This window comes from Kluyvera sichuanensis (genome assembly GCF_014218705.1).
GTDB classification, from domain to species: Bacteria; Pseudomonadota; Gammaproteobacteria; order Enterobacterales; family Enterobacteriaceae; genus Kluyvera; species Kluyvera sichuanensis.
Window position 1 is genome coordinate 170,512 of the sequence record NZ_JABBJF010000006.1, and the last position, 57,317, is coordinate 227,828.

56 protein-coding genes (2 of these 56 only partly in view) are annotated in these 57,317 nt (G+C 57.9%); 36 read left to right on the forward strand and 20 right to left on the reverse strand.

What is annotated here, in order from left to right; translation table 11 throughout:
• Both HII27_RS09630 and dadX read left to right on the forward strand, forming a co-directional pair.
• A protein-coding gene (locus HII27_RS09630; protein ID WP_185667686.1) for a D-amino acid dehydrogenase crosses the window boundary here: on the forward strand, positions 1-777 show its 3' portion. Its footprint begins 522 nt before the window's first position; only the last 777 of its 1,299 coding nucleotides appear in the window; its start codon lies off the left edge, out of view; its stop codon occupies positions 775-777.
• Positions 778-786: 9 nt separating this feature from the next.
• The gene (dadX, locus tag HII27_RS09635; RefSeq protein ID WP_185667687.1) at positions 787-1,857 is read left to right on the forward strand and encodes a catabolic alanine racemase DadX; all 1,071 of its coding nucleotides are present in this window, start codon (positions 787-789) and stop codon (positions 1,855-1,857) included.
• Between the two features lie 81 nt (positions 1,858-1,938).
• On the opposite strand, the gene HII27_RS09640 is transcribed toward dadX, so the two are convergent.
• Positions 1,939-3,672 carry a potassium/proton antiporter gene (locus tag HII27_RS09640; protein WP_185667688.1) on the reverse strand — a complete coding sequence of 578 codons (1,734 nt, stop codon included), beginning with the start codon at positions 3,670-3,672 and terminating at the stop codon, positions 1,939-1,941.
• A gap of 95 nt (positions 3,673-3,767) precedes the next feature.
• Complete coding sequence (ldcA, locus tag HII27_RS09645; protein WP_185667689.1) at positions 3,768-4,682, reverse strand: muramoyltetrapeptide carboxypeptidase; 915 nt, start codon at positions 4,680-4,682, stop codon at positions 3,768-3,770.
• Positions 4,683-4,775: 93 nt separating this feature from the next.
• Between ldcA and emtA the strand changes: the two genes are divergently transcribed.
• Positions 4,776-5,387, forward strand: a complete 612-nt coding sequence (gene emtA / locus HII27_RS09650; protein WP_185667690.1) for a membrane-bound lytic murein transglycosylase EmtA — start codon at positions 4,776-4,778, stop codon at positions 5,385-5,387.
• Here emtA and ycgR read toward each other — a convergent pair whose 3' ends face one another.
• Positions 5,388-6,119, reverse strand: coding sequence for a flagellar brake protein YcgR (gene ycgR, locus HII27_RS09655; protein ID WP_185667691.1), 732 nt, complete (start codon positions 6,117-6,119; stop codon positions 5,388-5,390).
• A 270-nt stretch (positions 6,120-6,389) separates the two neighbouring features.
• Here ycgR and HII27_RS09660 point away from each other — a divergent pair, with 270 nt between their 5' ends.
• Together HII27_RS09660 and HII27_RS09665 are read left to right on the forward strand one after the other, a co-directional pair.
• The gene (locus HII27_RS09660) at positions 6,390-6,644 is read left to right on the forward strand and encodes a GlsB/YeaQ/YmgE family stress response membrane protein (protein WP_185667692.1); all 255 of its coding nucleotides are present in this window, start codon (positions 6,390-6,392) and stop codon (positions 6,642-6,644) included.
• Positions 6,645-6,793: 149 nt separating this feature from the next.
• A complete protein-coding gene (locus tag HII27_RS09665; RefSeq protein ID WP_185667693.1) occupies positions 6,794-8,908 on the forward strand; it encodes a TonB-dependent siderophore receptor in 2,115 nt (704 codons plus the stop codon).
• Positions 8,909-8,983: 75 nt separating this feature from the next.
• Here the strand turns inward: HII27_RS09665 and hpaX are convergent, their stop codons facing one another.
• Complete coding sequence (gene hpaX, locus HII27_RS09670; RefSeq protein WP_185667694.1) at positions 8,984-10,396, reverse strand: 4-hydroxyphenylacetate permease; 1,413 nt, start codon at positions 10,394-10,396, stop codon at positions 8,984-8,986.
• A 257-nt stretch (positions 10,397-10,653) separates the two neighbouring features.
• Here hpaX and HII27_RS09675 point away from each other — a divergent pair, with 257 nt between their 5' ends.
• The 14 genes from HII27_RS09675 to catA all read left to right on the forward strand — a co-directional run bounded on the left by HII27_RS09675 (position 10,654) and on the right by catA (position 22,446).
• The gene (locus tag HII27_RS09675; protein WP_185667695.1) at positions 10,654-11,115 is read left to right on the forward strand and encodes a MarR family winged helix-turn-helix transcriptional regulator; all 462 of its coding nucleotides are present in this window, start codon (positions 10,654-10,656) and stop codon (positions 11,113-11,115) included.
• Between the two features lie 334 nt (positions 11,116-11,449).
• Positions 11,450-12,574: an amidase gene (locus HII27_RS09680; protein WP_185667696.1), complete on the forward strand. Its 1,125-nt coding sequence runs from the start codon at positions 11,450-11,452 to the stop codon at positions 12,572-12,574.
• A gap of 100 nt (positions 12,575-12,674) precedes the next feature.
• On the forward strand, positions 12,675-13,802 hold the full coding sequence (locus tag HII27_RS09685; RefSeq protein ID WP_185667697.1) for an acyl-CoA dehydrogenase family protein: 1,128 nt from the start codon (positions 12,675-12,677) through the stop codon (positions 13,800-13,802).
• Positions 13,803-13,824: 22 nt separating this feature from the next.
• Positions 13,825-14,184: an IacB protein gene (locus HII27_RS09690; RefSeq protein WP_185667698.1), complete on the forward strand. Its 360-nt coding sequence runs from the start codon at positions 13,825-13,827 to the stop codon at positions 14,182-14,184.
• A gap of 8 nt (positions 14,185-14,192) precedes the next feature.
• Entirely contained in the window at positions 14,193-14,747 is a 555-nt protein-coding gene (locus HII27_RS09695; RefSeq protein ID WP_223883184.1) for a nuclear transport factor 2 family protein, read from the forward strand.
• Positions 14,737-16,047: an aromatic ring-hydroxylating oxygenase subunit alpha gene (locus HII27_RS09700; protein ID WP_223883185.1), complete on the forward strand. Its 1,311-nt coding sequence runs from the start codon at positions 14,737-14,739 to the stop codon at positions 16,045-16,047. The genes HII27_RS09695 and HII27_RS09700 overlap by 11 nt, the downstream gene beginning before the upstream one ends.
• A complete protein-coding gene (locus HII27_RS09705; RefSeq protein ID WP_185667699.1) occupies positions 16,048-16,530 on the forward strand; it encodes an aromatic-ring-hydroxylating dioxygenase subunit beta in 483 nt (160 codons plus the stop codon).
• A 10-nt stretch (positions 16,531-16,540) separates the two neighbouring features.
• The gene (locus tag HII27_RS09710; protein ID WP_185667700.1) at positions 16,541-17,281 is read left to right on the forward strand and encodes an SDR family NAD(P)-dependent oxidoreductase; all 741 of its coding nucleotides are present in this window, start codon (positions 16,541-16,543) and stop codon (positions 17,279-17,281) included.
• 10 nt (positions 17,282-17,291) lie between these two features.
• A complete protein-coding gene (locus HII27_RS09715) occupies positions 17,292-18,224 on the forward strand; it encodes a PDR/VanB family oxidoreductase (RefSeq protein WP_185667701.1) in 933 nt (310 codons plus the stop codon).
• A gap of 11 nt (positions 18,225-18,235) precedes the next feature.
• On the forward strand, positions 18,236-18,730 hold the full coding sequence (locus tag HII27_RS09720; RefSeq protein ID WP_185667702.1) for a flavin reductase: 495 nt from the start codon (positions 18,236-18,238) through the stop codon (positions 18,728-18,730).
• A gap of 83 nt (positions 18,731-18,813) precedes the next feature.
• On the forward strand, positions 18,814-20,094 hold the full coding sequence (locus HII27_RS09725; RefSeq protein ID WP_185667776.1) for an MFS transporter: 1,281 nt from the start codon (positions 18,814-18,816) through the stop codon (positions 20,092-20,094).
• A complete protein-coding gene (locus HII27_RS09730; RefSeq protein WP_185667703.1) occupies positions 20,081-21,193 on the forward strand; it encodes a muconate/chloromuconate family cycloisomerase in 1,113 nt (370 codons plus the stop codon). Before HII27_RS09725 ends, HII27_RS09730 begins: the two co-directional genes overlap by 14 nt.
• A 12-nt stretch (positions 21,194-21,205) precedes the next feature.
• Positions 21,206-21,484, forward strand: a complete 279-nt coding sequence (gene catC, locus HII27_RS09735; RefSeq protein WP_185667704.1) for a muconolactone Delta-isomerase — start codon at positions 21,206-21,208, stop codon at positions 21,482-21,484.
• A 35-nt stretch (positions 21,485-21,519) separates the two neighbouring features.
• Positions 21,520-22,446: a catechol 1,2-dioxygenase gene (catA, locus tag HII27_RS09740; RefSeq protein WP_185667705.1), complete on the forward strand. Its 927-nt coding sequence runs from the start codon at positions 21,520-21,522 to the stop codon at positions 22,444-22,446.
• A gap of 93 nt (positions 22,447-22,539) precedes the next feature.
• Here the strand turns inward: catA and proX are convergent, their stop codons facing one another.
• Positions 22,540-23,535: a glycine betaine/L-proline ABC transporter substrate-binding protein ProX gene (gene proX, locus HII27_RS09745; RefSeq protein WP_185667706.1), complete on the reverse strand. Its 996-nt coding sequence runs from the start codon at positions 23,533-23,535 to the stop codon at positions 22,540-22,542.
• A gap of 410 nt (positions 23,536-23,945) precedes the next feature.
• On the opposite strand from proX, the gene HII27_RS09750 reads away from it, so the two are divergent.
• The 10 genes from HII27_RS09750 (at position 23,946) to HII27_RS09795 (ending at position 33,937) form a co-directional block, all read left to right on the forward strand.
• On the forward strand, positions 23,946-24,254 hold the full coding sequence (locus HII27_RS09750) for a fimbrial protein (RefSeq protein ID WP_185667707.1): 309 nt from the start codon (positions 23,946-23,948) through the stop codon (positions 24,252-24,254).
• Between the two features lie 629 nt (positions 24,255-24,883).
• Positions 24,884-25,456 carry a fimbrial protein gene (locus tag HII27_RS09755; RefSeq protein WP_396401355.1) on the forward strand — a complete coding sequence of 191 codons (573 nt, stop codon included), beginning with the start codon at positions 24,884-24,886 and terminating at the stop codon, positions 25,454-25,456.
• 53 nt (positions 25,457-25,509) lie between these two features.
• Positions 25,510-26,055, forward strand: coding sequence for a fimbrial protein (locus HII27_RS09760; RefSeq protein WP_185667709.1), 546 nt, complete (start codon positions 25,510-25,512; stop codon positions 26,053-26,055).
• A 41-nt stretch (positions 26,056-26,096) separates the two neighbouring features.
• Positions 26,097-26,813 (forward strand): fimbria/pilus periplasmic chaperone, encoded by a 717-nt coding sequence (locus HII27_RS09765; protein WP_185667710.1) that lies wholly within the window; start codon positions 26,097-26,099, stop codon positions 26,811-26,813.
• Between the two features lie 24 nt (positions 26,814-26,837).
• Complete coding sequence (locus HII27_RS09770) at positions 26,838-29,468, forward strand: fimbrial biogenesis usher protein (protein WP_185667711.1); 2,631 nt, start codon at positions 26,838-26,840, stop codon at positions 29,466-29,468.
• Positions 29,469-29,483: 15 nt separating this feature from the next.
• On the forward strand, positions 29,484-30,497 hold the full coding sequence (locus HII27_RS09775; protein WP_185667712.1) for a fimbrial protein: 1,014 nt from the start codon (positions 29,484-29,486) through the stop codon (positions 30,495-30,497).
• Positions 30,498-30,506: 9 nt separating this feature from the next.
• Positions 30,507-31,049 carry a fimbrial protein gene (locus HII27_RS09780; RefSeq protein ID WP_185667713.1) on the forward strand — a complete coding sequence of 181 codons (543 nt, stop codon included), beginning with the start codon at positions 30,507-30,509 and terminating at the stop codon, positions 31,047-31,049.
• Complete coding sequence (locus tag HII27_RS09785) at positions 31,049-31,558, forward strand: fimbrial protein (RefSeq protein WP_185667714.1); 510 nt, start codon at positions 31,049-31,051, stop codon at positions 31,556-31,558. Before HII27_RS09780 ends, HII27_RS09785 begins: the two co-directional genes overlap by 1 nt.
• A 14-nt stretch (positions 31,559-31,572) precedes the next feature.
• Positions 31,573-32,244: a fimbrial biogenesis chaperone gene (locus tag HII27_RS09790; RefSeq protein ID WP_185667715.1), complete on the forward strand. Its 672-nt coding sequence runs from the start codon at positions 31,573-31,575 to the stop codon at positions 32,242-32,244.
• Between the two features lie 4 nt (positions 32,245-32,248).
• The gene (locus HII27_RS09795) at positions 32,249-33,937 is read left to right on the forward strand and encodes a PglL family O-oligosaccharyltransferase (protein ID WP_185667716.1); all 1,689 of its coding nucleotides are present in this window, start codon (positions 32,249-32,251) and stop codon (positions 33,935-33,937) included.
• Between the two features lie 2 nt (positions 33,938-33,939).
• Here HII27_RS09795 and HII27_RS09800 read toward each other — a convergent pair whose 3' ends face one another.
• Positions 33,940-34,626, reverse strand: a complete 687-nt coding sequence (locus HII27_RS09800; RefSeq protein WP_185667717.1) for a helix-turn-helix domain-containing protein — start codon at positions 34,624-34,626, stop codon at positions 33,940-33,942.
• Positions 34,627-34,868: 242 nt separating this feature from the next.
• Between HII27_RS09800 and HII27_RS09805 the strand changes: the two genes are divergently transcribed.
• From HII27_RS09805 to HII27_RS09815, 3 genes are all read left to right on the forward strand, one after another.
• Positions 34,869-35,468: a helix-turn-helix domain-containing protein gene (locus tag HII27_RS09805; protein ID WP_185667718.1), complete on the forward strand. Its 600-nt coding sequence runs from the start codon at positions 34,869-34,871 to the stop codon at positions 35,466-35,468.
• A gap of 83 nt (positions 35,469-35,551) precedes the next feature.
• Positions 35,552-36,478, forward strand: a complete 927-nt coding sequence (locus HII27_RS09810) for a LysR family transcriptional regulator (protein ID WP_185667719.1) — start codon at positions 35,552-35,554, stop codon at positions 36,476-36,478.
• A gap of 116 nt (positions 36,479-36,594) precedes the next feature.
• Positions 36,595-37,752, forward strand: coding sequence for an NADH-dependent flavin oxidoreductase (locus tag HII27_RS09815; RefSeq protein ID WP_185667720.1), 1,158 nt, complete (start codon positions 36,595-36,597; stop codon positions 37,750-37,752).
• Between the two features lie 9 nt (positions 37,753-37,761).
• Here the strand turns inward: HII27_RS09815 and HII27_RS09820 are convergent, their stop codons facing one another.
• Entirely contained in the window at positions 37,762-38,718 is a 957-nt protein-coding gene (locus HII27_RS09820) for an AraC family transcriptional regulator (protein ID WP_185667721.1), read from the reverse strand.
• Positions 38,719-38,833: 115 nt separating this feature from the next.
• On the opposite strand from HII27_RS09820, the gene HII27_RS09825 reads away from it, so the two are divergent.
• Positions 38,834-40,030 (forward strand): MFS transporter, encoded by a 1,197-nt coding sequence (locus HII27_RS09825; RefSeq protein ID WP_185667722.1) that lies wholly within the window; start codon positions 38,834-38,836, stop codon positions 40,028-40,030.
• 678 nt (positions 40,031-40,708) lie between these two features.
• Here the strand turns inward: HII27_RS09825 and HII27_RS09830 are convergent.
• The 9 genes from HII27_RS09830 to dhaK all read right to left on the reverse strand — a co-directional run bounded on the left by HII27_RS09830 (position 40,709) and on the right by dhaK (position 49,466).
• A complete protein-coding gene (locus tag HII27_RS09830) occupies positions 40,709-41,029 on the reverse strand; it encodes an AzlD domain-containing protein (protein WP_185667723.1) in 321 nt (106 codons plus the stop codon).
• Positions 41,019-41,771 (reverse strand): AzlC family ABC transporter permease, encoded by a 753-nt coding sequence (locus tag HII27_RS09835; RefSeq protein ID WP_185667724.1) that lies wholly within the window; start codon positions 41,769-41,771, stop codon positions 41,019-41,021. The genes HII27_RS09830 and HII27_RS09835 overlap by 11 nt, the downstream gene beginning before the upstream one ends.
• 171 nt (positions 41,772-41,942) lie before the next feature.
• Entirely contained in the window at positions 41,943-42,953 is a 1,011-nt protein-coding gene (gap, locus tag HII27_RS09840; RefSeq protein ID WP_185667725.1) for a type I glyceraldehyde-3-phosphate dehydrogenase, read from the reverse strand.
• Positions 42,954-43,031: 78 nt separating this feature from the next.
• Complete coding sequence (locus HII27_RS09845) at positions 43,032-44,012, reverse strand: GlxA family transcriptional regulator (RefSeq protein ID WP_185667726.1); 981 nt, start codon at positions 44,010-44,012, stop codon at positions 43,032-43,034.
• 81 nt (positions 44,013-44,093) lie between these two features.
• Positions 44,094-44,471, reverse strand: a complete 378-nt coding sequence (locus HII27_RS09850; protein WP_185667727.1) for a hypothetical protein — start codon at positions 44,469-44,471, stop codon at positions 44,094-44,096.
• Positions 44,472-44,584: 113 nt separating this feature from the next.
• On the reverse strand, positions 44,585-46,243 hold the full coding sequence (locus tag HII27_RS09855) for a dihydroxyacetone kinase subunit DhaK (protein ID WP_185667728.1): 1,659 nt from the start codon (positions 46,241-46,243) through the stop codon (positions 44,585-44,587).
• Between the two features lie 79 nt (positions 46,244-46,322).
• Positions 46,323-47,732, reverse strand: coding sequence for a dihydroxyacetone kinase phosphoryl donor subunit DhaM (dhaM, locus tag HII27_RS09860; RefSeq protein ID WP_185667729.1), 1,410 nt, complete (start codon positions 47,730-47,732; stop codon positions 46,323-46,325).
• Positions 47,733-47,751: 19 nt separating this feature from the next.
• Positions 47,752-48,384 carry a dihydroxyacetone kinase subunit DhaL gene (gene dhaL / locus HII27_RS09865; protein ID WP_185667730.1) on the reverse strand — a complete coding sequence of 211 codons (633 nt, stop codon included), beginning with the start codon at positions 48,382-48,384 and terminating at the stop codon, positions 47,752-47,754.
• An 11-nt stretch (positions 48,385-48,395) separates the two neighbouring features.
• On the reverse strand, positions 48,396-49,466 hold the full coding sequence (gene dhaK / locus HII27_RS09870) for a dihydroxyacetone kinase subunit DhaK (protein WP_185667731.1): 1,071 nt from the start codon (positions 49,464-49,466) through the stop codon (positions 48,396-48,398).
• 598 nt (positions 49,467-50,064) lie between these two features.
• On the opposite strand from dhaK, the gene HII27_RS09875 reads away from it, so the two are divergent.
• Positions 50,065-51,165 (forward strand): glycerol dehydrogenase, encoded by a 1,101-nt coding sequence (locus tag HII27_RS09875; protein WP_185667732.1) that lies wholly within the window; start codon positions 50,065-50,067, stop codon positions 51,163-51,165.
• A gap of 139 nt (positions 51,166-51,304) precedes the next feature.
• Positions 51,305-53,230: a dihydroxyacetone kinase operon transcriptional regulator DhaR gene (dhaR, locus tag HII27_RS09880; protein ID WP_185667733.1), complete on the forward strand. Its 1,926-nt coding sequence runs from the start codon at positions 51,305-51,307 to the stop codon at positions 53,228-53,230.
• On the opposite strand, the gene HII27_RS09885 is transcribed toward dhaR, so the two are convergent.
• The 4 genes from HII27_RS09885 to HII27_RS09900 all read right to left on the reverse strand — a co-directional run bounded on the left by HII27_RS09885 (position 53,208) and on the right by HII27_RS09900 (position 55,821).
• Entirely contained in the window at positions 53,208-53,756 is a 549-nt protein-coding gene (locus tag HII27_RS09885; protein ID WP_185667734.1) for a cob(I)yrinic acid a,c-diamide adenosyltransferase, read from the reverse strand. The genes dhaR and HII27_RS09885 overlap by 23 nt on opposite strands.
• A 2-nt stretch (positions 53,757-53,758) precedes the next feature.
• Entirely contained in the window at positions 53,759-54,124 is a 366-nt protein-coding gene (locus HII27_RS09890) for a glycerol dehydratase reactivase beta/small subunit family protein (protein ID WP_185667735.1), read from the reverse strand.
• 67 nt (positions 54,125-54,191) lie between these two features.
• Complete coding sequence (gene dhaT, locus HII27_RS09895) at positions 54,192-55,355, reverse strand: 1,3-propanediol dehydrogenase (RefSeq protein WP_185667736.1); 1,164 nt, start codon at positions 55,353-55,355, stop codon at positions 54,192-54,194.
• A gap of 37 nt (positions 55,356-55,392) precedes the next feature.
• Complete coding sequence (locus HII27_RS09900; protein WP_185667737.1) at positions 55,393-55,821, reverse strand: GlcG/HbpS family heme-binding protein; 429 nt, start codon at positions 55,819-55,821, stop codon at positions 55,393-55,395.
• Positions 55,822-56,213: 392 nt separating this feature from the next.
• Between HII27_RS09900 and HII27_RS09905 the strand changes: the two genes are divergently transcribed.
• Positions 56,214-57,317, forward strand: partial view of a propanediol/glycerol family dehydratase large subunit gene (locus HII27_RS09905; RefSeq protein WP_185667738.1) — the 5' portion only. 564 nt of this gene lie beyond the right edge of the window; 1,104 of the gene's 1,668 nt are visible here — the first part of the coding sequence; the start codon lies at positions 56,214-56,216; the stop codon falls past the right edge of the window.

The following is a 57,317-nucleotide window of genomic DNA, read 5'->3' on the forward strand; positions in this document are numbered from 1 at the left end:
GTTGAGCCGGCGCTGGCGGAAGTGGCCCACAAGCTGACCGGCGGCCTGCGTCTGCCGAATGATGAAACCGGCGACTGTCAGCTCTTCACCCAGCGTCTGGCAAAAATGGCCGAGCAGGCAGGCGTGACGTTCCGCTTTAATACCCCGGTTGACAGCCTGATTCAGGAAGGCGATCGCATCGTTGGTGTGAAGTGCGGTGATGAAGTGGTAAAAGCCGATGCCTACGTGATGGCCTTCGGCTCTTATTCAACCGCGATGCTGAAAGGGCTGGTGGATATTCCGGTTTACCCACTGAAAGGCTACTCGCTGACCATCCCTATCGTCGAGGAGAGCGGTGCGCCGGTGTCGACCATCCTCGACGAAACCTACAAAATCGCCATTACCCGCTTTGATAACCGTATCCGCGTGGGCGGCATGGCAGAAATCGTCGGCTTTAACACCGAACTGCTGCAGCCGCGCCGCGAGACGCTGGAAATGGTGGTGGGGGATCTCTTCCCGCGCGGCGGCAAAATCGAAGAGGCCACCTTCTGGACCGGCCTGCGTCCAATGACCCCAGACGGTACGCCGGTGGTGGGCAAAACCGCGTTTAAAAATCTGTGGCTCAATACCGGTCACGGCACGCTGGGCTGGACCATGTCCTGCGGATCCGGCCAGTTGTTGAGTGATTTAATGTCTGGCCGAATGCCGGCTATCCCCTATGATGATCTTAGCGTTGCACGCTATTCGCCGGGCTTTACCCCGGCACATCCTCAGCATTTGCATGGCGCACACCAATAAGGAGAACGCATGTCACGTCCCGTGCTCGCCACGATTGATTTGCAGGCGCTGAAGCAGAATCTGAGCATTGTCCGCCGGGCGGCGGGCGGTGCTCGCGTCTGGTCGGTGGTGAAAGCTAACGCCTACGGCCACGGATTGGATCGCATCTGGAATGCGCTGCGGGAAACCGACGGCTTTGCGATGCTCAACCTTGAAGAGGCGATTTTGCTGCGCGAACGCGGCTGGAAAGGGCCGATTCTGCTGCTGGAGGGTTTCTTCCATGCCGATGAGCTGGAGCTGTTTGATAAGTACCGCCTGACCACCAGCGTACACAGCAACTGGCAGATTAAGGCGCTGCAGAACGCGCGTCTGCATGCGCCGATTGATGTCTATTTGAAGGTCAACAGCGGCATGAACCGCCTGGGCTTTGCGCCGGAGCGCATCCACACCGTGTGGCAGCAGCTACGGGGTATCAGCAACGTTAGTGCCATGACGCTGATGTCGCATTTTGCCCAGTCGGAACTGACCGACGGTGTCGCGGAGCCGATGCAGCGTATCGAACAGGCCGCTGAAGGACTGGAGTGCCCGCGTTCGCTCGCCAACTCGGCGGCAACGCTCTGGCACCCCGAGACCCACTTTGATTGGGTGCGGCCGGGCATTGTGCTCTACGGCGCTTCGCCGTCCGGGCAGTGGCAGGACATTGCCAACACCGGGCTGAAGCCGGTGATGAGCCTCAGCAGCCAGATTATCGGTATTCAGACCCTGAAGCCGGGGGATGCCGTGGGTTACGGCGGCCGTTACCGCGCCAAAGAGGAGCAACGTATCGGGATTGTGGCCTGTGGTTATGCCGACGGCTATCCGCGCATTGCTTCCAACGGCACGCCGGTGCTGGTGGACGGTATCCGAACCGGCACCGTCGGGGCTATCTCGATGGATATGCTGGCGGTGGATTTAACGCCGTGTCCGCAGGCGGGAATTGGTACGTCGGTTGAGCTGTGGGGGCAGGAGATTAAGATTGATGAAGTGGCCGCCAGCGCGGGTACCGTCGGGTACGAGCTGATGTGCGCTCTGGCGCCGCGCGTGCCTGTTGTGACGGTGTAACTTTTATAAGATTGCCCGGTGGCGCGTCGCCTACCGGGCTCGAAGGCCGGATAAGCGCAGCGCCACCCGGCAACGACCAGACTACTCGGTCTCTTCCTCGGCCACCCGCACGCCGACCTTCAGCACCTGATTTTCCTCTTTCTCCGCTACCGTCCACACCATACCGGCAAACTCCACCTGGTCACCCACGACCGGTGCTGCCCCCAGCAGATGCTCGACGATATCTCCCAGCGACTGCTGGTTATCGCGGAACTCTTCACCGCCGTCGAGGCCATAAATCATGGCTACATCGGCAAACTTCGCCCCGGCTTCAAGGATAAAGTCGCCGAAGAAGCTTTGATCCAGCGCGACCGGCGGTGACTGGCTGAACATTTTACCGAGCGACGGCAGGTCACGTTCGCGGCCAATGACGCACAGAATATCGTTTTCCCGCAGGCGGGTGCTGCCGGTTGGGTGCAGCAGCACGTTATCGCGAAACAGCGCGGCGATCCGCGTTTCCGGCGGCATATGCAGGTCACGCAGCGCAGCGCCGACGCACCATTTCTCGGCGCTCAGTTGATAGACAAACTGCTCCCACGGATTTTCCGGGTGAATATCCAGCCCGACGCGCGAGATAGGCCAGCCGACCGGCGGTACTACCACTTTGGCTTTTTTCGCCGCCCAGGAGAGCGAGGTGCCCTGTAACAGCAACGACACCAGTACCACAAAGAAGGCGACGTTAAAGAACAGGCGCGCGTTCTCAAGCCCAGCCATCATTGGGAAGACCGCCAGAATGATCGGTACCGCGCCGCGCAGACCAACCCAACTGATAAACGTGCGCTCGCGCAGATTAAAACCGCGGAACGGCAGCAGTCCGGCGAACACCGACAGCGGACGGGCGATAAAAATCATCCAGATAGAGAGCAGCAGCGCCGGAATGGCGATCGGCAGCAGGTCAGACGGCGTTACCAGCAGCCCCAATACCAGGAACATGGCGATTTGCGCCAGCCACGCCAGACCATCGAAGTTCTGCAGAATGCCAAAGCGGTTGCGAATTGGCCGGTTACCGAGCAGGAAGCCGCACAGGTAGACCGCCAGAATACCGCTGCCGTCGAGCGAGGTGGTGACGGCGAAAATCATGATCCCGCCGCTAAGTGCCAGCAGCGGATAGAGCCCGGCGGGCAGGGCGATGCGGTTGATCATCTGCAGCAGCAGATAGCCGCCAGCGCCGCCAATCAGAATCCCCAGACCGAACTGTTGAATAATGTGCACGAGGAACATCCAGCTCAGCCCGCTTTCATGCTGCTGGATCATCTCGATAAGCGTAATGGTGAGAAACACCGCCATCGGATCGTTACTGCCGGACTCGATTTCAAGGGTTGAACCTACACGTTCGTTCAGCCCTTTGCCGCCGAGCAGTGAAAACACCGCCGCCGCGTCGGTTGAGCCGACAATCGCGCCAATCAGCATCCCTTCCATGATATCGAGCTTGAACAGCCACGCCGCCATCATCCCGGTCAGCCCGGAGGTGATCAGCACCCCGACGGTCGCCAGCGACAGCGCCGGGCCTAAGGCGACCCGAAAGGAGCTGGCCTGGGTGCGCATCCCACCGTCAAGCAGGATCACCGCCAGCGCCAGGTTACTGACCATATAGGCGAAAGGGTAGTTATCGAAGGGAATACCGCCGATGCCGTCAACGCCCGCCAGCATGCCGATGGCTAAGAAGATAACCAGAATAGGGATACCGAGACGGGAAGAAAATGAGCTTAAGAGAATACTGCAGGTTACTAAGACTGAACCCAAAATAAAGAGACTAATGACTGCCGCGGCGTCCAATGTTCACGCACTCCCCGATAACGTACAAGCTAGTTACAAAACGTTACCATAATTGCGGCGTGAACAGTGGATTAATAAAGGGTGATTATTGTTTTTTATTCAGCTATTACCGGATGTCCGGTGATGATGAGCCGGGATTGCCCCGCCGAGTGACAAAGTTGCGCCTGCGCGCCGAGCGCCAGCGTCACCGTCCGCTGTTCGTGACCAAAGTCGAGACCGCTGATGACCGGAATCGACAGCCGTGAACGTAGATAGTCGTACATCGACTCAAGTGAGTACCCGGCGTCGTAATCATTCGGGTTCGCACCGGTAAAGCTGCCCAGCACAATCGCGCGCTGGCGTGGCAGGATCCCAGCGTACAGCAGCTGTAACAGCATACGTTCAACGCGGAACGGGTGTTCATTAATATCCTCAAGGACCAGAATACCGTCGCGAATTTCTGGCATCCACGGCGTGCCGATAAGCGAGGCGATCATCGCCAGGTTGCCGCCCCAGAGCGTGCCCGCGGTTTCGCAGTCGGGGCCATCTCCCTGCCATTCCACGCTATAGCTCGGCTGGCGCAGCGCCTTCCAGAAGTGCTGCTCGGTAAAGTCGTTCAGCGTCTGTGCACCGAAGTTTCCCGCCAGCATCGGGCCGCTAAAGGTGATGACGTTGCCAGCGGCCAGCAGACCAAACTGAATGGCGGTGAAATCGCTGTGGCCGCAGATCAGCAGCGGATCCTGCTGTTGACGGGCAACCAGCGCCTGCCAGTCAATGCTGTCCAGCAGGCGGCTCGCGCCATAGCCGCCGCGCACCGGCATGACGATACGGTTCTTGCCCTTAAGGGTCGCCAGCGCGTTGATATCGTGCAGGCGCTCAGCCTCCACCCCGGCAAAACGGCGGTCACGGCGGGTGATAACCTGCTGATTTTCCACCTGATGCCCGGCCTCTTCTAATCGCTTAACCCCGCACTGTGCGGCAGACTGATTGATGCAATAACCGGAAGGGGCGACGAGATGAAACTGAGACATGGCATTTCCTTGCTGATAGTGAAACGAGTATCATGCCGCCTGAGCCCATGGTTGTCATTAACGGCGGCACAGTTCAGCTAAAAGGATAGATGCGTGAAATTGAGATGGTTTGCTTTTTTAATTGTATTACTTGCAGGGTGCAGTTCTAAATCGGATTACCGTAACCCGCCTTGGAATCCCGAAGTGCCGGTGAAACGAGCAATGCAGTGGATGCCTATCAGTGAAAAAGCCGGTGCGGCCTGGGGCGTAAGCCCGCGCCTGATAACCGCGATTATCGCCGTAGAGTCCGGCGGTAACCCGTCGCTTGTCAGTAAATCGAACGCCGTGGGTCTGATGCAGCTGAAAGCCTCCACCTCGGGTCTGGACGTCTACCGCTACATGGGCTGGAGCGGGCAGCCGTCAACCAGCGAGCTGAAAAACCCGGAACGTAATATCTCGATGGGCGCCGCTTATCTGAGCATTCTGGAACACGGTTCGCTTGCCGGGATCACCGACCCGGAAGTGATGCAGTACGCGCTGGTGGTATCGTATGCCAACGGTGCAGGTGCGCTGCTGCGCACCTTCTCATCGGACCGTAAAAAGGCCATTGCGAAAATTAACGACCTGGATAAGGACGAATTCTTCGACCACGTGGTGAAGAACCACCCGGCACCGCAGGCCCCGCGCTATATCTGGAAGGTGCAGAAAGCGATGGATGCGATGTAATTAACGGACGTTATTCGCCCGTTCGCGCGCTTCACGCTCCAGCGAAAAGATAATGCGCTGGAGCGAGCGCTCAAGCCCCGGATTCATATGCAGGAAACGGAAGCTTAAGCGCGGCGTGACGATAGTTTCATTCTTGCTGTCCACCACCTTGCGTTCGCTGATAGCCAGCAGCTGCGCATCAAAACGAAAACGCCCCCACTGCGCCATATCCAGCTCGATCTCTTTGAGCTCCATTCCCGGAATCAGGCCGTCAGGCGGCGGTGCATCCAGCAGTGCGCCCATGCCGCCAAGCGACAGATCGAACAGCCGAAAGCGCAGCGTGCTTTTATCCGGCAGCGTGGCCTTGCCGAAATAGGGTGGGTGCAGCGGCGCGGGAATGCGGAAAAACTCGCGACGCTGAATAAACCAGACTGTCGGCGGGGTAGGCATGACGAAGGCGGGCAGACTTTGATAATCCTCCACCTGCATTTGCGGCACCGTAAACTCTATTTTCGCGCCGTTGGTTTCGGCAACAATGGTAATGTTTTTGGCCGAGCGGGCCGCCACGTTGTCCTCTTCGCGGCTGCCGAAATCGATAACCAGACGCTGCTGGCTGACATCAAGAATACGACTAATAAACTGGCGGGACGACCAGCTGACGCGCAGCGCGGCGTTAGCCTGCTGAAGATCGCGCAGCACGTTTAAAACGGCTAATGGGTTTTGCTTAAGAAACTGTGTGTTGTGCTCACTCACCTGGAATGGCTCCTGAATGGCAGAGGCTTTATCTTTTATCGGCTTACAAAAATATAACTTCAGCACCCAAATGAAAAAAATTAACATCTTCGCAGCTTTTGGCTGCTCAAAGCACTTAAGACAGTGCTTACGTCAATATTCGTATTTATCCGTATAAAATATCATCGCCTTGCCAGGTTTTTTAAGAACAATTACCTATACTTGAAGTATTAGCGGCGCAGAATGTCGGCGCTTTTATGGCTGTTTAATGGAACTGAAGAGGTGGGAAAAATGGGTATTATTACCTGGATTATTTTTGGTCTGATTGCCGGTGTTATTGCCAAACTGATTATGCCGGGGCGTGATGGGGGCGGATTTATCCTCACCTGCATCCTGGGGATAGTTGGTGCGGTGGTGGGCGGCTGGTTAGCAACCACGTTTGGCCTCGGCGGCAGCGTCACCGGTTTTAACCTGCACAGCTTCCTGGTTGCCGTCGTCGGCGCCATCGTTGTGCTGGGGGTTTTCCGCCTGATTCGCCGCGAATAATCATGTCTCTCAACGGCCCCGCAAGGGGCCGTTCTTCGTTTAATCCCTCGCGTTCCCCCCATTTCGTCGTTGTCTTCATTTTTATATTGAACTATAAACACAAATGATAATAATTATCGTTCTTTGTTATGATTGAGTTCACCTATAAAATGAAAAGAACCGTTTTTCGTCGTTGTACGCTGTCAGGGATGATTGCCGTTGCACTTTCCACGTCAGCCTGGGCTGATAAAAATGAAACCACGATGGTCGTTACTGGCTCAGGCGAGAGTAGTGAACTTCCGGCCTGGACCAACAGCGCCACTAAATCTGCGGTGGCAGAGAGCAAAACGCCGCAGGTGATCAACACTATTAGCCAGCATGAAATCAGCGAGCGGCACGCGACGTCGATTAACGAAATTCTGCGCTATGCACCGGGCGTATCGACGGAATCTCGCGGTAGCACCACCTACATGAGCGAATACAAAATCCGCGGCTTTACCGTGGATAACGAGTTCTATAACGGCCTGCAGTTGCCTTATAACGTCACCGGCAATACCAAAGCGCGTATTGACCCACTGCTGATTGAGAGCGTGGATATTCTCAAAGGGCCATCCTCCGTACTGTATGGCAACGGCTCACCGGGCGGGCTGGTGAATATTCAGGGCAAAAAACCGCAGACTACGCCTCGCACTGAGGTCGGCTTTAATACGGGCACCCGTAATCTGAAAGAGGGGTATCTCGACTCTACCGGGCGTATTGCCGATAGTGACTGGAGCTACCGCCTGCTGGGTAAAGCGATGGAGGGCGACGATCAGCCGCACACCACCCGCACGGAAGATTATCTGGTCGCACCGAGCGTCACCTGGCAACCGAGCGATAGAACCCGGCTGACCATTGACGCGTTGGCGCAAAATACCCCGAGCTTAACGCCGTCCAACCCGCTGCCGCTCTCTTATTTGCGCTCAACCTATGCCGACAAGCGCGATTATGCTGGCGATAAATGGAACAAATTTACGCAGCGCCAGTGGATGGTGGGCTACAGCTTTGAGCATGAGTTTGATAGTGGTTGGGGCATTGCGCAAAAAGCGCGCTATTTTGATATCGATACCCACCAGAATAGCATCTACTCGACGGGGTACGCGGGCCATCCTGTTTACGAATTAGAGCGTTTCGCCTATACCACCGATGAAGACCTGCATAGCTTCAACATCGATAACCAGGTGACGCGCACCTTCGCCTTTGGTGACTGGCAGCACCATCTATTGGCTGGGTTTGACTACCAGAAGCTGAACTCGCACTACCACTATCGCTATGCGCCTGCCGCTACGACGCCGGGTATTGATATGCGGAATCCAGATTTCGGTCTGGTCAATGAAGATGCGCTGGGGCTGTATACGGAACAGAAAAACCGTCTCTCCTACAGCCAGAAAGGGTACTACCTTCAGGATCAGGTTGAGTTTGGCGGCCTGAACCTGCTCGCCAGCCTGCGCTATGACCAATACCAGTCGGCCACCACCGATTACCTGAACGACAACCAGAAAACGTGGATTTCTCAGGATAGGGTAACGAAACGTCTGGGGGCGCTGTACGCCTTTGATAACGGAATTTCGCCGTTCATCAGCTATTCAGAAGGGTTTAAGCCGGTATCACCGGCACGTAACCTGACGGCCGATCAGGTGAAACCCACCACCAGTAAGCAGGTCGAGGGGGGCGTGAAGTATCTGCTGGCCGAATATGCGACCACCTTCACCGCCTCGGTGTTTAACATCAAGCAGAAAAACGTGCTGAGCCTCGATCCGAGCTGGAACTACCATCAGACGGGGGAGATTGAGTCGAAAGGGGCAGAGCTGTCGGCGGTTAGCCGGCCAACGGATAACGTCAACCTGATCGCCAACTACGCCTACACGCACGCCATTAACACCGAAGATGAAACCTATCAGGGTAAACGTCCGACGCAGGTACCGGAAAACGCCTTTAACCTGTGGGGTGACTACACCTTCGATCAGCGCGCGGTACGCGGGCTGACGATAGGGGCCGGGTTGCGCTACACCGGGCCGATGGAGATTGCACCGGATAACACCGGGGGCAAGCTGGGTGGCACCACGCAGTATGATATGTCGGTGTCTTACGATATGTCGGCGGTGGACAGCAGCCTGGCAGGGCTGATGCTCAAGGCCAGCGCGCAAAACCTGACCAACAAAGAGACGTTGACCTGCTATGACAGCACCAACTGCTGGATTGGTCGTGACCGGACGGTGCAGGTAGGGGCGAGCTACACCTTCTGACCTGGACGAGCCTGTCCCGGCGTCGCTTCGCTCGGCCGGGCTACGTGATGTTCTCTGGTAGCCCGGACGAGGCGTTTACGCCGACTCCGGGGCGGCACCGACCGCATCGGACTGTCGCAGCGTCGCTTTCATCGGAATAAACGCGATAATCACCGCGCCCAGCACCAGGAACCCGGCGACCATATAGATCCCCGCGTTAAAGCTGCCGGTCACATCCTTCATCAGCCCCATCAGCAGTGGCCCCAGCGCCGCGCCGGTCATCCCGGTGCCGTTAATCACCGCAATACCCAGCGCACGGGCGCGCAGCGACAGCGCTCTGTCAGGCGTGGTCCAGAAAATCACCATCGCGGCAAATGCCCCCATCGACGCCATCACAATACCGGTAAACTGCAGCGGCGGATAAGGGCTGGTGGCGGTCAGCACCCAGCCTGCGGCGGCGAACAGATACGGCAGCAGGGTATGCAGTTTACGTTCGTTATGGCGGTCAGAGCGCTTGCTCCACCAGACCATCCCGACAATGGTACAAACCTGAGGAATGGCGCTAAGCAGGCCGATGGTGACGTTACTGCTTTCGGCGTTAAAGCTGCGCAGAATCAGCGGCGTCCAGACGCTCAGGGCGCTGAGCGTGTTGGTCAGGCAGAAGTAGGCCAGCGTGTAGAGCATGATGGTGGGCGTCATCAGTTCGCGCATGACGCTCTTTTGCCCCACCGACGCGGCCTGAATCGCGTTTTGCGTTTGCAGCGCGCTCTGGCGGTCGGCCTCCATCATCTCTTCGAGGCAGGCTTTATCGTCGTCGGTCAGCCATTTCGCCTTCGACGGGCTATCATCAAGCCAGAACCAGACCACCAGACCGAGCAGCACCGACGGGAAGCCTTCTAGCAAGAACAACCACTGCCAACCCTTGAGATTCAACATGCCGTCCATGTTGAGAATATAGCCCGAGGCCAGCGACCCCAGCGCCATCGTCACCGGCATGGCAATCATAAACAGGGCGTTAGCACGGGCGCGATAATGCGCCGGGAACCTGTAGGTTAAGTAGTAGAGCAGGCCGGGCAGGAAGCCCGCTTCGGCGATCCCAACCAGCATACGCAGCGCATACAGGCTATTTGGCCCGGTGGCGAAAAGCGTTGCGGTGGAGGCGATGCCCCAGACAATCATCAGGACGGCAATCCAGCGGCGGGCGCCAACGATGGTCAGCATCACGTTGCTGGGAATACCGCACACCACGTACATCACGTAAAACAGGGTCGTCGCCAGACCAAACATGGTGCTGGTGAGTCCCAGGTCTTTGCCCATGGTCAGGCCGGCAAAGCCGATGTTAATGCGGTCGAGGTAAGAAAAGACAAACAGCACGAATAAAAACACAATTAAACGACGGAAAAGCTTATTGATAACCGCCTGCTGACGCGGGTTCAGCGGCTGCTGCGCCGGGGGCGGAGTGGCAAGCTCCCCGTCGCGTTTGTGTCCCAGAGAAGGGCTATCGTTCATGAAAAGCTCCACATTGTGATTATTAGTATGGGTGCCGTGCAGGCTGCTAACGTATAGAAAATAGCCGCTGAAGATGTCAATTTTCTGTGCATAAAATGATACGTAATTGTTATGTGTGTGGCATTTGTGAATCATAATGAGATCTGCATCGCTTTCATTGACGCGTCATTGTGGTTTGCGGCCAAAAGGGGTCAGGACGGGCGGAAAGACAAAGCGTATAATCATAAAATCTGAAGTTTTTTGGGGTAAGGAAACGCATGGGTCATATAAAAAAAGTATCGGAAGACGCCGTCTTTCATCGTGAAGAGTTTCCGTTCTACTGGATTGTTAACGTCTATGCGCGTTACACCCAAACCGTAGAGGTCGCCCTGAAAAAGATTGGCCTGGACGTCTCCCGTTTTCGCGTACTGATGATCACCCACCAGTACGGCGAAGCGAGCATTTCGCAAATCTCCGAATACGCACTGGCGAAAATGCCGACGGTAACTAAAATCGTTGGCCGCCTGCGCGACGATGGGCTGGTCACGACTGCCAACAGCGTCCACGACGCCCGCGTGACGGTGGTGATGCTGACAGAAACCGGCCAGCAGAAAGTGGCGGAAGCCATGCCGCTGGTGGGCAAGATTTTCGATAAAGGCTTTAAGGGAATCAGCGCCAGCCAGGTAGAGAAAATGAACCTGACGCTGTCAAAAGTGCTGGATAATCTTAACGAACTGTAGCCCGCCGCACGGCACAATGACAAAATTGTGACTGGTGTAGAAAAATATCATAACTCGCTGTAAATAAACCCTTTTATGACGACCGCCGCTGGAGGCTACTCCAGCGGCCACGCCCTCCCTTATGCCGAAATTTGCTATGTAATTCATCAGGCTGCATGAATAACCATGCTCATTAAAAGGTTAATGAATTGTTATATCATGGTAAATTTAACGTGAAAATTTACTTGAATTTTCATCTAAATATTCCATAGTGATTAACTATCGGACAGGGCAAAAAAGCAGCATCGACTGCGTGCCTGAATGTGATTCATTTTTTCTGGTTAAGGTGTTAATCATGCGGCCAGTTTGTGAGAGCAATGGGTTTATCGAACGGTTCACCCTCGGTGAGGGCGACCTGAGTTTTGCCGTCAAAGACACGCTGGACGTGGCGGGTTTCCGCACCCAGGCGGGTTGTCCGGCGCTGGCTGATACGCCGGTTGCCGCCCAGCATGCAAGCGTCGTCGCCACTCTGCTGGCTAACGCCTGCGTTCTGGCGGGGAAAACCACGCTGCACGAACTGGCGTTTGGCGTCACCGGCATTAATCCCTGGAGCGGCACGCCGGTCAATCCGCGCTTTCCGTCGCTGATTCCCGGCGGCTCCTCCAGCGGCTCGGCTGCCGTGGTGGCGGCGGGCGAGGTCGATTTTTCCCTCGGCACCGACACCGGCGGATCGGTACGCATGCCAGCGGCCTGCTGCGGGATCCTTGGCCTGAAACCGGGCTACGGCGTGCTGAGCCGTCAGGGCGTGATACCTGCCGCCAGCTCGCTGGACAGCGTCGGTCTGTTTACCCGCGATGCACATACCCTTCGCCAGGCGCTGAACCGCCTGCACATTGCCGTCGAATCCCCGCTGGACGCGCTGCCAGCCATCACCTTTATCCCGGCGGCGCTGCCGGAAATCGATGCCGCGCTGTTGCGCTTCCTTGCCGAAGCGGGCGTGCAGCCAGCGCAGGGCGAACTGCCAACGCTTGTTGATGCCCATCTCGCGGGCGTCGCCATTATCAGCCATGAAAACTGGCAGGCCTTTAGCCCGCTGCTGATGGAGGAGTCCGTCTCCCAGGACGTTGCCACCCGCATTCGCGCCGGAGGCTCGGTCACCGCCGAAGCGCTGTCCCAGGCCGAGCTGGTGCGCCGCCGCTTTAGCGATGACGTTGACGCGCTACTTGCCGACACGCCGCTGCTGGCGCTGGCCACCTTGCCGGAACTGCCACCAACGCTTACCGAAGCGAACGATCCGCTCAGCGTGGTCAACCTGACCCGGCTGGTGAGGCCGTTTAACCTCAGCGGACACCCGGCGCTCACGCTGCCTGCAGGCACGCTTGATGGTCGACCGATTGCGCTGCAATTGGTGGCCCGTAAAGGGGCTGAAGGGCTGCTGGTGCAGGCCGCCGAGTGGCTCACGGTCCGAACGCGCCGCTAACCTTACTCGCTTTACCTTTTCCCTGATGACTCAGTGAGTTCGACTCATTGCGGCCTCGTTCGCCCGGCGAACGGCTGCCTATCAATTTCTGGAGAAAGCTATGTCTACCGTCCAGGTCCGTGAATCGCTGGTTCCGCTGCTGAGTGAAGTGAGCGCACGCAGCACTGATTTTGAGCATCAACGCCATATTTCTGACGACATCATTACCGGTTTTAAACAGGCGGGCGTCTATCGCGCGCTGGTGCCGAAAATCTACGGTGGCGACGAGTGCACCCCGGCACAGTTTTGCGAACTGATTGAGCAGATTGCCACCGCGGACGGTTCCGCAGGCTGGGTGGCCAGCTTCGGTATGAGCCCGTTCTACCTCGGCGCGCTGCCGGTAGAAACCTTAAAAGATCTTTATCGCGATGGCCCGGACGTGGTCTTTGCGGGCGGGATTTTCCCGACGCAAAAAGCACGTCAGGCTGATGGCGGCTACCGGGTCAGCGGGCGCTGGAGCTTTGCCAGCGGCAGCATGGGGGCGTCGGTGCTGGGGGTAGGCATTCAGCCCGATGGCGACCAGGCGCTGCCGCGCATGGCGGTATTGCCTCGCGCCAGCGTGCAGATTGACCCGGTATGGGACACCGTCGGCCTTGCTGGAACCGGTAGCCACGACCTGCTGGTGGATGACGTTTTTGTGCCGCAGGAGTGGACCTTTATTCGCGGCGGCGCGTTGAACCTCGAAGGGCCGTTGTACCGCTATCCGGTGCTCTCTCTGGCGACCCAGGTGCTTTCGGTCGTGGCGCTCGGCGTGGCCCGCGCGGCGCTCAACGAAATCTACGCCATTGCCCATCGTCAGCAGTCGGTCACCGGCGCGCCGCGCCTGGCCGACCGCCCGCAGGCGCAGATGCAAATTGCCCGCTGCGAGGCTGACCTGCGTTCCGCCCGCGCCTGGTTCTATGACGCCATCGACGACGTCTGGCAGCAGCTGCTCAGAGGCGATGACGCGGAGTGCGCGCAGATCAACGCCTTACGACTTTCCTCAACCCACGTGACCCGCGTCGCCGCTGAGGTGGCACGCCAGGCGCTGGCGCTGAACGGCATGGGCGGCGTCACCATGACCAGCCCGCTGCAGCGCTACGTCCGCGACACGATGGTGATTACCCAACATGCCTTTATGGGCGACCTCTCGTACCTCAATGCCGGTACGGTCTTTTTCGGCGGTAAACCGATGCCCGGTTACCTGTGATTTTTAACCTAAGGAGCAACCAATGAGCCAATCAACCAAACTGCGCGTGCTGTTTTGCATCGGCGTGAACCAGAATTTTTTCGATGCCAGCGCGGCTGAAGCTAAACAGGTATGGGCCGCCTTTGGCGTGATGATGAAAGGGATGGAAGAGAACCCGGGGATCACGGTTATCGGCAACATGGACGATGACCAACTGATGGTCGGCCCGTCTACCACCGCACCGTGGACCACCTACGTGCTGGCAGACGCGCAGGCGCTGGAAAACGTCGCGGCGGTCTGCAACCTGTTCCGTACCACCCCGGTCGGCGACAGCGGCAGCAAGCTGTGGAAGTACTGCAAAATCGAAGCCCGCGTTGGTCGCGAGCTGATTATCCAGGGCTAAGGGAGCAGATGATGACCTCTCAGGATGCGCTGCGTCTCCAGCAGCTCGAAGACCAGCAGGCCGCGCGGGTGTGCATCAGCAACTACATGCACCTGTGCGACAGGCTGGATTCACTCGATACGGTGCAGGCCATTGGCGCACTGTTCTCCGTCGATGCTTGTTGGGAAGGCGTGGGCGAACCCTACGCTACGCGCCTGGGGCGTCATCAGGGACGCGCGGCGATTATCGCGATGATGGCGGGCTACGTCCGCCAGCCCGCGCACTTCGCCATGAACGCGCACTTTCTCTGCTCAGAGGCGCTGACGATGGCAGCAGGCGGAGAGATTGAAGGCCGCTGGCTGATGCTGCAAACCTCGGCGTTCAGCGCGGGCGGCGCGCACCTCAATGCCGCCGAATTAAACGTCACTTTCCGGCGCGAAGCGGGGGAGATGGTGATGCACCATTTCTCCACCCGCAACCTGTTTAGCCGACCCGTAAGCCACTGGCACGCCGAGGATACCCTCCCGGTGCCGGACCAAAATCAGACCGTCGAAGACGTGCAGGAGAATGGACATGCAGTGTGATCACCTGATTAATGTGAAGAATATCGATACCACGATGCCGAACGCGCCGAGCCGCGAAGAGATTGCCTCGCTGGTACAGCACGACCGTGTACACACCTCGCTGTACACCTCCGAAGCGCTGTTCAATCTGGAGCTGGACCGCGTGTTCGGCAAAACCTGGGTTTGGGTAGCGCACGCCAGCGAAATCCCGGAAACCGGCAGCTTTAAAACCACTGAAATCGGCACCCAGCCGGTGATTGTGGTGCGGGGCCGTAAAGGCACCGTCCACACGCTGCTAAACCGCTGCCGCCACCGCGCGGCTACCGTTTGCGAACACCGCAGCGGCAAAACCAACAGCTTTGTCTGCCCATACCACGGCTGGGGCTACGCGCTCGACGGCAGCCTGCGCGGCGTGCCGCACCCGGAAAGCTATGCCGACCAGTTAGACAAGGGCGAACTGGGGCTGGTCTCCCTGCGCACCGAACAGTATGCGGGCATGATCTTCGCCACCTTTAACGATCATATTGAACCGCTGGAGGATTTCCTCGGTGCGGCGAAAAAGTGGATGGATCTGTTTATGAAGCAGGGCGCGGGCTACCCGATCAAAACCGGCCCGGCACACCGTTTCCGCTTCCCCGGCAACTGGAAAATCCAGCTCGAAAACACCACCGACGGCTACCACTTCCCGGTGGTGCACCGCTCGTTCTTAAGCTCGGTCGATAAGCAGACCGAAGAGATGCTCAACTTTGTTGACGGCAGCGGCTATGTCGAAGATCTCGGCAACGGCCATAGCGTGATGGTGATGATCCCGGAACTGGTAGATCTGGAAGCCAATCTTGATGCGCCGATCCCCGAGCGCTTTACCGATCTTGCCGACGCACTGCGAGCGGATCACGACGAAGTTCAGGTGCGGCGTATCGTCCGCGCGGTCGGTGGCTCCGGCTTCAACCTCAATATCTTCCCGAATATTGCCTGCTCGATGGCCTTCTTCCGCGTCTTGCAGCCGGTGTCGGTGAACGAAACCGAAATTCACCACGCGGTGATCACCATGGATGGCGGCCCGGAAATCGCTAACCAGGCGCGTCTGCGTCTGCACGAACACTTCCAGGGGCCGATGGGCTTCGGCACGCCGGATGACTCGGAAGCGTGGGAGCGCGTCCAGCGCGGGGCCACCGCCGGGGACGACCTGTGGATCATGCTCAACCGCGGCCTGGCCGGGGAATACCGCACCGACGACGGCCTGCGCAGCGACGTCAGCGCCGAAACCGGCATGCGCGCGGCCTACCAGCAGTGGAAAAAACTGATGACGGAGATGGAATAAATGACGACCGCTGAATCTGTACTGTTTAACGCCATCGCGGTTATCAACCTCGAAGGCGACCTGCTGGATCAGGGCGAATTTGATGCCTGGCTGGAGCTCTGGCAGCACGACGGCCTGTACGTGGTGCCGATCGACCCGACCGAAACCGACTTTAAAAACACGCTCAACTACGCCTGTGACGATCACGAGATGCGCGCCAAGCGCGTGAAGCGTCTTTATAGCGGCGAGTCTATTTCCACCACCCCGCGCGCCAGAACGCTGCGCACGCTGTCGCGCTTCCGCCTGCTGGAAGCCAGCGAAAACGAAGTGGTGGTGCGCGGCGCGCAGTCGCTGTGGGAGCACCGCAAGGGCCACAGTCGCCACTACGCCGCCGACATTACCTGGCACCTGCGCCCACAGGAAAGCGGTTGGCGCATAACCCAAAAGGTGATTCGCCTGGTCAACAGCGACGATGTGCTGCACAGCATCGGCTACATCCTGTAAGGAACCATTTATGACGCAAACCGTATTAGTCACCGGGGCCGCCTCTGGCCTCGGCAACGTGATTGCCGCCCACCTGCTGGCCGAGGGCTTTCAGGTGGTGCTGACCGACGTTGACGCTGCCCGTGCCGCCGATGCGGCGGCAAAGCTGGATAACGGCGAAGGCAAGGTGTTGGCACTGGGGCTGGATATTCGCCAGCCGGAAGCCTTCGACCAGGCGCTGACGGCGACCATCGAACGCTTTGGCAGCCTGCAGGTGCTGGTCAATAACGCCGCGCTGACGCTCGCCACCCCGGTGATGGAGATTAGCGCCGAAGAGTTTGACCAGGTGATTTCCACCAACCTGCGCGGCACCTTTGTCGGCTGTCAGACGATGGGGCGCTATTTTGCCCGCCGCGGCTATGGCCGCATCATCAATCTGGCGTCGCTCGCCGGGCAGAACGGCGGCACCGCCTCCGGGGCGCACTATGCGGCGTCAAAAGGCGGCATTCTGACGCTGACTAAAGTCTTTGCCCGTGAGCTGGCGAAATCCGGCGTGACGGTTAACGCCATCGCTCCGGGGCCGATGGACCTGCCGACGGTGCACGCGCTGGTGCCGGAAGAGAAGATGCCCGGCCTGCTACAGATGATCCCGGTAGGTGAGCTTGGCGACGCGGCGTTTGTCGCACAGGCCGTCGCGCTGCTGGCTTCCCAAACCTCGTCGTTTGTCACCGGGGCCACCTGGGACATTAACGGCGGGCTGTTTATGCGTTAAGGAGGCATCAATGCTGACATTACAGGTTATCCGCCGCGAGTTGCAGGGCGAGGTGGTGCTGCTGACGCTGGCTCAGGCTGACGGTGCGGCGCTGCCCGCGTTCACCGCCGGGGCGCATATCGACTTGCATCTGGGCGACGATCTGGTGCGACCGTACTCGCTGTGCGGCGATCCGTGCGAGCGCCATCACTACCAGCTTGGCGTGCTGAAAGACAGCCAGTCCAAAGGCGGCTCACTTGCCGTTCACCGGCTACAGGAAGGCGATGAGATTCAGGTCAGCGAACCGCGCAACCTGTTTGCGCTGGATGAAAAGGCCAGCCACAGCCTGCTTATTGGCGGCGGTATCGGTATTACGCCGATGCTGGCGATGGCAGCGGAGCTGCTGGCGGCCGGGCGTTCTTTCAGCCTGCATTACTGTGCGCGAAGCCGCGCCCAGGCCGCGTTTGTCGCCCAGTTGACGGCGTCGTCTTACGCCCCGCAGGTGCATCTGCACTTCAGCGATGAACAGCGAATCAACATTGATGCAGTGCTGTGCGACGTGCCTGCTGGCACCCATGTCTACGTCTGCGGCCCGACGCGGCTGATGGATGCGGTGAGCGAGCAGGCCACCGCGCAGGGCTATGCGCCGGAGCAGATCCACCAGGAGTGCTTTAGCGCCGAGGTGGACACCGGTGGCCAGCCGTTTGAAGTGGTGGCAGCCGCCAGCGGCATCACCGTTCAGGTGGCGGCAAACCAGACCATCGTTGAAGCGCTGGCGCTGGCGGGGCTGAAGGTCTGCGTCTCCTGCAAACAGGGGATCTGCGGCAGTTGCCTGACCGACGTGCTGGAAGGTGAGCCGGATCATCGTGACCACTATCTGACCGACGAAGAGAAGGCCGATGGCGATCAGATCCTGCTGTGTTGCTCCCGGGCGAAAAGCGCCCGTCTGATAATCGATCTTTGAGGATCTTCTCTATGACTCTGCAAACCGAGTTTCGTAACGCCATGGCGCAGTTGGGTAGCGCGGTATCGGTGATCACCACCGACGGCCCGGCGGGCAAATTTGGCTTTACCGCCTCTGCCGTCTGTAGCGTGACCGACCAGCCGCCGACGCTGCTGGTGTGCATGAACCGCAACTCTTTTGCCCACGCGCACTTCAAACAAAACGGCGCGCTGTGCGTCAACGTGCTGTCGAGCGACCACCAGACGCTGTCCGGCATTTTTGCCAACGCCAGCCTGCGCTCCGAAGAGCGTTTCTGTCACGACAGCTGGCAGGTGATGGCCAGCGGTGCACCGGTACTCAGTTCGGCGGTAGCGAGCTTTGACTGCCTGATTGATGACTGCCACGAAGTGGGCAGCCACTCGGTCTTTTACTGCCGGGTGCAGGCGATTCGCATCAGCGAGCAGCCGCGCGGGCTGGTCTATTTCAACCGCCGCTACCACACGGTTGGCTGCGACGTGGAAGCCTAAAGACAAAAGGGGAATGCCGGATGAGCAATGTCGTTTCTGAAACTGCCGTCACATCAACAATCGTCCGCCAGGACGCGCAGCAGATGCGCAAGCTGGTGATCGCGTCGGTACTGGGTAATGCGCTGGAATGGTATGACTTCTTTCTCTACGGCACCGCTGCGGCGCTGGTGTTTGGCCCGCTGTTCTTCCCGGTCGGCGGCGACCCGCTGCAGGGCACGCTGCTGGCGTTTTCCGGCTTTGCGGTCGGCTTTCTGGCGCGCCCGCTCGGCGGCATTCTGTTCGGCCATATCGGCGACCGCTATAGCCGCAAGATGACGCTTATTATGACCCTGACGCTGATGGGGGCGACGACCTTTATTATCGGCCTGCTGCCGACCTATGCGCAGATAGGCATTTGGGCACCGCTGTCGCTGATCATCCTGCGTCTCTTACAGGGCGTGGCTTCCGGCGGCGAGTGGGGCGGTGGCGTACTGATGCTGAGCGAAAATGCCCCGGCGGCCCGTCGCGGTTTCTATACCGCGTGGAGCCAGATGGGCGTCTCCGGTGGATTTGTACTCTCGGCCTTCGCTTTTTACCTCGTCCAACAGCTGCCAGAGCGCGATTTTCTGAGCTGGGGCTGGCGCGTGCCGTTCTTGCTGAGCATCGTCATCTTCCTGGTGGGCGTCTATATCCGCAAAAACATTCGCGAGAGCAAAGCCTTCACCCAGGCGAAGCCGGAAGACAAGCACGAAAAGATCCCGCTGCTGGTGCTGGTGCGTGAGCACCCGAAAGCGCTGCTGCAGGCGATTGCGCTGCGGCTGCCGGAAAACGGGGCGTCCTATATTTTCTTCACCTTCTCGGTGGTCTACGCCAAGCACATTGGCATCGGCACCGGGGAGATCATCAGCGCGGTGACGCTGGCGATGCTGATTGAATTCTTCTCGATCCTCTTCTGGGGCGCGCTGTCGGACAAGATTGGCCTGAAACCCGTTTACTACATCGGTGTGATTGGCCTGCTGGTGATGGCGTTCCCGTTCTTCTGGCTGCTCTCCACCGGCAACTACGGCGCGGTAATGCTGGCAATGTTCCTCGGCCTGCCGGTGTGCCACGGCGCGATGATCGGCACCCAGCCGTGCATCATGAGCGATCTCTTCCCGGTGCGGGTGCGCTATTCCGGGCTGGCGCTGGGCCACGAAGTGGGATCGATCTTCTCCGGCGGCCTCGGCCCGATGCTGGCGGTGGCGCTGCTGATGGCGTTCGATGCCTCCTGGCCGGTTTCCTTACTGTTGATCGGCTATGCGCTGCTGGCGTGGATTGCCCTGCGAAGCCTGCCGTCAAACCCAACACACTCTACAAAGGCTGGAGCAACGGATGTTAACGATTGAATCACTGACCTGCTGGCTGGTGGATATCCCCACCATTCGCCCACACAAGCTGTCGATGGCCACCATGGGCTGTCAGACCCTGACCATCGTGCGCATGCAGTGCGCCCAGGGCGTGGTCGGCTGGGGGGAGGCCACTACTATCGGCGGGCTGAGCTACGGCGCGGAAAGCCCGGAAGCCATCAGGTCGGCCATTGAAACCTACCTGTCGCCGCTGCTGTGCGGCCAGACCTTCAGCGGTGTGGCGGCACTGGCCGACAAAATGAACGCCAGCGTGAAGGGGAACACTTTTGCCAAATCGGCGCTGGAAACCGCATTCCTGGATGCCCAGGGCAAGCTGCTGGGGCTGCCGGTGAGCGCGCTGCTTGGCGGGGCGATAACCGACCGTCTGCCGGTGCTGTGGACGCTGGCAAGCGGCGACACCGATAAAGACATCGACGAAGGCAAACGGCTGCTGGCGGAAGGGCTGCACGACACCTTCAAGCTGAAAATTGGTGCCCGGGAGCTAAAAACCGATATTCGCCACGCGCTGGCGATTAAAGCGGCGCTGGGGCCGGAGGTCAGCGTTCGAGTTGACGTTAACCAGGCGTGGGATTTCACCACCGCGGTGAAAGGCATGAGTCAGTTGCAGGAGGGCGGTATCGATCTCGTTGAGCAGCCAACCCCGCTATGGGATCGGCAGGGGCTGATTGCCCTGAGCCAGCGCTTTGAGGTCCCCATTCTCGCTGATGAAGCGGTGGCAACCAGCCATGACGGCTACGCGCTGGCGCACGGCGGCTTTAGCGGCGCCTATGCGCTGAAGATTGCCAAAGCAGGTGGCCCGGCGCAGGCCCTGAAGCTGGCGCACGTCGCTCAGGCGGCGGGCGTGGCGCTGTACGGCGGCACCATGCTGGAAGGCTCGCTCGGCACGGTAGCCTCGCTTCACGCCTGGTCCACCGTACGGATGCAGTGGGGCACCGAGATGTTCGGCCCGCTGCTGCTGAAAGATGACATCGTGGTTACCCCGCTCGACTTCCGCCAGGGGCAGGTTGTGCTGCCGCAGGGGCCGGGGCTGGGCGTGGAGATTGACCTCGACAAACTGCGTTATTACGCCCGCCACTAAAAGGACATCCCAATGCTGTTCAAAGTTGAAATGACCGTCAATATCCCGCCGACGCTGCCGAAAGCCGAGGCCGACGAGATCAAGGCCAAAGAGAAAGCCTACTCCCAGCAGCTTCAGCGCGAAGGGAAATGGCTGCATATCTGGCGCGTCGCCGGGCTGTACGCCAACGTCAGTATTTTTGATGTGGCCGATAACCAGCAGCTTCACGAGCTCTTAACCGCGCTGCCGCTCTATCCCTATATGGAGATCAGCGTGCAGCCGTTATGCCGACACCCGTCGGCCATTGATTAAAACAACAAACCTTACCCTACGAAGAGGAATACGCAATGTCCGTTAATCCCGCAAAACAGACCGAACTGGAATCCTTACTGGCCATCAGCAGCGGCCTGAACGCCGAGCAGGGCAATGAGCGCTTTAAGGCGATCATGCATCAGGTGCTGAGCGACCTGTGCCAGACTATCCGCAAATTTGATATCACCGACGAAGAGTTCTGGCTGGCGGTGAACTACCTGAACGAACTGGGCGAGCGCAAAGAAGCGGCGCTGCTGGCGGCTGGGTTAGGGCTGGAGCACTATCTGGATATGCGCGCCGATGAAAAAGAGGCCGCCGCCGGTAACGATGTGGGCACGCCGCGCACCATCGAAGGGCCGCTGTACGTCGCGGGCGCACCGCTGAGCAAGCAGTTTGCCCGCATGGACGACGGCAGCGAGCAGGGCGAGCCGATGTGGCTGCACGGGCAGGTGACCGACCTTGAAGGTAACCCGGTGGCGGGCGCGATTGTCGATATCTGGCATGCCAACACGCTGGGTGGCTATTCGTTCTTCGACCAGTCGCAGAGCGAATACCACCTGCGCCGCCGTGTGGAAACCGGCGCTGACGGGCGCTACGCGGTGCAGAGCATTGTGCCTTGCGGCTATGGCTGCCCGCCGGATGGCCCAACCCAGAAACTGCTGGATCAGTTAGGCCGTCACGGTAATCGTCCTGCCCACGTGCACTTCTTTGTGTCCGCGCCGGGTTATAAGCATCTGACCACGCAAATCAACCTCAACGGCGATGCTTACCTGTGGGACGACTTTGCCTTCGCCACCCGCGAAGAGCTGATTGCCGACCCGGTGAAAATCACCGATGAAGCGCTTTCTCAGGAACGTAAAATCAACCAGCCACATACCGAAGTGAGCTTTAACTTTGCGCTGGTGGCGTCCGCTGAGACCAGCGAAGAGAGCCGCATTAAGCGTGCGCGGGTGATGGAGTGATTTGAGGCGCGGTGCCGCCCCGGCGGCGCTGCGCTTGGCCGGGCTACAATCGTTCGTAGCCCGGGCGAGCGAATGCGACCCCGGGACTGCGTCTTACTTCGCCGCCAGCGCCTCTTTTATCCAGCCATCAAACGTCTGCTGGTGAGCCTTAATCCACCCGTCGACGTGGCTCTGAATATCCTCCGGCGTTGATTTCCCGGTATGCATCAGCTGGTTCTGGGCGTTCACGTCCGCCAGCGGCAGTTTCGCCACCGCAAACAGCTTCGCCGCCGCCGGGTTCTTCGCCGCCCATTCTTTATTGGCAACGATGTACTCGTTGTTTACCGCAAAGCCGTAATTCTTGCCGTTCGGCAATTCGGTATTCAAATCCTTAAGCGTGCCCGGATTCGCCGAGAACGGCACGGTCAGCCACACCACATCTTTGCCGGGTTTGAGCTCGTCGCTTACCCAGTAAGGCGTCCAGGTCCAGTAGAGCACCGGTTTGCCAGCCTTATAGCGGGAGAGGGTGTCGGCAATAATCGCCGAATAGTTGCCCTGATTTTGCGTCACCGTCTTATCAAGTCCGTAGGCTTTAATTTGGGTATCAATCACCGACCCGCACACCCAGCCGGGGTTACAGCCCGCTAAATCCGCTTTGCCGTCACCGTTGGCATCAAATAGCTGCGCGAGCTTAGGGTCTTTCAGCTGTGAAATATCGGTAATATGGTATTTATCAGCGGTTTTTTTATCGATCAAATAGCCTTGCGCTGCGCCGCTAATATAGGTGCCCTGACGGTAGAACTTTTTATCACCACCGCTGGCGTGGTACATATCCTGCTGCAGCGGCATCCAGTTTACCGCCATGTAGGTGGCATCCCCGGCGGCAATAGAGGTGTAGGCGACGTTGTACTCCACCTCTTCGATAGGCGCGACGGTATAGCCGAGCTGCGTCAGCGCGCGGTTGATAATCTCAGTTTGAAACGTCTCTTCCGGTAGGGGGCTTTGCACCGGGTGCACGGTCACGCCCTTACCGGGCAGGTCGGCGGCAAAAAGGGTAGATGAGGTAAAGAGTGCTGCCAGCGTAAGGACGCTTTTTGTGGTGGTTTGCATAATCATGACCTTATTATTTTCGCGTGTTAAGCCAGAAATGACAGGTTATTCCCGCTTGGATAAAAGGTGGAAATAAAGGCAGGTGAGACGGTTATATTCTCCATAAAATTAACATTAATAACTTTACCCTAACATATTGGTCCGGGCTGGCAATGCGTAATATCCGCAGAACGGCCGTTTTATTGCCTTTTTGGGCTAAGGTTAATCTTAAAAATAATCTGATGACGATCGCGGATTCGGCTGAAATAAGCGGTGAATACGAAGAATGAGGGATGCCTGAAAAACGTCACTGACGCTAGAGTCAGTAGACTAACCTTTTCCGCTGGTACGCTGGCGAATCAGGCCGTAGAAGGAGGTATGGCGAGGCACTCGCGATACCGATCGTTGCTCACAGGATGTGAGGTCTGAAGATGAAAACCATTCATGTAGTCTGCCTGGCGCTTGCCGCCTTAACCTTATCATCCCCGCTTTTGGCGCAAACGGGTACTTCCTCAGGTAAAATTCACTTTGTCGGCAAGATTGTTGAAGGCGGCTGTAATGTGGTTCCCCAGGCACAAATCATGCAGGTGAACTGCTATCGCGATGGAAAAAACCAGCTCCATCAGATCACCCTTCCTGCCGCGGGAAATGCACCGATTATGCAGACCTATGGCACGGTGAGTCAGAGAACGTTATCAGCTCACCCAGAACTGCGGGAAGTAACCATTAGCTATTTTTAAGTGATATCTCATCATCGCCTTTCCTCCCATCCGAAGCAGAGGCGCGCTACGCATCTCTGATGGTCATCTTTTTGTCCATCAGAGATAGTACCTGACTAAATTAGTAAGCCACCGTCAAGTAAAAATATCTTTTGCGATGAAGAACCTGCTGACATTTTTATAAATGAAAAGTGCATGTTTATTTACGCTTATTTAGTCATGATTTGGTGTGTTTTCCACTATAAATATAATAAATATTATCTACCGCTGAAATGCTATTTAACCCTCCTGGTGAAATACTCCCTATGTGGTATTAATACACAAAATTAACATAGTGCAGTGGTGTTAATGTCCATTTTAAACAATCGGTTATATCATTGCTTTCAAGTGAAGCACTCATTCTTCGAAAAATAACTGTCCACTATCGGAAAAAAACGGCGTTGTAAACCAATAGTCCTATTGTGGATAATCGCCGCCATCAGGTTCGGACGATCTGACGACAAAATATTATTTATAGCGATTGCTGCGAGAAAAATTGCCCAGTTCAATAATAACTTTGCAGACTATTTAATTTATTAAATGGGAACGTTCCCCTATTTTGTCTTAAACATCAGGGAAATATTAATTTTGACAACCCAAAGGCAATGAAAATGAAAAATTTAGCGGTTAAAGGACTGACACTGGCATTAATGATGGTGGGTGGTTCGGCAATGGCGATGGGCGGCTCCAGCGATGCGACCGGCCCAGATACCGTATCCGGTGGTTCCGTTCACTTTACCGGCTCGGTGGTGAACGCGGCCTGTGCCGTCGCACAAGACTCGGTCAACAAAACCGTTGATATGGGGCAGGTACGTCTGGCGGCATTTGGTGATACCCCGGCGGCGGGCACAGCGGCAAACCAGAAAACCCCGTTTAGCATCACGCTGACCGACTGCGACACCCAGGTGTCCACCGAGGCAACCGTGACCTTTAACGGTGCTGCGGCGAAAGACAACGCTGGTGTACTGGACAACATGGCCGGTGCGGGCGGCGCACAGGGTATCGGCGTGCAGATTTATGACACCGACGGCACCGCGCTGGATCTGGGTAAAGCGTCCAAAGCCGCCACCCTGATTGATGGCGATAACGTCATGAGCTTCTCTGCAGACTACATCACCACTGCAAGCACGTTGACCGCCGGTAACGTCGACGCAACGGCGACCTTCAACGTTACCTACCAGTAACGTTTCAGGGATGGTTAACGCCACGGACGGCAATTTTGTGAAGAGGAGACGGGATGAAGCTATCGCAATTGAGTGTGACGCTGTTGCTGAACGGCCTGATGCCGCTAGCCTGGGCCGGTAATCACCACGTGGTCACCGTTCCCGGTGGCGACGTGCACTTCACCGGCGCAGTGGTGGAAGCGGCCTGCGCGGTAGATACCAATAGCGATGCGCAGACGGTGGACATGGGGCAGGTACGCTCCAGCCTGTTTGGCGGCACCGGCAGCTGGGGCAGCCCGCAGCCGTTTACCATCGTGCTTAAGGAGTGTGACACCGCCATCAGCCAACAGGTTGGCGTGGCGTTTAACGGCGTTACCGACGAGAAGGATCCTACGGTGCTGGCGGTGAGCAGCGGAGCGGGCAGTGCGGCCCATGTGGGCATCGGCATCTTTGATAGCAGCGGCAATGTGATTATCCCCAATACGGCGCCGCAGCTTTTTACCACGCTGAAAGATGACACCAATGTACTGAACTTTGTCGCCAAATATCGGGCAACTGCGGAGAACGTTTCGCCTGGCGAAGCGGATGCACAAACCTGGTTCACGCTGACCTACATGTAACTATTCCGCTGCAGCGGGTGTATTTAATTAAAAGGTAACTCATGTCTATTTTTTCCCGAACCGGCCTATGGGCGACGGTGTTGACGTTAGCCAGCCTGCCGTTATTCTCGCCGCTTGCCCAGGCGGCCGACTATGGCGGTATTGCGCTTGGCGCAACGCGGGTTATTTATCCTCAGGGTAGCGAGCAGATTTCACTGTCGGTCAATAATACCGATAGCCAGGGCGTATTTTTAATTCAGTCATGGGTGGAAAACGCCGACAGTAAAAAGAGCAGTGATTTTGTGGTAACGCCGCCGTTGTTTGTAATTAAGCCGAAAAAAGAAAATACCCTGCGAGTGATGTATATCGGCCAGGAGGCGTCGTTGCCTAAAGACCGTGAAAGTCTTTACTGGATGAACGTGAAAGCCATTCCGGCCGCCAGTAAAGAGGCACAAAATAAAAATACGCTACAAATTGCCGTTCTCAACCGCATCAAACTGTTTGTACGCCCGAAAGGGCTGACGATGCCGTCAGCCGATGCGCCAGCACAACTGCGTTTTCATCAGGCAGGCTCGCAGTTGACGATTAAAAACCCCACGCCGTACTACGTGACCCTGGTGGAGCTGACTGAAGGCGCCGCCGCACTTCCGGCCACGATGGTTCCACCATTAGGGCAGAGCAGCCTCGCCGTGCCGTCAACTGCACACGGTGAGATCACTTTCCAGACGGTGAATGATTACGGCGCGAATACGCCGAAACAACATGCGGTTATGGAATAACCCGCGGGACAGGTCGGCGAAATAATGACACTTCGTAACTGCTATGCCGCTCAGGCAATCGCACGGGCTTTGCGTTGTCCAAAGTACGGCTTCACCGTTATTTTGCCGGCAGCGCTCAGCGCTATTCCCTATATGGCCTGCGCAGATAACTATTTTAACCCGGCGTTTCTTTCCGGTGATAATTCAGCGGTAGCGGACCTGTCGCGTTTTGAAAATAGCAATGGACAGGCTCCGGGGAAATATCGGGTTGATATTTATCTCAACCAACAGTTTATTTCCAGCGAAGATGTCGATTTTAAAGCGGATAAGAAAAGTCAGGATGATACCGGGCTATCGCCGTGCTTTACCCTGACGCGTCTTGAAGCCATGGGGCTTAACCCGAACGCCTTCCCGGCGCTCAAAGCGCTGCCTGCCGACCAGTGCGTCCCATTTGCCGCCATTCCTGACGGCAGCACCCGTTTTGATTTTGAACACCAGAAGCTCGATATCAGCATTCCACAGGCCGGGATGAAGCAGAGCGCGCGTGGCTATATTCCACCGGAGCAGTGGGATCAGGGGATTAACGCCATGACCCTGAACTATGACTTTTCCGGCAGTAACAGCGGCGGCACCAGCAGCCAGGACAGCTATTACCTGAACTTACAAAGCGGTTTGAACCTCGGGGCCTGGCGTCTGCGCGACTACTCCACCTGGAACTACAGCCACGGCGAAGGCAGCACGCAGAACGAATGGCAGCACATCAGCACCTACGTCGAACGGACGATCGTCCCGTTAAAGTCGGAGTTAACGTTAGGTGAAAGCTACACGCCGTCGGATGTATTTGATTCGCTGGGCTTTCGCGGCGCGCAAATCGCCTCCGATGACAATATGCTGCCCGACAGCCTCAAAGGCTTTGCGCCGACCGTGCGTGGTATTGCCCGCAGCAACGCCAAAGTCACCATCAAACAGAACGGCTACGTCATCTACCAGACCTACGTGTCGCCGGGGGCGTTTGCTATTAAGGATCTCTATCCCACTTCATCAAGCGGCGATTTGCAGGTGACGGTGCAGGAGACGGACGGCAGCGAAAATAGCTACACGGTACCCTATTCAGCGGTGCCGCTGCTCCAGCGTGAAGGGCGACTCAAGTACGCGCTGACCGCCGGGAAATACCGCAGCGGCAACGATCAGCAGGACGAAGTGGACTTTGCACAGGGGACGCTTATCTGGGGGTTGCCGAGGGGATTTACCGCCTACGGCGGCAGTCAGGCATCGGCGGATTATCGGGCGTTTGCGCTGGGTATTGGGCTCAATATGGGCGACCTTGGGGCGGTATCCACCGATATCACCCAAGCTAACAGTACGCTGGTGGACGGTAGCCAGCATGAAGGGCAGTCCGTGCGTTTTCTGTATGCTAAAGCGCTGAACTCGCTCGGTACCAACTTCCAACTGCTGGGCTATCGCTATTCGACGCAGGGTTTTTACACCCTTGATGAAACCACCTACCAGCATATGGACGGCTATACCGGTGAAGACGGTTTTCAGGATGATGACCACGACGGTAAGCAGGATAAGCCGCAGTGGACCGATTTCTACAACCTCTACTACACCAAAAAAGGCAAAGTGCAGATCAACGTTTCGCAGTCGGTAGGCGACAACGGTTCGCTGTTTATCACCGGCTCCGAGCAGAGTTATTGGCATACCGATGAAACCGACAAGCTTATCCAGATTGGCTATAACGGCAACTGGAACACTATCTCTTTCGGCCTGACGTGGAACTACGACCGCTCGCCGGGAGAGCGCGAGGCTGACCAGGTTTATGCCTTTAACGTCTCGCTGCCGATTGGCGAATGGCTCGCCGGGCGCGGTAACGCCGACGTCTACCATGCGGCGAACACGCTTAACGCCTCGTACAACATGAGTACCGACCGCCACGGCAAAACCTCACAGACCGCCGGGGTCAACGGCACGCTGCTTGCAGAGAATAACCTGAACTACAACGTGCAGGAGAGCTACGGCAACCATGGCACCGGCGATAGTGGCAACGCCAGCCTCAGCTATCAGGGCACTTACGGCAACCTGAAGGCCGGTTACAACTACAGCGACGGCTATCACCAGCGTAACTCCGGCATGAGCGGCGGCGTTGTGGCCCACCGCAACGGCGTCACCCTGAGCCAACCGCTGGGCGACACCAATATTCTGGTGAAAGCGCCAGGGGCGGCGGGCGTGGCGCTGGAGAACACCACCGGGGTTAAAACCGACTGGCGTGGTTATGCGGTGGTGCCGTATGCCACCACCTATCGACAGAACCGCGTGGCGCTGGACACCAACTCAATGGGGCAAAACGTCGATATCGACGATGCGGTGGTCAATGTGGTGCCCACGCAAGGGGCGATGGTGCGTGCGGAGTTTAACGCCCATATCGGCGCCCGCGTGCTGATGACCCTCAACCATCTGAATAAACCGGTGCCGTTTGGTTCTACGGTGACGGTCAACGACAGCCAGCAGAGCAGCCTGGTCGGCGATGATGGACAGGTTTATCTCTCCGGCCTGCCGCCATCCGGCACGCTGGTGGTGCAGTGGGGGGAAGGGGATGACAAACGCTGCTCGGTGGCCTACCAGCTCTCGACCGACCAAATGACCACCTTTAATCGGGTGGCGGAAATCTGTCATTAACGCTGCGGAAAATTCATGAAAATATTAATAAAAATGCTATTTAGTTTACTGTTGTTGAGCGCGGCCAGCACGGCGTTTGCCGGTTCGTCGGACAGCTGTTCCAATGCCACCGGGTCGACGCAGAACGAAAACTTTGATGTCACTACCGCGCTGACGGCAGATACCAACGTGGCCGGAAAAACCACGCAGGTCGTACGCTCCGGTGATATTCATATGAACGCGAACTGCCCGAAGGTGGCCTCCAACCGAAACAACTACACCTATCGCTCCTACGTCTCGAACTACCCGGTGGTGGAGACCTCGGGTAGCTGGAAATACCTCCAGCTCAACGATTACCTTGAAGGCGCGCTGCGGGTGACCGATGCGGTCGCCGGTGACGTTTACGCGCCGGCCAACTACGCCAAAATGGGGACGGATGGCTGCGTATCCAACGGCTGCAACTTCCCGGTGTCGGACTCCAACATCACGCTGCAGATAAAAATTGCCAAACCCTTTGTCGGCAACGTGACGATTCCGCAGACGCGCCTTTTCAACGTCTATATCAACCGCAGCAGCGGCGGGTCGTTCGGCACGCCGGTTTATACCATCTCGTTTAGCGGCTCGATCACCGTGCCGCAGAGCTGCGAAGTGAACGGCAACCAGGTGATTACCATCGACTTCGGCACGCTCTCCTCGGGGAACTTCAAAACTAAAGGACAAAAGCCTGCGGGCTTCACCCCGGTGAGCCGACAGGTGCCGGTGAAGTGCTCGGGCGGCGTGAGCGAAATGGCGAGTCTGAGCTTCCGATTTCAGGGGCAGGCTGACGTGAATGAACCGACGGCGATTGCTACCGACAACAGCGATATCGCGGTGCAGTTCACCGATATCCTCGGCAATGTGATCGTGCCCAACACCGGTACCATCCCATTCCAACTCCAGGACTACGTTGCGATGGTGCCGTTTACCGTCGCTCCCGTTAGCGCCACCGGCAAGAAGCCGCAGCAGGGAGTGTTCCATGCGCAGGCCTATATCGTGGTCGATTTTAACTAAGGGGCGGCAATGAACAACGGCAAACGGCAGTACTGGCTGGCGGTCATCGGATGGGCGCTGAGCGCGGCAACGGTTCAGGCGGCGAATAATGGCGTCGAAATCGACATGAGCGGCACGGTGGTGGCCTCCACCTGCGATGTGGAAACGGCTGACACCTTACAGACCATCTTTATTGGCAACTTTAGCAGCAACACCTTTCACACGGCGGGCGACGTATCGTCAACCGCCGATCTGGTTATCCGCCTGAAAAACTGTAGCAGCGGTATTTCCGGGGCGACGGTGATGTTCAGCGGCACGCCGGACGGTGACAACGGCAAGCTGCTGGCGCTTTCGGATACTGCCGGGAAAGGCAATATGGCCTCCGGCGTTGGCGTGGAGATCCTCGATGCCAATAAGAAAACGGTGGCGATTAACACCGCCAGCGACAGCCAGTCACTGCAGGAAGGGGATAACAACGCGCTGACGTTTTTCCTGCGCTATCAGGCGACGAAAATTCCGGTCACCGCCGGAAACGCCTCGTCGGTCATGTATTTCGATCTGAGCTACCAGTAATGAAAATAATCTTCACGCTGCTGCTGCTGGCTGCCGCCAGCGCGCAGGCGCACGACGGCACCGTCTACGTCAGCGGCTCCATTCAGGACAACACCTGCATCGTGTCACCGTCTTCTCAGGCGCAGACCGTGCCGCTGGGCGACATCGCCGCAAAGCAGTTCGCCACTAAAGGCAGTGGCTCGTCGCCGGTGGCTTTTATTATCGATCTGCAACAGTGCGGTGCCGCGGCAACCGGCGTTGATTTCACCTTTAGCGGGGCGGCTGACTCGGCGGATAAAACGCTGTTGGCGCTCGACAGCGGTAGCGATGCAGCGCAGGGGGTTGCGATTGAACTGCAAGACGCCGATCACGCCCGACTGCCGCTGAATCAGGCTTCATCTCGCTACGTGATTGACCCGACCCGTGCCGATAACGTCTTTATCTTCTACGCCCGCTATATGGCGACGACGAGCAGCGTGAGCAGCGGCACGGCAAATGCCACCGCGACCTTTACGCTGACCTGGCAATAGCGGGGGAGTGCACTATGAAATATGGCCTGTTTACCCTGCTGGCCTACGGCGTTTCCGCCCACGCGGGTGTTACCGTAGACGGTACCCGTTTTATCTTTGATGCCGACAAGCCGAGCATCACCTTCACGGTGAACAACACCGCTCAGCAGCGCTATCTGGTGCTGTCAAAGGTGCTGGATGCCAGGGGGCAGAGCGGCAATCAGGTGCCGTTTATCACCACGCCGCCGTTGTTTCCGCTGCTGCCGGGGCATAACAACATTGTACGCATTATGCGTACGGGCGGTGACCTGCCGGATGACCGTGAAAGCCTGTTCTGGCTGAGCGTGGCCAGCATTCCTGAAACCCAGAGCAAGCCGTCCGCAAACGCCTTACAGATAGCGATTCGTAGCCGGATGAAACTGTTTTTTCGCCCAGTGGGCCTGAAGGGGCGCGAAGAAGAGGCCTATCGCCAACTGGTGTGGAAAGTGCAGGGCAGCAAGACCCAGGTCAGCAACCCAACGCCTTATTACGTCACGCTGTTTAACCTGCGTGTTAACGGCAAGGCGGTGGAGAACGCTGGCATGGTAGCACCATTTGCCACCGAGTCGAGAAGCGCCTGCCCGACCAGCGGTCGCTGCGTGCTGCAATGGCAAACCATTAATGACTATGGGCGCGTGATGCCCGCACAGACGCAGATGCTAAGGTAGGCCAATGGCTGTCCAAAACAGGGACGTGAATAGGCGAAAGGCCTGGCCATTGGTCGCCATGCTGGCGTTGATTTATCTGCTGGTGATGCATCTGGTGATCGCCAATATGGGCGGCAGCGGCAGTGAACTCCCTACCTCGCTGTGGGTCTGGTTTTGCATGCTGCTTTTATTGGGCTGCGGCTGGCCCTGTTTTGTCCGCACCGCTATCGCCGTGGCTCCCGGTACCCGGCGCATTGTTGTGGGGGCGCTGCTGATGAGTCTGCCGCTGGCCTGGAGTCCTGAAGCGGGCTGGCGTCTTGATGCGCTGCCGCGTTTTGCCGGGCTGTGGGCGGGCGTGCTGCTGCTACTGTTGTTGACGCATGTGAGATTCAGCGCACGCCAGCGGCAAACGCTGCTGTATTTGTTGGTGATAGCCGGGCTGATTCAGGCGGTATACAGCCTGCTGGGACTGCATCTGCCTACCGTCCTCCCCGGGTTTGAACAACAGGTGCTTGCCGCCGCGCCGGGAAATATCAGTGTCTTTCAGCAGCGCAACGTTGCCGGGTCGTTTCTGGCCTGCGGCGGCGCGGTGGGGTTGTATAGTCTCGGTTCACCGTTTTTCTGCACTCGATATCCGCGAAGGGAGGCCGCGCGAATCGCTGCCATCAGCGTGGCGGTGATGGTGTTGTTCTGGGCGTTAACCGAGATTCCCTCGCGCATCGGCTGGCTAAGCGCGATTTGCGTTTACGTTGGGATGGTATGTCTGCATTGGCAGGCCTCCCCGACCTGGCGGCGCGGGCTTCTACTGGGTGCTCCGGCGGTGGGCGTGGTTATTGGCGCGAGCCTGATGTCGCTCTCGTTTAGCGAGGCGCTGGCGCAGCATGATGGTTCGACCCTTCAGCGGCTGATGATTTTACGCGAAACCCTACGCATGATTGCGCTGCACCCGTTCGCGGGTTGGGGCTACGGCAGCTACGTCTGGCACTTCAGCCATTTTATCGCCGATCGTGCGACGCCGATTGCCAATGGTTGCAGCATTATTCCCCACCCACACAATGAACTGCTCTACTGGTGGGTGGAAGGCGGACTGGTGGCGCTGATGGGGCTAATGCTGCTGGCGTGGGCCGGCATGACTCTTTTCTTCCGCACGACAAACCGTCAGATGCTGTCGCTGCTGTTCTGCCTGCTGCCGCTGTTGCTGCATACTCAAGTGGAATACCCGTTTTATCAGTCAGCAACGCACTGGCTGACGTTTATTATGCTGCTCAGCCTTGCCGCCGGAGAAGGCCCGCTCGTACGTGCGTTCAGCGGTCGCTGGTTGCCCTATTTTTCGGCGCTGGTGATGATTGCCGTTTGTGCTGGCGCATTTACGCTATTAGCGACCCTACGCCAGCAGTCGGTATTAACGGATTTTGAGCAGACGCCCGAAAAATATTATCGCCAGGTATTGGCGCTACGTGAAAGCGGGCTGGAGACGGCACGTTTCAGAAAAGACCGCGCGCTGGCGCTGATTGTGGAATATCAGCAAACCGGGAATCGACAGGCGCTATCGATGTATATATCACAGGCAACCCGCTGGCTTAATTTATGGGTTGATGCCGATATGTACAATAATGTGATCAATGTCGATTTTTTTATGGGTAACGCAATTGCCGGCAAAGCATTTAAATCGGAAGCGGAAAGAATATTTATTGATGATAATCGTTTTCAATAATTTCAGAAAGCGACCGGTAATTTATCCATAGCAATGAGCACACCGGATTTCATTTCGATATAATTTCCTTTTTTCAATTCTGCAAGTACGTCCATAATCCGGCTGCGCGATATTCTGGTCCGGCGTTGAATAAAAGAGGAAACTTTAATTTGCAGCCGAATATCTTCCGGGTAAAGCCAGAGTTCCATCAGCAGCGAACGAATTTTGCTATAGGCATCGTTGCCGACCAGTTCGCTGTCGCGCGCGCTCATCACCATGACGCGTTGGGCCAGAATACGGGAGATATCGTGCCATAAATTAAACTCATCGCACTTCTCAACAAACAGGTCTAACGGCACAATCCAGCCGGTGCAGTCGGTCTCTGCTCGAATATAGTGCTGTGGGCGCGCCTTAACATCATAATAAAGGCTATAGCCGTCAATAAGGCCCACGACGGTAGGGGCAAAAACGGTAGCCATATGCAGATCGATCTGGGCATGGCTTACGGAAAAGCAGCCGGTGGTCACCAGTAAAATAAACGCCGATTCACGATCGTTACTTAGTAACATTTTTGTCGACGCGTTTAGCGTAAATGCGGTGCCAAAAGGGGCCAGCACGTTGTGTAAATCCGTTATTGCCTTCAGCGGTTTAGTTTGCTGACTAAACTCAAAGGCGTGTAGCGGTCGGGACGAATCGTCTGATTGCGACATCTTTTATTTCTCAATGGATATTATGAAAAGAAGTATAGCATGCCGAAATCGGATGATATAGCTGATGTTAATGATTGTTCTTGATTTATTTTTGCGAATGAGACTAATCCTTTTCTGTTGTCCGAAATAGTATTATTGGCGACAGGTGAGCGGGTCCAATTATGGACATCGTGCTGTGTTGCAATAACATTTTATACTCATTAGCATTTTACGCTGGCTACTATTACCATGGAGTCGGCTAAATGGAGGTTGTCAGTTACAGCGACAATATTTTTCTTAATTTGGGTATGAAGTCGATATTGAACTTCAGCGCGGCGAGTCCTCGCCAGTACAAATTAAATAATGCGGTTCTCGACTACATCATTATCCTTAACGATCTGGATATTCGCCAGACGATCGACGCGCTTGGCGCAGAAGCAGCAAGGTTTCGACGAAAAAACGTCATGGTACTCACCGAGTCCATTTCGCCGTTGATTGTCGGTTATTTATTGCGCAAATGCCGCGGCCTGGTGGCGTATAGTATTAAAAATAATCACTGTGAGCTACTGATTGATGCGCAAAGCGATGAGTCGCGCGATGACATTGAACAGGCGCACTACTTTTCGCTGTCGGATAACGAACTGTTTATTCTGCTGTCGCTCAGTATGGGTATGAAGCCAGAATTATTAACGAAGATCACCGGGCGCTCGGAAAAACGCGTTAGCGCTATTAAGCGCGAGCTGATGAGTAAGTTAAATATTAAGAACAGTACTATTTTCTATGATGTTATCAGGGCGCTGTTTGTGCCCGTCAGGCAAAGCACAATACCTCCCCGGCACAAATCGTCGCCCGCCAAAGCCTGAAGCACTCCAGCGCTATTCAGCCCGTTTTACGCCCGCTATACTCAGCGCATTTGGGGAATAATTTTCCCGTATTGGGAGGTAACGTGGAACTGAATCGCATTGGCGATATTGCCGCCTTTATCGCGGCGGTTGACGCCGGAAGCTACACTCGTGCAACGGCAAGCGTCGGTTTATCGCGCTCGGCGATTGGTAAAAGTATCACCCGTCTTGAGGCCCAGCTAGGCGTGCGCCTGCTGAACCGCACTACGCGCCAGCTCAGCCTGACCGAAGAAGGCTGCATTATGTATGAGCGCTGCAAACGCATTCTGGAAGACCTTGAAGCGGTGGATGATGCCATGGCGCTGCGCCGGGAAAAACCGACCGGCACCCTGCGTTTGACCGCGCCGCTCTCACTGGGGCAGCGCCATATTCTGCCGGTTATTGACCGCTTTTTACGCGCCTGGCCCGCGCTACGCGCCGACGTGGTGTTTACCGACCGCTTTGTCGATCTGATTGACGAAGGGTTTGATATTGCTATTCGCATTGGCGAACCCCGAGGCGATTCGCGTATTCTGACCCGCACCATTGGCACCCAGCATATGGTCACCTGCGCGTCACCGGCGTACCTGGCCGCGCGCGGCACGCCGACGACGCCGCAGGCGCTGCGCCAGCACGATACCATTTTCTTTCGCAGCGCCGAGCGGCGTAGGAGCTGGCGCTACGCCACACCGGAGGGCGAATTTGTCTATGAAGGGCCGGGGCGTATTGATATCGATAGTTCAGAGGCGATGCTGTCGTCGGCGATTTCCGGCTTTGGCGTGATCCAGTTACCGGATTATCTGGCCGCCGACGCGATCGCCAAAGGAACGCTGGTGGCTATCCTCACTGAATTTAAGATCCCGCCGGATCCAGTGCGGATTATCTACCCCAGCAAACGCTACCTCTCGCCGCGTATTCGTGGTTTTGTCGATTTGATTGCCGAAGAGTGGCAAACGCTCGGCGTACCCTGGGAACGTGCTGGCCGCCTGTAGCCCTTTGGTTGTGCCTGGTGCGCCCCTGGTATGGGACGCACATTCCCCAATGTTTGTTTTAGTATGCGAATCATCGATGACCATCCCGGTCCTGTTATTTTCATTCTGGAGCAGACATGAAGGATTACCGTTTTCTAACACCCCTGACCTTGCCTAATGGCGTCGTACTGAAAAACCGCGTGGTGCTGCCGCCAATGACTGAGCAGATGTCTTTTGAAGACGGCTCGGTGACGGCGGAAGAGGTTCACTATATGCAGCAGCGTGCCGGTGGCGTGGGGCTGTTTATTACCCCGGTGGCCTATATCAACAAAGAGGGGAAAGGGTTTGAAGGCCAATTAGGCGTTGAAGACGATGGAAAAATCCCCGGGCTGGCAAAACTGGCGCAGGCGATTAAAGCGCGTGGGGCGAAAGCGATTCTGCAGATGTTTAGTGCCGGGCGGATGACCAACCAGTGGGTCACCCGTGGACGCCAACCGGTGAGCGCCAGCGCCGTTGCCGCGCCGCGCACCGGGGCGGAAGTCCCGCGTGAACTGACCGCCGACGAGGTGGTGAGCCTGATTAACGACTTTGCCGAGGCCACCCGCCGCGCCATTGAGGCCGGGTTTGACGGCATTGAGCTGCACGGCGCCAATACCTACCTGCTACAGCAGTTTGTCTCGCCGCACTCCAACCGTCGTACCGACCAATGGGGCGGCACGCTGGATAAACGCCTCGCGCTGCCGCTGGCGGTGATTGAGGCGGTGATGAAGGTGAAACAGCAGCACGCGAACGCCGATTTCATCGTGGGCTACCGTCTGTCGCCGGAAGAGATTGAGGAGCCGGGCATTACCCTCGATGACACCAAATATTTTGTCGGCAAATTACAGGATACGGCGCTCGACTATATCCACGTCTCGATGGGCTCCGTCTGGCGTCCTTCACTGCGCGATAAGCACAATACCGCGCCGATTATCACTCAGCTTAACGCGGTCAGCCCGCGTAAACCGATTATTGCTGTGGGTAATATCCGCACCCCGGCGCAGGCGGAAGAGGTGATGCAAAGCGGCATTGACCTGGTGGCGCTGGGCCATCAGTTGATCATTGAACCGAACTGGGTGGAAAAAGTGCAGGCGGGCGATGAAGAGGCGATCCGCTATCAGCTACATGCCGCCGATCTGGCGCTGCTCGGTATCGCACCGCCGTTCCTCGAATTTATTCGTGATATGCCGGGCTTCGATATTCAGGGGCTGAACGATGAGGCGCAGCGTCAGATTGATAACGTGACCTACCTGTAAACGTGCGGGTCACATCACTTCGGCGGCGGGCACGGCACCGCGCAGCGCCCCCGGCGAGTGGCCCACCACGCGCTTAAACGCTCGGCTAAAGGCGGCAACGGAACCGTAGCCCAGACGCAGGGCGACGGTTTCAATGGCCTGCTGCTCCTGGCCGATATACTGGATAGCCAGCCGCATTCGCAGCTCGCCGAGGTATTTTGCCGGCGTCGTGCCGGTCGCCGAGAGAAAGCGTTCGGCAAACACCGAGCGTGACGTGCCCGCCTCTTTGGCGAGGTCCGCCACGCTCCAGTTCACCCCCGGCTGCTGGTGCATGGCGTAAATAGCCCGGCTCAGGCGCGGGTCGCGCAGTACCTGGATCCAGCCGGTGGCTTTACCACAGCCGCTCTCCACCCAGCCGCGCACGATCAGCGCCGCCACCACATCAGCGAGGCGGGCGAGAATACCGGCAAAGCCTACCTGTCGGCCCAGTGATTCCCGCTCCATCGCCGCCAGCAGCGCCTGAATTTCCGGACGTTCTGACATCAGGCTGCTGACCATCATCACCTCTGGCATCGCTTTCACCAGCGGTTGCATGCCGCCCAATTCGAAATTCATACACCCGGTAAAGATAACCACGTTTTCGGCGTCCGGACAGGACGGACAGTGGATGTCATGCACCTGGCTGCAGATAGGTTCGCTGGGGAAATCGGTAATCGGCGTCACGATGGCCGACTCGTCAGAAAGCAGGGCATGCCCCTCGCCGTTAGGGATAAACACCGCATCGCCGCTCTTCAGGGTAAAGCGCGCGCCGCTTTGCATTCGTAATAAGGCTGGCCCGCGGCTGACAAAATGGAACTGCGCCTTGCCGGGTACATCGCCGAAGGAGACGCCAAACGGCGCACTGGCTTCGAAGCGGCGATAGTTCACGCCGGAGAGACGCATGCCGCGCAGCAGTTCGCTAATCATATCAGGGGCATTCAGGGTCATTTTCGCAACTCCGGACGAATTATCAATAAATGAAGATTATCCATCATAGATCGTCCCGACGGAACTTTCTATCCTTTGCGACAGCCATCACATTTTTATAACAGGAGATTCACCGATGAATGCATCCGTCGCAGAGCGCGGGGCCATCGCCCCCGCAAAACCCGCCTGGCGCGCCGTGTGGGCGCTAGGTCTGGGAGTGTTTGGGTTGATTACCGCCGAGTTTCTGCCCGCCAGTCTGCTGACCCCGATGGCGGCAAGCCTGGGCGTGACCGAAGGCGTGGCCGGGCAGACCGTGACCGCCACCGCGCTTGTCGCACTGGTGACCGGGCTGCTGATTACTTCCGCCACCAAAAGCCTCGACCGCCGCTGGGTGCTGATGTTCTTTACCCTGATGCAGATTGTCTCCAGCCTGCTGGTGGCCTTTGCGCCGTCGTTACAGGTGCTGCTGCTGGGGCGCCTGCTGCTCGGCGTGGCCATTGGCGGATTCTGGGCCATGTCGACCGCCACCACCATGCGGCTCGTGCCCGCCAGCGATGTGCCAAAAGCGCTGTCGATTATCTTTGCCGGGGTGTCGATTGCCACCGTCGTTGCGGCCCCGCTGGGCAGCTATCTGGGTAGCCTGATTGGCTGGCGTAATGTGTTTATTCTCTGCGTGGTACCGGGCGTGCTGGCGCTGCTTTGGCAGGTGTGGGTGCTACCGTCGATGCGCCCTGAAAACGGCGGTAGCCTGCGCACGCTGCTGCACGTGCTGCGCCGCCCCGGCATGATTGGCGGGCTGTTGGCGACCATCTTTATCTTTAGCGGTCACTTCGCTTTCTTTACTTACCTGCGCCCGTTCCTTGAAACGGTAGGCCGTGCCAGCGTGGAGACCATCTCGCTGATTCTGTTGGGCTTTGGTCTCGCTAACTTTATCGGCACGTCGATTGCCGGACATCTGCTGGCACGCAACCTGCGCCTGACGCTGGCGCTGGTGCCGTTCGGCATGGGCGTACTGGCGTTGCTGATGGTGGCCTTTGGACATCTGGCGTTGCTTGACGGTCTGCTGGTGACGCTGTGGGGCTTCGCCTTCGGGTTGGTGCCGGTTGGCTGGTCAACCTGGCTTGCCACAACCGTGCCGGACGAAGCGGAAAGTGCGGGCGGGCTGATGGTGGCGTCCATCCAGTTGGCTATTAGCGCAGGTGCGGCCGGGGGCGGTCTGGTGTTCGATCTAAATGGTGCCAGCGGTGTGTTTACCGTTAGCGGTGTGCTGCTGGTGGCGGCGATGGTGATGGTGTTTGCTGGGGTGCGGGTTAAGCCGGTGACGACGGAGTAGGAGGGCGGTAACCTTAATCTGAATGACATGTCGGTTTGGTGAAGGGTTCCGTTCACTTTACGTTGGGTAGAATATGAGGATTTTGTACCGGTGAACGTGTTAAGGGGGATAACCGCATCCCCCTTAACAATCCCCGCGGCCCCGCAGGGAAATCGGTGCTTCGCACTGCGCTCGCCTACGAACTCCAGCCTGCGGCACGGCGAAACTCGACGTCCTGTCTCGGTTCGCCTCAGTCCGCCATCCATGGCGTCCTGACCTTGTCTTCCATTCTCCGGCTCGCCGATTTCCAGCGGGGACTCATCGGTTTCAGTGACTTTGGTTTTTGCTGTTAGCTAAAAGACCGCACGGTTTTGGGTGGCGTCTAAATCGCCGAAGCGTTCCCTGGAGGCCGGGTCAGCCCACAGGGACGTTGCCTCGCGCCCGACCCGAAGCCGAAAGGGATAAGCTGAGGGAACCACGAAGTGGCGATTTTGCCGCCAGAGCCCGGGGGTGCAGGGGGCGGCGGCGATTGGCCGCCCCTTGCGCGCTATCTGCGCCAGAGCAATTTATATGGCTGGCACTGGAAGAGAGCGCAACAGAGTGATAAACCTGAATATATCGCCCCTTATCTGATCACTGTCACCACGAATTTGTGTATAAGAGACAATTTGAGGAGAGGGCTAGGGTGAGGGGGTGAAATCAAGCCAACAAATAGCTCAACCCCATAAACGCTGCCATCCCCGCAATCACCGTGGCAAATAGACTGCGGCTGAGCGCCCCAACCAACGTTGCCACAACGGCGGCCAGCAGCGAAATGCTCAACCCACCGCTGGTTAACGCCGGTTTACCCACCAGTTCCGCGGCAATAATCGCCGACATAATCGCCGCCGGAATAAAGCTCAGCCACTGCTGCAGCGCAGGCGGCATACGAAAACGTGATAACAGCAGCACCGGCACCACGCGCATCAACGCGGTGACCAGCGCCGAGGCGATAATCGCGAGCAGAATATTACGCTCCATCCTGACGCTCCTTCTTGCCAGACAGACGCAGGCCAATCGTTGCCAGCGTGGCGGCGACGGAGGCGGCGACAATCACCACAATACTGGTATCGGCATGCCCGGACATCGCAAGGGTAATGACCGCTGCGACGGCGATGCTGAACGACTCCAGCCATTTACGACGGCTGGCAAACCACAGCATTAGCACCAGGCCGATAAACATCGATACCAGGCTAAAGCTCAGCCCTTCCATCAGCGCCTGCGGCAGGGCGGAGGCCAGCCCCGCGCCAATGATGCAGGCGAGGATCCAGTTCAGCCAGGCGGCCACGTTCAGGCCAAACATCCAGGCAAACGACACCTTGTTTTGCGCGCCGCCGCGCTGCACCGCCACGCCGAAGGTTTCATCGGTCAGCAGCAGGCCGCTGACGATTTTTTGCAGCGTGGTGTGCTCACGGAAATAGACGCTCATCGCCGAACTCATCAGCAGATAACGCAGGTTTACCAGCAGCACGCTCAACACCACCGACGCGACTTCCGCGCCCGCTGCCCACAGCGAATAGAAAAGAAACTGTGCCGACCCGGCGTACAGCAGGCTCGCCAGCAGCGCGGTTTGCAGGGTCGTAAAGCCGGAGAGCGTGCCGATGGCCCCGGCCGCAAAGCCGATGCTCCAGTAGCCGGGAATGGTGGGGAAGCAGGCGGCGACCCCCGCGCGAAATTGTGCCCTGGCCTCATGGCGTGACGAGGCGGCGGTGTGAATTAACATCCATCTGTCCTGTGGTTTGCGTTACGGTCTGCGATGTGCGCGGTAGCGCCATCTTTTATAGGTATAAGAAAATGGTCTGTATCAGAACGAACAGCATATTACAGGTTCGACGGCGGGGGATAAAAAAATCCACGCCGGGCGTGGATTTTAGTGGGAAGCGAACGTCGAGTATTACGCTTCGCGTTTGGCCATCAGCAGCGCCAGGTCGACCAGGCGGTTAGAGAAGCCCCATTCGTTGTCGTACCACGCCAGGATTTTGACCATGTTGCCGCCAATCACCAGCGTGGACAGACCGTCGATAATTGAGGAACGCGGGTCGCCCTGGTAGTCACTCGACACCAGCGGTTCATCGCTGTAGCCCAGAATGCCTTTCAGCGGGCCGCTCGCGGCCGCTTCACGAAACGCGTTGTTCACCTCTTCGACGGTAACATCTCGTTCAAGTGTTACGGTCAGGTCGACGATGGAGACCACTGGAACCGGCACGCGCAGAGAATAGCCCGTCAGGCGCCCGTCCAGTTCGGGGATCACTTTACCCAGCGCTTTTGCCGCGCCGCTGGAGTAAGGCACAATCGACAGCGCGGCGGCGCGGGCCCCGCGCAAATCTTTCTCCGGCTGGTCGTGCAGCGCCTGGCTGTTGGTGTAGGCGTGGGTGGTGTTCATCAAACCATGCTTGATACCGAAGTGTTGATGCAGTACCTGTGCGGCGGGAGCCAGCCCGTTGGTGGTGCAGCTACCGTTACTCACTACGTAGTGCTTATCCGGCGAGTAGAGGCCGTCGTTCACCCCCATCACGATGGTTAAATCGTCGTTCTTACCGGGCGCGGAGATAATCACTCGCTTTGCGCCACCGCTGTGGATATGCACCGCCGCTTTGTCACGCTCGGTGAAGAAGCCGGTGGCTTCAATCACAATATCGACTTCAGCCTGTCGCCACGGAATGTTCGCCGGGTCGCGTTCGCTGTAGACGGTGATAGGTTTACCTGCCACCACCAGTTGACCTTCGCTGGCGCTGACCTCGGCGGCAAGGGTGCCGAGCAGGGAGTCATATTTCAGCAGATGCGCCAGCGTTTTGCTGTCCGTCAGATCGTTAATTGCCACAATCTGGATATCCGGGTTGCCCAGCGCCGCGCGCAGAACGTTACGTCCGATACGGCCAAAACCGTTAATACCGACCTTTACCATGATCCACTCCTTATCTGTTGTCTCTGGCGTTACTGTAGGCCGGCCACCATATGGCGTAAATGACAAAAAAGGATCACTTTACGCCATTTTGCGGCAGTGGAAACGCTGGCGGTACTCACCGGGCGTGAGGTGTAGCTGTTTTTCAAACAGACGGCGTAGGTTAATGCTGCTGCCAAAGCCGGTCTGCTGCGCCACTCTCTCCAGCGTGTCGTTGGTCTGCTCCAGACGCTGTCGGGCGGCGGCCAGACGCGCTTCAGCGACGTAGCGTGCCGGGGAGGCGCCGGTCTCGCGGGTAAAGACGCGGGTAAAATTACGTGGGCTCATGGCAACCTTTTCCGCCAGCGTTTCGACGCTGAGGTCGGCGGTCAGGTTGTCGAGCAGCCAGGCGAGCAGGTCGTTGATGGGGCCCAGGCTGCTGGTGCGCTGGAGATTGTAGCGGCTGAACTGTAGCTGGCTGCCGGGGCGATGGAGATACATCACAAAATCCTGGGCGATATCGCGTGCCAGACTAAAGCCGTAATCCTCTTCCACCAGCGCCAGCGTCAGGTCGAAGCCGGAGCTCACCCCGCCGGAGGTCCAGATATGCTCGTCCTGAACATAGAGCGGCCCGCCTTCGACGCGCACCTGCGGGTGTTCCGTCTGGAGGGTTTCCAGCAGCTTCCAGTGGGTGGTGGCCCGTCTGCCGTCGAGCAACCCACTTTGCGCCAACAGCATCGCACCGCCGCAGATTGAGGCAATACGGCGGGCGTGCGGGGCAGCAAGGCGCAGCCAGTCCACCACCGCAATGCCTTCCTGTGCGTTCTGGCCTCTGCCGGTGATGATAATGGTGTCGAGGGGCTCGCGAGGGTCTATCTCGTGCAGACGATGGTCCGCCAGCAGATTGAGGCCAGACTGGCCGTGGATCACCTGATGCGGCTGGGTGGTCGCCAACTGAACCTGGTAGCAAGGGGAGGCTGCACCCTCAGGATGCAGGCGGTTGGCCTGCATCAGGATGTCGGCAATACCGGCGGACTCAAACAGCATGCCGCCGTCGGGGACGATAATCAGTATTTTCTTCATGTCCTGAAAAGTAATCTTTTTACAGAATAAGTCAACAGGGCGTTCGCTTGCCGAAGTGAACCTTGTCACGCTGAGGGAAGGTTAAAAACAGGCATTCTGAGTGATATTTTTGCCGACCATCACCACCTTTTGGCTGGTGGGATCAACGTTCAGCACCACCGAGCGGATTTGCGGGCAGACCACTTCCAGGCTCTGTTTGTCACACGTTGTCTGCAGCCATTGATGGTCACCGTTCTCGGTGCTGACAAGATGGCGCTCGGCGTAGGGGCTACACGTATACCCGTGCTGGGTGACTGCGGCGCGAGCGGCGTCAAGGCTCATGCCCACGACGTACAGTTCATCCACCTCTTTGGCGTGGGCGCTCTCTGAGACGCGGCTTAATACGCAACCCGTCAGTAGGCTGGTGATAAAAAACAGCGCGATCGGCGGGAAAAGCGGGCGCAGGTAGCGGTTGGGCATCGGTTAACGGTATCGGTTGCATTGGGTGACTTCATCATTGTTCGTCACGACGGCTTACGCAACCCTTACGCAGAAAAATGCCCGCGAGCTAACGCGGGCAGCGGGTAGAACGGTTAGCCGCGTGGGCGTTGCGCCAGGGCTTTAAACACCATCGCAATGGCATGGGCGCCGGGGTCCATATTCCCCGCGAGGCTATCGCTGTTGAGGTAGGAAGCGCGGCCCGCGTTGGCTTTGGTGGCATGGCTGGTGGCGTCGGCTCCCGCCTGTGCGGCGCGGTAGGCGGCATCGAGGTCGCCAGGCTGCTGCGCCAGCGCGTCCAGCGCCGGTTGCAGGGCATCAATCAGCGTGCGGTCGCCGAGGTCAGCACCGCCGTAAAATTTCATCTGCGCCAGCCCGGCCTGTAGTGCAGCAACCACCGGTTTGCCTTCGTGGATAGCCTGCCCGGCGGCGGTGAAGAAGATAGACATCAGCACGCCGCTGGAGCCGCCCATTACCACGGTTAACCGTTCGCCAATTAGCCCACATAGCGTCTCAAGCTGCGCCAGCGGTAGCTGGTGGTCGTGCAGCAGACGGGCAATTTCACGCGCCCCAGCGGCGAAGGTTGAACCGGTATCGCCATCGCCCACTTTGGCATCCAGCGCGTTCAGGCAGCCTTCCAGGTCGGACAGCGTGGCGGTGACCGTCTCAATATAGTCCGCCACCTGGGCATCTTCCGACGGCGTATAGGCCACGCGGGCGCTCTTTATATCGCACGGCAGGGTGGTCTGCGGACGCAGGCGCACCGGCGGCAGCCAGCCAGCGGTTCTCACCTCCGACAGCAGCGCTTTTTCCACGCTCTCTTCCATCACCATCGCGGTAATCGAAAAGCCTTTCATATCGAGGGCGCTGACCAGCGGAGCAGGGCCAATCAGCCAGTCGCAGCGTGAAGCCAGCGAGCTGGAGGCCAGTTCACGGGTGAGGATCGCCATCTCGGTCACCGAGCCGCCGCCGAGGTTGTTGAGCATCAGCAGCAGGCGACCGGTAGCCGGTAACGCTGCGCTGAGTTTTTCGACCATCAGGTGCACGAGTTCGGCACTGTTTTGTGTGTCCACCACGCTAGCGCCAGGCTCGCCGTGGATCCCCATTCCCAGCTCGGCTTTGCCTGGGAAGTGGCGAACGCCATCCTGCGGGTCACCGGGCAGGTGGCAGCTTGCCAGCGCGACGCCGAGGCTGAACACGCGGGACATCGCCAGATGCGCTTCCCGGGTGACCGTATCCAGGTTGCTGCCGATTTCCGCGAAGTAACCCGCAACCTTATGGACAAGAATCGTGCCCGCAATGCCGCGTGGGTGCTTGTTGTCCGGCAGGGAGATATCGTCGCCGACGATGACCATCTCGACTTTGTAGCCCAGACGGCGGGCTTTTTCCGCCGCAAGGCCGAAGTTTAAGCGGTCACCGGTGTAGTTTTTGACAATCAGCAGGCAGCCCGCGTCGCCGGTCACCGCCTGGATGGCGGTCAGCACGGCATCCACGCTCGGCGAGGCGAAAAGGTCGCCGCAGACCGCTGCCGTGAGCATCCCTTTGCCGACAAAGCCTGCGTGCGCCGGTTCGTGACCCGCACCACCGCCGGAAATCACCGCTACCCGGGATTTAACCAGATCGCGACGGACCACAATACGAATCGCCGGATCGGTTTCCAGACGGGCAAGGTTATTCCACGGGCTTGCGATGATCGCCCCTTCAATAGCGTCATTCACGAGGTTTTCGCGTTGATTGTAGAAAAATTGCGACATAACAGATTCCTGAGCTTTGGGTGTGACACCCCTGCATGGCGAACCGTGCAGGGTGTGTCCGGGAGTGAACAAATGGGTATTAGGGTTGGGTTAGCGTGAGCTTGTCGCCGTTTTGCCGCCCGGCAAAGGCATCACCGAGCTGGCAGCGCCAGGGAATCCCCGCCGCTTGGGCAATGATGGCGCCGTGGGCCAGCGGGCTGCCGTCGCGCAGGCAAATGGCGGCGGTTTTCGTCGCATCCAGCTGCAGAACGACCGACGGAAACAGGTTATCGGCGATGAGTATCGTGCGCTGCGACAGCTGAGGCGCGCTGTCAACGGCTCCCGCAAGGTGTCCCAGCGTACGGTGCAGAATATCCTCAATATCGATATAGCGTGCCTGAAGGTAGGCATCGTCCAGCGACCGGTACTGCTGGCTGAGGGCGCTCATCACCTGCGACCAGGCCCATTCGGCGCAGCAGTTCTGCTGCTGCAGTTCTTCAAGGACGCTGTTCAGCAGCTCCGGGTCATCAAGCAGGGTATGCTGACCGAAGAAAATGGCGGCAATCTCCTCCGAGTACTTGTCGGCTGCCAGCGCGGCGAGCGCCAGCAGATCGTCCAGCGTATGGCTGACCGCCATTTTCAGACGCCGAAACTCGGCATCCGGACTTTCGGCGGGTTCACGTTCGAGCGGAAACACGGTGGGCTGATAGTGCAGCACCACGCCGCTGACGGTGCCATGAAGCGCTGGGGCGTTCACCGTCGGGGCGCTAACGACCTGGCGCTCGCCAAAATGGTCGTCTGCCAGCGCCTGAAATGCCGCCAGCGCTTCTGCGGCTTCCGGGCCTTTGGCAATCAGGCGGATGCGGTCATTACAGCGCACCTTCAGTAGAGCTATCTGATTGAGGCTATCGGGCTTGACGCACTTGCCGTCTTTTTCCAGCAGCAGCTCGGCATTAAACCCGGCGAGCCCTTCAACCAGACGGGCGGCGGGGCGCACGTGCAGGCCGTGAGGATTGGCTATTTCGACGGTCACCGACTGCGCGTCGTCAGACTCGTCGGTTTGCAGCGCTGACGGGTCGTGATATTCCTCCTGCGCCGGAAAACCGAGCTGGACGCGTTTGGCCTGCAGGGCGCACTGGGCGTCGGCAATCACCTTTTCGATGCCAGCACCGCTGGCGGCGCTCACCGTGGCGGCCAGCGCCCCTTCCACTAACGGCGCCGGGCACAAATGCACCTTCGCGGCAATCTCCGGGTCCAGCAGGTCGAGCGCGGTTTCCGCGCTCAGCAGCGCGCTGCCAATATCCATCAGCACCAGAATATCGTCGGTGTCGGCGACCGAGATGATGGCCTCCATCACCTTGATAGGGTCGGTGCCAATCGGGCTATCGGGGTCGTCAATACCGGCGGCGATGGCGAGCTGGCAGCCATCTCCCCTTAACATCTGTCGGGCGAGCTCCCCGACCCCCTGGCCCAGTTGGGCGCTGTGAGACACAATGACCAGATTTACCATCGCCTTATCCTTTCTCTACTTATGCGTTAGCCGCAGCGGCCAGCATTTGCACCATAAACAGGGCGGAAGTGGCCCCCGGATCCTGATGGCCGATGCTGCGTTCACCGAGATAGCTGGCGCGGCCTTTGCGTGCCTGCATGGTGATGGTCGCCTGGACCGCCTGCTGAGCGACCTCGCAGGCGGCGTCCAGCGCGGCGGTGATTGACAGATTCTGTTCGCAGGAGCGGTGCAGGGAGTCGGCTACCGGTAGCCAGACGTCGCACATGGTTTTATCACCGCGTTCGGCCTTGCCGCGGCTGACGACGCCGTCGGTGCCTTCGCGGATCATCAGGTAAAGCTCTTCCAGTGAGAGGTTCTGGCGCGCCTGGGTCACCTGGGCGGCGCGGATAAAGAAGGTGCCAAACAGCGGGCCGCTGGCGCCGCCGACGTTAGAGAGCAGCACCATGCCGGTATTTTTCAAAATAAAGCCAATGTCTTTGTCGGCAATCGACGGCAGCTTTTCCACCACTTTGCTGAAGCCGCGGTGCATATTGAGGCCGTGGTCGGCGTCGCCGATTTCGCGGTCGAGCCCGGTGAGAAAATCACACTGGCTGGTAAAGGTTTCGCCGCAGCGGTACAGCCAGTCGACAATCGTATCTCTGTTCAGTGACATTGCAGATCTCCTTAGTGACCCCAGTTGAGGGCAGGGGTGTGAACCGGGGCATCCCACAGGGCGAGGGTATCCGCATCCACGTTGAGCAGGGTGATGGAAAAACCGGTCATATCGAGGGAGGTACACCAGGAACCAACCAGTGAACGTTCAATGGCAATACCCGCGTCGGTGCACAGTGTTTCCAGGCGGTTATAGACGCCATACAGCTCGGAAAGCGGCGTCGCGCCGAGGTTGTTGACCAGCGCAATCACGCGGTCGCCTTTCTGCAACGCCCGTTTGGACTGCGTCACTTCCTGCCAGCAGCCTTTGATCGGATCCCACTGGCGCAGAGTTCGGCTGTACTGACCGTTTTCCAGCAGGGTAGCGAACATGGCGTCGACAGTGTCGTCCAGCGAGGTGAACGGGCGGCGGTCAATGCCGGGTTCCCCGTGGATGCCCACGCCAAATTCCATTTCGTTATCGTTGAGTTCAAACGACGGTTTGCCCGCGGCTGGAACGGTGCAGGCACCCAGCGCGATGCCAATGGAGTGGCCCTGGTTATTGAGCTGACGACCCAGACGGGCGCAGGCTTCGAGGCTATCGCCGCGTTCGGCGGCCGCACCCATCAGCTTTTCAATCAGCACGGTATTGGCCACGCCGCGTCGACCGGCGGTGTAGAGGCTATCTTTTACCGCCACGTCGTCATCGATCACCACGGTGGTGACCTTAATGCCGCTTTCGTGCAGCAGCTCGGTGGCGGTTTCAAAGTTCAGCACATCGCCGGTGTAATTTTTAATAATCAGCACCACCCCTTCGCCGCCGTCGACGTGCATTGCGCATTCGAAGATTTTATCCGGCGTCGGTGAGGTGAAAATCTCCCCCGGACAGGCACCGCTCAGCATCCCGCTGCCGATAAAGCCGCAGTGCATAGGTTCGTGACCGCTACCGCCGCCGGAGAGCAGGGCAACCTTGCCCGCGACTGGGGCATCAGCACGGGTGAGATAAACCGGATCCTGATACAGCTTCAGCTCCGGGTGCGCTTTAACCAATCCTGCCAGCTGTTCTGCCAGGACATCTTCCACACGGTTAATCAGTTTTTTCATTATGTGTACTCCGCTGGATATTTTGTGGGCCGCTCGTCGAGCGACTCCCCTGTAGGGTTCCGGCTGCGGTAGCGTGAACGCCGATACCGTGGCCGATGAGTGAATTCTCGCCTGGTGGGAAAAAAAGAAAATCCCCGTCGCCGTTGGTTTCATCCCGGAACGAAATTTGCCGGAAACGTTCCATAATGAAACGTATTTTGCCGGTGAATGGGGAAAATGAGAGCTGATGCAGGCTTCTTAGCCACCGCATCGGCCCGGCGTTGGCTCGGGCTGAACGGCGGTGCTATTTTTTTTTGTTCATCAGGGGCAGAATAGGCGTGGAATAGACATATTGAACTGGTGAATAGTGTGAAGGCGGCGCGGATCTGGATCGCAATCCGGGCGGCATTGCCGAAGTCGCGTTTCGTTATGGAACGAAATATTTTAGAAGGCGTTTCGTAGTGAAACCAAATAACCCAACATTCTTTTACCGGGCACCCGCTTTACAGTGATGTCACCGCGTCGGTCGTGCTCAACCTCTCGTTGGATTGCGTTGTCAGCAGGAGCGAGCCACACCTGACGCCATCATGGAAACGAGTTCAATGTGAGGGTGTAGAGAATGCTACAAGTTATTCAGTCTCCGGCAAAATATCTTCAGGGTCCTGATGCATCAGCGTTATTCGGTCAGTATGCCAAAAATCTGGCGGACAGTTTTTTTGTGATTGCCGACGACTTCGTCATGAAGCTGGCCGGAGATAAAGTGCTGAACGGTTTGCATGACAACGGCATCAGCTGCCATGCCGAGCGTTTTAACGGCGAATGCAGCCACGCGGAGATCAACCGCCTGGGCGCCATCGCTAAACAGAAAGGCTGCAAAGGCGTGGTAGGGATTGGCGGTGGGAAAACCCTCGATACGGCGAAAGCCATCGGTTATTACCAGCATCTGCCGGTGGTGATTATCCCGACTATCGCTTCTACCGATGCGCCAACCAGCGCGCTGTCGGTGATTTATACCGAATCCGGCGAGTTTGAAGAGTATCTGATCTATCCGAAAAACCCGGACATGGTGGTGATGGATACGGCGATTATCGCCAAAGCGCCGGTGCGTTTACTGGTCTCCGGGATGGGCGATGCGCTGTCGACCTGGTTTGAAGCGAAAGCCTGTTATGACGCTCACGCGGTCAGCATGGCTGGCGGTCAGTCCACGGCGGCGGCGTTAAGCCTGGCGCGTCTGTGCTATGAAACGCTGCTGGCGGAAGGTGAAAAAGCGCGTCTGTCCGCCGAAGCGGGCGTGGCAACCGTAGCGCTGGAACGCATTGTAGAAGCCAACACCTATCTCAGCGGCATCGGTTTTGAAAGCAGCGGCCTGGCGGCGGCGCACGCTATCCATAATGGGTTCACCATTCTGGAAGAGTGCCACCACCTGTACCACGGGGAAAAAGTGGCCTTTGGTACGCTGGCGCAGCTGGTTTTACAAAACAGCCCGATGGATGAAATTGAAACCGTGCTCGGTTTCTGCCACAAGGTTGGGCTGCCGGTGACGCTGGCGCAGATGGGCGTGAAGGACGGTATTGAGGAGAAAATTCTCGCCGTGGCGAAAGCCACCTGCGCAGAAGGGGAAACCATCCACAATATGCCGTTCCCGGTTGACCCGCAGAGCGTCTACGCCGCCATTCTGGCGGCCGATCGTTTGGGTGCTCAGTGGCGCTCCGCTCACTAAGCGTTATCGCTGACCGGCCCCCCGGTCAGCGCACCACAAGCGTTGTGGTTATCCCCCGGGCTGGCAGTTTCTGGCACCGGGGGTTGTTGTTTTATGGATGTGCCGCTAACGGCACGCACTTAAGGGAGTGATAGCCGCTATGTCCACGCAGAACGCGCAACCTGAGCAGGCGCTGACCTCATTTATCGCCCAGTCCTGGCACCGCTGCGGCAAGATGATGCAGCGCGAGACCTGGACCACGCCGCATCAGGCGCAGGGGCTGACGTTTGCCTCTATCAGCCGTCGCAAGACCGCGCTGCTGACCATCGGCCAGGCGGCGCTGGAGGATGCGTGGGAGTACATGGACGCTCGCCCGTGTGCGCTGTTTATCCTTGATGAGTCGGCCTGTATCCTGACCCGCTGCGGCCATCCGGAGACGCTGGCGCAGTTGGATACGCTGGGATTCTTTGCCGGGAGCTACTGCGCGGAAAGCATTATGGGAACCTGTGCGCTGTCGCTGGCGTCAATGGTGGGGCAGCCGGTGAGAACCAGCGGCGAGCAGCACTTCAAGCAGGCGCTCTTCCCGTGGACGTTCTGCTCGACGCCAATATTTGATAATCATGGCCGCCTTTCCGGCTCCATTGCCCTGTGCTGTAAAGCTGAACACACCAGCGCCGCCGACCTGTCGCTGACGCTGGCGATGGCCCGCGAAGTGGGTAACTCGCTGCTCACCGACAGCCTGCTGGCGGAGTCCAATCGCCACCTCAATCAGATGTACGGCCTGCTCGAAAGTATGGACGACGGGGTGATGGCGTGGAATGAAGCGGGAGTATTACAGTTTCTTAACCCTCAGGCGGCGAAGCTCCTGCATCTGGACGCGCAGGCCTGCCAGGGTAAAAACATTGCCGATCTGGTGATTCTCCCCGCGCTGCTGCGCCGCGCCATCAAGCACGCTAAGCCGCTCAGCCACGCCGAGGTGGCCTTTGAAAGTCAGCACCAGTTTGTGGATGCGGTGATCACTTTAAAGCCCATCGTCGAAGCGCAGGGAACCAGCTTTATCCTGCTGCTCCATCCCGTTGAACAGATGCGTCAATTGATGACCAGCCAGCTTGGCAAGGTGGGCCACACCTTTGCCCAGATGTCGGCAGATGACCCAGAGACCCGCCGCCTGATTCACTTTGGCCGTCAGGCGTCGCGCGGCAGCTTCCCGGTGCTGATGTGCGGTGAAGAAGGGGTGGGCAAGGAGCTGATCGCTCAGGCCATTCATAACGAAAGCGAGCGCGCCGCAGGGCCGTTTATTGCCGTCAACTGCCAGCTGTATGCCGATAACGCGCTGGGGCTGGATTTTATGGGCAGCACGGCCACCGAGGAAGAGAACGGGCGGATGAGCCGTCTGGAGCTGGCCTCCGGCGGGACGCTGTTTCTCGAAAAGATTGAGTATCTGGCCCCGGAGCTACAGTCGATTCTGCTACAGGTGATCAAACAAGGCGTGGTGACACGGCTTGATGCCCGTCGGCTGATCCCGGTGGATGTGAAGGTGATCGCCACCACCACGATGGATCTGGGCAACCTGGTGGAACAAAACCGCTTTAGCCGCCAGCTGTACTATGCGCTGCACTCGTTTGAAATTAGCATTCCTCCGCTGCGCGAGCGCCGCAACAGCATTCCGTCGCTGGTGCACAGCCGCCTGCGCACGCTGGAACGCCGCTTTTCATCGCGGCTGAAGGTCGATGATGACGCGCTGGCGCATCTGGTGGCCTACTCCTGGCCGGGCAATGATTTTGAGCTTAACAGCATCGTTGAAAATATCGCCATCAGCAGCGAACACGGGCATATCCGCCTCAGCAATCTGCCGGGTTGGCTGTTCCGCGAGCATCCCGGCGTGAGCGGCAATAGCGCGTTAATTCCGGCTAGCATGAGCATGTCGGCGATGGAAAAAGAGGCTATTATTCATGCCGCCCGCGTGACCAGCGGGCGAGTGCAGGAGATGTCCAATCTACTGAATATTGGCCGCACCACGCTCTGGCGCAAGCTCAAGCAGTTTGATATCGACGTGAGCCAGTTTAAGCATCGGCCTCAGGATTAACCGCCGTTTCGGCCTCGCTTTCGGCGACTCGCGCCATAGCGAAAAGGGCGTCCGACAGGCGGTTGATATAGCTTTTTAACGCCGGGCGTAACGGCATTTGACGATCCATGGCGACCAGCGTGCGCTCAATGTGCCGGGCTTGGGTACGCGCGACGTGCAAATGCGCAGACGGCAGATTCTTCCCGGGGATCACAAAGGCTTTCAGCGGGCCGGTGAGCGCCATATGGCGGTCAATCTCCCCTTCAAGGCGGGCAATATCCGCGTCCTCGATCAGCCGATTGAGCCGGGTTAAGCCGCGCGCGTCGCAGGCCAGTTCAGCCCCCACCACGAACAGCTCCTCCTGAATGCGGTGCAGCACCGGCCGCAGCGCCGGATTGTCGCTGGCGGCATAGCACACGCCTAACAGTGAAACCAGCGTATCGACGCTGCCGTAGGCTTCTACGCGAATATCGTCTTTATCAATCCGGCTGCCGCCAAACAGCGCGGTGGTGCCTTTGTCGCCGGTACGGGTATAGATGCGGTACATGATTATTCAACCTCGGTTAGCGGTAGCGTTTTCACCAGTTGGCCCGCGTTAGCGCCAAGATTACGCCACTGTGATTGGGTACTGGCGGCAGGAAGATGGCGCAGCGCACGGCCCGCCGGATATTGGGCATGGGTCAGCGCTACGTCGCCGCTGGCGGTCATGCCAATGCCGATACGCAGCGCTGAGTGCTGCGCGGCGTTACGTGCCAGCGCCATCGCATCGTCCTGTTCATCGCAGGGCAGCGGGCGGCACGGTACGCCCTGTTCCTCCAGCCCGAGACTTATCTGGCGCAGGGCTTCACTCCGTTCCTGCGAGGGGTGATAAAACAGATGCACTGCGGGTGATGCCGGGACGCCGGGATTTTGCATTGGGAACTCCACGCGGATGAACGCTAAAAAAAGCGGGCACGAGGCCCGCTGGTGGGGATAAGGTCAATCAGAAGGCCTGACGGAAAATCTCAACGATCTCTTTTTCGTTGCCTTTACGTGGGTTGGAGAAGGCGTTGCCATCTTTCAGCGCCATTTCAGCCATGTACGGGAAGTCGGCCTCTTTGACGCCCAGGTCGCGCAGGTGCTGAGGAATCCCGACATCGTTGGACAGGCGCGCGATGGCGTGAATTGCCCGCTCGGCAGCGTCCATGGTGGAGAGTCCTGAGACGTTTTCACCCATAAAGGTGGCGATATCGGCGAATTTTTCCGGGTTGGCAATCAAGTTGTAACGGCAGACGTGCGGCAGTAAAACCGCGTTAGCCACGCCGTGCGCCATATCGTAAAGCCCGCCCAGCTGGTGGGCCATCGCGTGAACGTAGCCGAGGTTGGCGTTGTTAAACGCCATGCCGGCGAGCAGGGAGGCGCAGGCCATGTTTTCACGGGCTTTCAGGTTGGTGCCGAGCGCAACGGCCTGACGCAGGTTGGTGGCAATCAGTTTGATGGCCTGAATGGCTGAGGCGTCGGTGACCGGGTTAGCGTCTTTGGAGATATACGCTTCCACGGCGTGGGTCAGGGCATCCATCCCGGTAGCGGCGGTCAGACCGGCAGGTTTGCCGACCATCAGCAGCGGGTCGTTGATCGACACCGACGGCAGGTTACGCCAGCTGACAATCACAAACTTCACTTTGGTTTTGGTGTTGGTCAGCACGCAGTGGCGGGTGACTTCGCTGGCGGTACCGGCGGTGGTGTTGACCGCAATGATCGGCGGCAGGGCATGGGTCAGGGTTTCGATACCTGCATAGCTGTAAAGGTCGCCTGGGTGGGTGGCGGCAATCCCGATACCTTTACCGCAGTCGTGCGGGCTACCGCCGCCGACGGTGATGATCATATCGCAGCCTTCTTTCTGGAAGACCGCCAGACCATCGCGCACGTTCGTGTCTTTCGGATTCGGTTCCACGCCGTCAAAAATAACCACCTCAATGCCCGATTCACGCAGATGTTTGACCGTCTGATCGACCGCGCCGTCTTTAATCGCCCGCAGGCCTTTGTCGGTCACCAGCAGGGCTTTTTTGCCGTTCAGTAATTTGCAGCGCTCACCGACAACGGAGACGGCGCCGGGGCCAAAAAAGTTCACATTTGGAACAAGGAAATCATACATACGATTGCTCATCATAAATCCTTAAAATAGGGTTGCGAAATAGTGTGAATTAAAGCTGTTGGAAATAAGTTAATGCCGCCATGGCTATTTCCATGTCCTGCTCTACGGTGCCGCCGCTGACGCCGATAGCGCCGATCACGTTATCGTTTTCAATAATCGGGAAGCCGCCGCCAAAAATAACAATGCGCTGCTGATTAGTGAGCTGCAAACCATAAAGCGACTGGCCGGGTTGTACGCATTCGGTAATTTCATGCGTGGCCTGTTGTAAGCAGCATGCGGTCCAGGCTTTATTCAGTGAAATCTCGCAGCTGGTAATAAAAGCCTCATCCATCCGCTGCATCAGCAGCGGGTTTGCGCCGCTATCGACAACGGAAATAACAACCGGAACATTGATTTCAATCGCTTTCTTCTCGGCCTTTGCCGCCATGGCTTGCGCCATCGCGAGGCTTACGGTGGCACGGGATAGACTCTTTTTCATCAGAACTCCTGAACGCATCAGCAGATTGTTAATGGATGTGACGTTAATTTAATAAAACTTTAATTCATGATGGATTAATAGCCTGAAATGACGTTAATCCTTTGGTGTTATTTTTGCCTTAAAAAATATTAAGTCAATGGAGTGATAAATAACCAAAGATGGATATTTGTGGCGTTGTTATGGCTATTTTGATTTGGGTGCGGTCGCGTATCACATTTGCTTATTTATCGGCATTATTGGGTTTCACACTGAAACGCATTAAATAAATAACGTCTCAGAATGGAACGTTATTTATTTAATTTTTTTCTGACCGCGAGCCCTTTAAGTTGCCGGTAACTCTCACCCGTAGCCAACGCGCGGGTGCCATTTTTACACTTACGAGCCTGAGCAATATGAGACGATCAAAACGATTCGAAGTCCTCGAAAAGCGGCCGGTTAACCAGGATGGCCTGATTGGAGAATGGCCCGAAGAGGGGCTGATAGCGATGGAAAGCCCGTGGGACCCACCCTCCTCGGTAAAGGTTGAAAACGGCCGCATTGTTGAATTGGACGGTAAACCCCGGGCCGAGTTTGACATGATTGACCGGTTTATCGCCGACTACGGCATTAACGTGGCGGAAACGGAACGCGCGATGGCGCTCGACGCCTTAACCATTTCGCGCATGCTGGTGGATATCAACATCAGCCGCGCCGAGATTGTGAAAATCACCACGGCGATCACCCCGGCGAAAGCGGTCGAAGTGATGGCCCATATGAACGTAGTGGAGATGATGATGGCGCTGCAAAAAATGCGCGCCCGCCGCACGCCGTCGAACCAGTGTCACGTCACCAACCTGAAGGACAACCCGGTACAAATCGCCGCCGATGCGGCAGAGGCGGGGATCCGTGGCTTTTCCGAGCAGGAAACCACCGTCGGGATTGCCCGCTACGCGCCGTTTAACGCGCTGGCGCTGCTGGTCGGCTCGCAGTCCGGCCGCCCGGGGGTATTAACCCAGTGTTCGGTAGAAGAGGCAACGGAACTCGAGTTGGGGATGCGCGGCTTGACCAGCTATGCGGAAACCGTGTCGGTGTACGGCACCGAAGCGGTGTTTACCGACGGCGACGACACCCCGTGGTCGAAAGCCTTCCTTGCCTCGGCCTACGCCTCGCGCGGCCTGAAAATGCGCTACACCTCAGGCACCGGTTCCGAGGCGCTGATGGGCTATTCCGAAAGCAAATCCATGCTGTATCTGGAGTCGCGCTGCATCTTTATCACCAAAGGCGCGGGCGTACAGGGGCTGCAAAACGGTGCCGTGAGCTGTATCGGCATGACCGGCGCGGTGCCGTCGGGCATTCGTGCGGTGCTGGCCGAAAACCTGATTGCCTCAATGCTCGACCTGGAAGTGGCCTCCGCCAACGACCAGACTTTCTCCCATTCCGATATTCGCCGCACGGCGCGCACCTTGATGCAGATGCTGCCGGGAACCGACTTTATCTTCTCCGGCTATAGCGCGGTG

Bases quoted from the DNA above. Each gene is read 5' to 3' on its own strand.
- dadX (WP_185667687.1), top strand. From the start codon at position 787: ATGTCACGTCCCGTGCTCGCCACGATTGATTTGCAGGCGCTGAAGCAG.
- ldcA (WP_185667689.1), bottom strand. From the start codon at position 4,682: ATGTCTCAGTTTCATCTCGTCGCCCCTTCCGGTTATTGCATCAATCAG.
- HII27_RS09660 (WP_185667692.1), top strand. From the start codon at position 6,390: ATGGGTATTATTACCTGGATTATTTTTGGTCTGATTGCCGGTGTTATT.
- HII27_RS09665 (WP_185667693.1), top strand. From the start codon at position 6,794: ATGAAAAGAACCGTTTTTCGTCGTTGTACGCTGTCAGGGATGATTGCC.
- hpaX (WP_185667694.1), bottom strand. From the start codon at position 10,396: ATGAACGATAGCCCTTCTCTGGGACACAAACGCGACGGGGAGCTTGCC.
- HII27_RS09675 (WP_185667695.1), top strand. From the start codon at position 10,654: ATGGGTCATATAAAAAAAGTATCGGAAGACGCCGTCTTTCATCGTGAA.
- HII27_RS09680 (WP_185667696.1), top strand. From the start codon at position 11,450: ATGCGGCCAGTTTGTGAGAGCAATGGGTTTATCGAACGGTTCACCCTC.
- HII27_RS09685 (WP_185667697.1), top strand. From the start codon at position 12,675: ATGTCTACCGTCCAGGTCCGTGAATCGCTGGTTCCGCTGCTGAGTGAA.
- HII27_RS09690 (WP_185667698.1), top strand. From the start codon at position 13,825: ATGAGCCAATCAACCAAACTGCGCGTGCTGTTTTGCATCGGCGTGAAC.
- HII27_RS09695 (WP_223883184.1), top strand. From the start codon at position 14,193: ATGATGACCTCTCAGGATGCGCTGCGTCTCCAGCAGCTCGAAGACCAG.
- HII27_RS09700 (WP_223883185.1), top strand. From the start codon at position 14,737: ATGCAGTGTGATCACCTGATTAATGTGAAGAATATCGATACCACGATG.
- HII27_RS09705 (WP_185667699.1), top strand. From the start codon at position 16,048: ATGACGACCGCTGAATCTGTACTGTTTAACGCCATCGCGGTTATCAAC.
- HII27_RS09710 (WP_185667700.1), top strand. From the start codon at position 16,541: ATGACGCAAACCGTATTAGTCACCGGGGCCGCCTCTGGCCTCGGCAAC.
- HII27_RS09715 (WP_185667701.1), top strand. From the start codon at position 17,292: ATGCTGACATTACAGGTTATCCGCCGCGAGTTGCAGGGCGAGGTGGTG.
- HII27_RS09720 (WP_185667702.1), top strand. From the start codon at position 18,236: ATGACTCTGCAAACCGAGTTTCGTAACGCCATGGCGCAGTTGGGTAGC.
- HII27_RS09725 (WP_185667776.1), top strand. From the start codon at position 18,814: ATGCGCAAGCTGGTGATCGCGTCGGTACTGGGTAATGCGCTGGAATGG.
- HII27_RS09730 (WP_185667703.1), top strand. From the start codon at position 20,081: ATGTTAACGATTGAATCACTGACCTGCTGGCTGGTGGATATCCCCACC.
- catC (WP_185667704.1), top strand. From the start codon at position 21,206: ATGCTGTTCAAAGTTGAAATGACCGTCAATATCCCGCCGACGCTGCCG.
- catA (WP_185667705.1), top strand. From the start codon at position 21,520: ATGTCCGTTAATCCCGCAAAACAGACCGAACTGGAATCCTTACTGGCC.
- proX (WP_185667706.1), bottom strand. From the start codon at position 23,535: ATGCAAACCACCACAAAAAGCGTCCTTACGCTGGCAGCACTCTTTACC.
- HII27_RS09750 (WP_185667707.1), top strand. From the start codon at position 23,946: ATGAAAACCATTCATGTAGTCTGCCTGGCGCTTGCCGCCTTAACCTTA.
- HII27_RS09755 (WP_396401355.1), top strand. From the start codon at position 24,884: ATGAAAAATTTAGCGGTTAAAGGACTGACACTGGCATTAATGATGGTG.
- HII27_RS09760 (WP_185667709.1), top strand. From the start codon at position 25,510: ATGAAGCTATCGCAATTGAGTGTGACGCTGTTGCTGAACGGCCTGATG.
- HII27_RS09765 (WP_185667710.1), top strand. From the start codon at position 26,097: ATGTCTATTTTTTCCCGAACCGGCCTATGGGCGACGGTGTTGACGTTA.
- HII27_RS09770 (WP_185667711.1), top strand. From the start codon at position 26,838: ATGACACTTCGTAACTGCTATGCCGCTCAGGCAATCGCACGGGCTTTG.
- HII27_RS09775 (WP_185667712.1), top strand. From the start codon at position 29,484: ATGAAAATATTAATAAAAATGCTATTTAGTTTACTGTTGTTGAGCGCG.
- HII27_RS09780 (WP_185667713.1), top strand. From the start codon at position 30,507: ATGAACAACGGCAAACGGCAGTACTGGCTGGCGGTCATCGGATGGGCG.
- HII27_RS09785 (WP_185667714.1), top strand. From the start codon at position 31,049: ATGAAAATAATCTTCACGCTGCTGCTGCTGGCTGCCGCCAGCGCGCAG.
- HII27_RS09790 (WP_185667715.1), top strand. From the start codon at position 31,573: ATGAAATATGGCCTGTTTACCCTGCTGGCCTACGGCGTTTCCGCCCAC.
- HII27_RS09795 (WP_185667716.1), top strand. From the start codon at position 32,249: ATGGCTGTCCAAAACAGGGACGTGAATAGGCGAAAGGCCTGGCCATTG.
- HII27_RS09800 (WP_185667717.1), bottom strand. From the start codon at position 34,626: ATGTCGCAATCAGACGATTCGTCCCGACCGCTACACGCCTTTGAGTTT.
- HII27_RS09805 (WP_185667718.1), top strand. From the start codon at position 34,869: ATGGAGGTTGTCAGTTACAGCGACAATATTTTTCTTAATTTGGGTATG.
- HII27_RS09815 (WP_185667720.1), top strand. From the start codon at position 36,595: ATGAAGGATTACCGTTTTCTAACACCCCTGACCTTGCCTAATGGCGTC.
- HII27_RS09820 (WP_185667721.1), bottom strand. From the start codon at position 38,718: ATGACCCTGAATGCCCCTGATATGATTAGCGAACTGCTGCGCGGCATG.
- HII27_RS09825 (WP_185667722.1), top strand. From the start codon at position 38,834: ATGAATGCATCCGTCGCAGAGCGCGGGGCCATCGCCCCCGCAAAACCC.
- HII27_RS09830 (WP_185667723.1), bottom strand. From the start codon at position 41,029: ATGGAGCGTAATATTCTGCTCGCGATTATCGCCTCGGCGCTGGTCACC.
- HII27_RS09835 (WP_185667724.1), bottom strand. From the start codon at position 41,771: ATGTTAATTCACACCGCCGCCTCGTCACGCCATGAGGCCAGGGCACAA.
- gap (WP_185667725.1), bottom strand. From the start codon at position 42,953: ATGGTAAAGGTCGGTATTAACGGTTTTGGCCGTATCGGACGTAACGTT.
- HII27_RS09845 (WP_185667726.1), bottom strand. From the start codon at position 44,012: ATGAAGAAAATACTGATTATCGTCCCCGACGGCGGCATGCTGTTTGAG.
- HII27_RS09850 (WP_185667727.1), bottom strand. From the start codon at position 44,471: ATGCCCAACCGCTACCTGCGCCCGCTTTTCCCGCCGATCGCGCTGTTT.
- HII27_RS09855 (WP_185667728.1), bottom strand. From the start codon at position 46,243: ATGTCGCAATTTTTCTACAATCAACGCGAAAACCTCGTGAATGACGCT.
- dhaM (WP_185667729.1), bottom strand. From the start codon at position 47,732: ATGGTAAATCTGGTCATTGTGTCTCACAGCGCCCAACTGGGCCAGGGG.
- dhaL (WP_185667730.1), bottom strand. From the start codon at position 48,384: ATGTCACTGAACAGAGATACGATTGTCGACTGGCTGTACCGCTGCGGC.
- dhaK (WP_185667731.1), bottom strand. From the start codon at position 49,466: ATGAAAAAACTGATTAACCGTGTGGAAGATGTCCTGGCAGAACAGCTG.
- HII27_RS09875 (WP_185667732.1), top strand. From the start codon at position 50,065: ATGCTACAAGTTATTCAGTCTCCGGCAAAATATCTTCAGGGTCCTGAT.
- dhaR (WP_185667733.1), top strand. From the start codon at position 51,305: ATGTCCACGCAGAACGCGCAACCTGAGCAGGCGCTGACCTCATTTATC.
- HII27_RS09885 (WP_185667734.1), bottom strand. From the start codon at position 53,756: ATGTACCGCATCTATACCCGTACCGGCGACAAAGGCACCACCGCGCTG.
- HII27_RS09890 (WP_185667735.1), bottom strand. From the start codon at position 54,124: ATGCAAAATCCCGGCGTCCCGGCATCACCCGCAGTGCATCTGTTTTAT.
- dhaT (WP_185667736.1), bottom strand. From the start codon at position 55,355: ATGAGCAATCGTATGTATGATTTCCTTGTTCCAAATGTGAACTTTTTT.
- HII27_RS09900 (WP_185667737.1), bottom strand. From the start codon at position 55,821: ATGAAAAAGAGTCTATCCCGTGCCACCGTAAGCCTCGCGATGGCGCAA.